This is a genomic window from Phenylobacterium sp., from assembly GCF_041913825.1.
GTDB lineage: Bacteria > Pseudomonadota > Alphaproteobacteria > Caulobacterales > Caulobacteraceae > Phenylobacterium.
Genome location: NZ_JAYSEO010000004.1, coordinates 1 through 56360, shown reverse-complemented (window position 1 = coordinate 56360; position 56360 = coordinate 1). Strand labels below are relative to the sequence as shown.

The 56360-nt window shown below is 71.0% G+C and carries 45 protein-coding genes, 1 tRNA gene and 1 pseudogene (1 of these 47 running past the window's edge); 27 read left to right on the top strand and 20 right to left on the bottom strand.

Annotated features, from left to right (window positions below; translation table 11 throughout):
- Positions 1 to 1686, top strand: the 3' portion of a protein-coding gene (locus ACE3Q8_RS03900) for a S9 family peptidase (protein WP_374468928.1). It extends 462 nt beyond the left edge of the window; the window shows 1686 of its 2148 coding nt (coding positions 463-2148); the start codon falls outside the window, past its left edge; the stop codon is at positions 1684 to 1686.
- Here the strand turns inward: ACE3Q8_RS03900 and ACE3Q8_RS03895 are convergent.
- The 5 genes and pseudogenes from ACE3Q8_RS03895 to sfsA (ACE3Q8_RS03875) form a co-directional block, all read right to left on the bottom strand.
- Complete coding sequence (locus ACE3Q8_RS03895; protein ID WP_374468927.1) at positions 1652 to 2059, bottom strand: hypothetical protein; 408 nt, start codon at positions 2057 to 2059, stop codon at positions 1652 to 1654. The two genes, ACE3Q8_RS03900 and ACE3Q8_RS03895, sit on opposite strands and share 35 nt — an antisense overlap.
- A 59-nt stretch (positions 2060 to 2118) precedes the next feature.
- A pseudogene (sfsA, locus tag ACE3Q8_RS03890) lies at positions 2119 to 2610 on the bottom strand (DNA/RNA nuclease SfsA); the annotation flags it as partial.
- A 138-nt stretch (positions 2611 to 2748) separates the two neighbouring features.
- Positions 2749 to 2991 carry a hypothetical protein gene (locus ACE3Q8_RS03885; RefSeq protein WP_374468926.1) on the bottom strand — a complete coding sequence of 81 codons (243 nt, stop codon included), beginning with the start codon at positions 2989 to 2991 and terminating at the stop codon, positions 2749 to 2751.
- A 332-nt stretch (positions 2992 to 3323) separates the two neighbouring features.
- Positions 3324 to 6182: a SwmB domain-containing protein gene (locus tag ACE3Q8_RS03880; RefSeq protein ID WP_374468925.1), complete on the bottom strand. Its 2859-nt coding sequence runs from the start codon at positions 6180 to 6182 to the stop codon at positions 3324 to 3326.
- 326 nt (positions 6183 to 6508) lie between these two features.
- Entirely contained in the window at positions 6509 to 7282 is a 774-nt protein-coding gene (sfsA, locus tag ACE3Q8_RS03875) for a DNA/RNA nuclease SfsA (protein ID WP_374468924.1), read from the bottom strand.
- A gap of 83 nt (positions 7283 to 7365) precedes the next feature.
- Here sfsA (ACE3Q8_RS03875) and ACE3Q8_RS03870 point away from each other — a divergent pair, with 83 nt between their 5' ends.
- From ACE3Q8_RS03870 to ACE3Q8_RS03855, 4 genes are all read left to right on the top strand, one after another.
- Positions 7366 to 8139, top strand: coding sequence for a competence/damage-inducible protein A (locus ACE3Q8_RS03870; protein WP_374468923.1), 774 nt, complete (start codon positions 7366 to 7368; stop codon positions 8137 to 8139).
- A 69-nt stretch (positions 8140 to 8208) separates the two neighbouring features.
- Positions 8209 to 8475: a hypothetical protein gene (locus ACE3Q8_RS03865; RefSeq protein ID WP_374468922.1), complete on the top strand. Its 267-nt coding sequence runs from the start codon at positions 8209 to 8211 to the stop codon at positions 8473 to 8475.
- Positions 8476 to 8567: 92 nt separating this feature from the next.
- The gene (locus ACE3Q8_RS03860) at positions 8568 to 10385 is read left to right on the top strand and encodes a flavin-containing monooxygenase (RefSeq protein ID WP_374468921.1); all 1818 of its coding nucleotides are present in this window, start codon (positions 8568 to 8570) and stop codon (positions 10383 to 10385) included.
- A gap of 124 nt (positions 10386 to 10509) precedes the next feature.
- Positions 10510 to 10665 carry a hypothetical protein gene (locus tag ACE3Q8_RS03855; protein WP_374468920.1) on the top strand — a complete coding sequence of 52 codons (156 nt, stop codon included), beginning with the start codon at positions 10510 to 10512 and terminating at the stop codon, positions 10663 to 10665.
- On the opposite strand, the gene cueR is transcribed toward ACE3Q8_RS03855, so the two are convergent.
- Together cueR and ACE3Q8_RS03845 are read right to left on the bottom strand one after the other, a co-directional pair.
- On the bottom strand, positions 10631 to 11059 hold the full coding sequence (cueR, locus tag ACE3Q8_RS03850) for a Cu(I)-responsive transcriptional regulator (RefSeq protein WP_374468919.1): 429 nt from the start codon (positions 11057 to 11059) through the stop codon (positions 10631 to 10633). The genes ACE3Q8_RS03855 and cueR overlap by 35 nt on opposite strands.
- A 10-nt stretch (positions 11060 to 11069) precedes the next feature.
- Positions 11070 to 13451 carry a heavy metal translocating P-type ATPase gene (locus ACE3Q8_RS03845; protein ID WP_374468918.1) on the bottom strand — a complete coding sequence of 794 codons (2382 nt, stop codon included), beginning with the start codon at positions 13449 to 13451 and terminating at the stop codon, positions 11070 to 11072.
- 184 nt (positions 13452 to 13635) lie between these two features.
- Between ACE3Q8_RS03845 and ACE3Q8_RS03840 the strand changes: the two genes are divergently transcribed.
- The 4 genes from ACE3Q8_RS03840 (at position 13636) to ACE3Q8_RS03825 (ending at position 16702) form a co-directional block, all read left to right on the top strand.
- Entirely contained in the window at positions 13636 to 14886 is a 1251-nt protein-coding gene (locus ACE3Q8_RS03840; RefSeq protein ID WP_374468917.1) for an acetyl-CoA C-acetyltransferase, read from the top strand.
- 64 nt (positions 14887 to 14950) lie between these two features.
- Complete coding sequence (locus ACE3Q8_RS03835; RefSeq protein WP_374468916.1) at positions 14951 to 15718, top strand: ZIP family metal transporter; 768 nt, start codon at positions 14951 to 14953, stop codon at positions 15716 to 15718.
- A 51-nt stretch (positions 15719 to 15769) separates the two neighbouring features.
- Positions 15770 to 15854: transfer RNA gene (locus tag ACE3Q8_RS03830), tRNA-Leu, on the top strand.
- 272 nt (positions 15855 to 16126) lie between these two features.
- Positions 16127 to 16702 carry an NADPH-dependent FMN reductase gene (locus tag ACE3Q8_RS03825; protein WP_374468915.1) on the top strand — a complete coding sequence of 192 codons (576 nt, stop codon included), beginning with the start codon at positions 16127 to 16129 and terminating at the stop codon, positions 16700 to 16702.
- Here the strand turns inward: ACE3Q8_RS03825 and ACE3Q8_RS03820 are convergent.
- From ACE3Q8_RS03820 to ACE3Q8_RS03810, 3 genes are all read right to left on the bottom strand, one after another.
- Positions 16699 to 17190, bottom strand: a complete 492-nt coding sequence (locus tag ACE3Q8_RS03820; RefSeq protein WP_374468914.1) for a hypothetical protein — start codon at positions 17188 to 17190, stop codon at positions 16699 to 16701. The two genes, ACE3Q8_RS03825 and ACE3Q8_RS03820, sit on opposite strands and share 4 nt — an antisense overlap.
- 70 nt (positions 17191 to 17260) lie before the next feature.
- Positions 17261 to 18106, bottom strand: a complete 846-nt coding sequence (gene purU / locus ACE3Q8_RS03815; protein WP_374468913.1) for a formyltetrahydrofolate deformylase — start codon at positions 18104 to 18106, stop codon at positions 17261 to 17263.
- A complete protein-coding gene (locus ACE3Q8_RS03810) occupies positions 18106 to 18555 on the bottom strand; it encodes a type II 3-dehydroquinate dehydratase (RefSeq protein ID WP_374468912.1) in 450 nt (149 codons plus the stop codon). Before ACE3Q8_RS03810 ends, purU begins: the two co-directional genes overlap by 1 nt.
- Positions 18556 to 18661: 106 nt before the next feature.
- Here ACE3Q8_RS03810 and ACE3Q8_RS03805 point away from each other — a divergent pair, with 106 nt between their 5' ends.
- A complete protein-coding gene (locus tag ACE3Q8_RS03805; protein WP_374468911.1) occupies positions 18662 to 19489 on the top strand; it encodes a transglutaminase domain-containing protein in 828 nt (275 codons plus the stop codon).
- On the opposite strand, the gene ACE3Q8_RS03800 is transcribed toward ACE3Q8_RS03805, so the two are convergent.
- Positions 19486 to 21387: a TonB-dependent siderophore receptor gene (locus ACE3Q8_RS03800; protein ID WP_374468910.1), complete on the bottom strand. Its 1902-nt coding sequence runs from the start codon at positions 21385 to 21387 to the stop codon at positions 19486 to 19488. The two genes, ACE3Q8_RS03805 and ACE3Q8_RS03800, sit on opposite strands and share 4 nt — an antisense overlap.
- A gap of 105 nt (positions 21388 to 21492) precedes the next feature.
- Here ACE3Q8_RS03800 and ACE3Q8_RS03795 point away from each other — a divergent pair, with 105 nt between their 5' ends.
- Positions 21493 to 23586: a winged helix-turn-helix domain-containing protein gene (locus ACE3Q8_RS03795; RefSeq protein WP_374468909.1), complete on the top strand. Its 2094-nt coding sequence runs from the start codon at positions 21493 to 21495 to the stop codon at positions 23584 to 23586.
- 95 nt (positions 23587 to 23681) lie between these two features.
- The gene (locus ACE3Q8_RS03790; protein ID WP_374468908.1) at positions 23682 to 25670 is read left to right on the top strand and encodes a hypothetical protein; all 1989 of its coding nucleotides are present in this window, start codon (positions 23682 to 23684) and stop codon (positions 25668 to 25670) included.
- Positions 25671 to 25717: 47 nt separating this feature from the next.
- Here the strand turns inward: ACE3Q8_RS03790 and scpA are convergent, their stop codons facing one another.
- A complete protein-coding gene (scpA, locus tag ACE3Q8_RS03785) occupies positions 25718 to 27874 on the bottom strand; it encodes a methylmalonyl-CoA mutase (protein WP_374468907.1) in 2157 nt (718 codons plus the stop codon).
- Between the two features lie 178 nt (positions 27875 to 28052).
- Complete coding sequence (locus ACE3Q8_RS03780; protein WP_374468906.1) at positions 28053 to 29456, bottom strand: methylmalonyl-CoA mutase family protein; 1404 nt, start codon at positions 29454 to 29456, stop codon at positions 28053 to 28055.
- A gap of 110 nt (positions 29457 to 29566) precedes the next feature.
- On the opposite strand from ACE3Q8_RS03780, the gene ACE3Q8_RS03775 reads away from it, so the two are divergent.
- The 8 genes from ACE3Q8_RS03775 (at position 29567) to ACE3Q8_RS03740 (ending at position 38793) form a co-directional block, all read left to right on the top strand.
- Entirely contained in the window at positions 29567 to 30865 is a 1299-nt protein-coding gene (locus ACE3Q8_RS03775; RefSeq protein ID WP_374468905.1) for a mechanosensitive ion channel, read from the top strand.
- A 91-nt stretch (positions 30866 to 30956) separates the two neighbouring features.
- Complete coding sequence (locus tag ACE3Q8_RS03770; protein WP_374468904.1) at positions 30957 to 31961, top strand: NAD(P)H-dependent flavin oxidoreductase; 1005 nt, start codon at positions 30957 to 30959, stop codon at positions 31959 to 31961.
- A 283-nt stretch (positions 31962 to 32244) separates the two neighbouring features.
- Positions 32245 to 33804 carry a porin gene (locus tag ACE3Q8_RS03765; protein WP_374468903.1) on the top strand — a complete coding sequence of 520 codons (1560 nt, stop codon included), beginning with the start codon at positions 32245 to 32247 and terminating at the stop codon, positions 33802 to 33804.
- A gap of 16 nt (positions 33805 to 33820) precedes the next feature.
- On the top strand, positions 33821 to 34855 hold the full coding sequence (locus ACE3Q8_RS03760; RefSeq protein ID WP_374468902.1) for a sulfate ABC transporter substrate-binding protein: 1035 nt from the start codon (positions 33821 to 33823) through the stop codon (positions 34853 to 34855).
- Positions 34856 to 34975: 120 nt separating this feature from the next.
- A complete protein-coding gene (locus tag ACE3Q8_RS03755) occupies positions 34976 to 36004 on the top strand; it encodes a sulfate ABC transporter substrate-binding protein (protein ID WP_374468901.1) in 1029 nt (342 codons plus the stop codon).
- 2 nt (positions 36005 to 36006) lie between these two features.
- Complete coding sequence (gene cysT / locus ACE3Q8_RS03750) at positions 36007 to 36897, top strand: sulfate ABC transporter permease subunit CysT (protein WP_374469101.1); 891 nt, start codon at positions 36007 to 36009, stop codon at positions 36895 to 36897.
- Between the two features lie 53 nt (positions 36898 to 36950).
- Positions 36951 to 37748 carry a sulfate ABC transporter permease subunit CysW gene (gene cysW / locus ACE3Q8_RS03745; RefSeq protein ID WP_374469100.1) on the top strand — a complete coding sequence of 266 codons (798 nt, stop codon included), beginning with the start codon at positions 36951 to 36953 and terminating at the stop codon, positions 37746 to 37748.
- Complete coding sequence (locus ACE3Q8_RS03740; protein ID WP_374468900.1) at positions 37720 to 38793, top strand: sulfate/molybdate ABC transporter ATP-binding protein; 1074 nt, start codon at positions 37720 to 37722, stop codon at positions 38791 to 38793. Before cysW ends, ACE3Q8_RS03740 begins: the two co-directional genes overlap by 29 nt.
- A 3-nt stretch (positions 38794 to 38796) precedes the next feature.
- On the opposite strand, the gene ACE3Q8_RS03735 is transcribed toward ACE3Q8_RS03740, so the two are convergent.
- Positions 38797 to 43635 (bottom strand): Calx-beta domain-containing protein, encoded by a 4839-nt coding sequence (locus tag ACE3Q8_RS03735; RefSeq protein ID WP_374468899.1) that lies wholly within the window; start codon positions 43633 to 43635, stop codon positions 38797 to 38799.
- A gap of 317 nt (positions 43636 to 43952) precedes the next feature.
- Between ACE3Q8_RS03735 and ACE3Q8_RS03730 the strand changes: the two genes are divergently transcribed.
- A complete protein-coding gene (locus tag ACE3Q8_RS03730) occupies positions 43953 to 44195 on the top strand; it encodes a DUF5961 family protein (protein WP_374468898.1) in 243 nt (80 codons plus the stop codon).
- Between the two features lie 16 nt (positions 44196 to 44211).
- Here ACE3Q8_RS03730 and ACE3Q8_RS03725 read toward each other — a convergent pair whose 3' ends face one another.
- Together ACE3Q8_RS03725 and ACE3Q8_RS03720 are read right to left on the bottom strand one after the other, a co-directional pair.
- The gene (locus ACE3Q8_RS03725; RefSeq protein WP_374468897.1) at positions 44212 to 44541 is read right to left on the bottom strand and encodes a hypothetical protein; all 330 of its coding nucleotides are present in this window, start codon (positions 44539 to 44541) and stop codon (positions 44212 to 44214) included.
- Between the two features lie 50 nt (positions 44542 to 44591).
- On the bottom strand, positions 44592 to 45380 hold the full coding sequence (locus ACE3Q8_RS03720) for a PhoH family protein (protein WP_374468896.1): 789 nt from the start codon (positions 45378 to 45380) through the stop codon (positions 44592 to 44594).
- 316 nt (positions 45381 to 45696) lie between these two features.
- Between ACE3Q8_RS03720 and ACE3Q8_RS03715 the strand changes: the two genes are divergently transcribed.
- Positions 45697 to 46224 carry a gamma carbonic anhydrase family protein gene (locus ACE3Q8_RS03715; RefSeq protein ID WP_374468895.1) on the top strand — a complete coding sequence of 176 codons (528 nt, stop codon included), beginning with the start codon at positions 45697 to 45699 and terminating at the stop codon, positions 46222 to 46224.
- Positions 46225 to 46347: 123 nt separating this feature from the next.
- Here the strand turns inward: ACE3Q8_RS03715 and ACE3Q8_RS03710 are convergent, their stop codons facing one another.
- Positions 46348 to 46749, bottom strand: coding sequence for a hypothetical protein (locus ACE3Q8_RS03710; protein ID WP_374468894.1), 402 nt, complete (start codon positions 46747 to 46749; stop codon positions 46348 to 46350).
- Between the two features lie 76 nt (positions 46750 to 46825).
- Here ACE3Q8_RS03710 and ACE3Q8_RS03705 point away from each other — a divergent pair, with 76 nt between their 5' ends.
- The 3 genes from ACE3Q8_RS03705 (at position 46826) to ACE3Q8_RS03695 (ending at position 50501) form a co-directional block, all read left to right on the top strand.
- Entirely contained in the window at positions 46826 to 47608 is a 783-nt protein-coding gene (locus ACE3Q8_RS03705; protein ID WP_374468893.1) for an enoyl-CoA hydratase-related protein, read from the top strand.
- Positions 47609 to 47671: 63 nt separating this feature from the next.
- Entirely contained in the window at positions 47672 to 48781 is a 1110-nt protein-coding gene (locus ACE3Q8_RS03700; RefSeq protein WP_374468892.1) for a DUF3667 domain-containing protein, read from the top strand.
- A 64-nt stretch (positions 48782 to 48845) separates the two neighbouring features.
- Positions 48846 to 50501, top strand: a complete 1656-nt coding sequence (locus ACE3Q8_RS03695) for a choline dehydrogenase (protein ID WP_374468891.1) — start codon at positions 48846 to 48848, stop codon at positions 50499 to 50501.
- A 15-nt stretch (positions 50502 to 50516) separates the two neighbouring features.
- On the opposite strand, the gene ACE3Q8_RS03690 is transcribed toward ACE3Q8_RS03695, so the two are convergent.
- Together ACE3Q8_RS03690 and ACE3Q8_RS03685 are read right to left on the bottom strand one after the other, a co-directional pair.
- Complete coding sequence (locus ACE3Q8_RS03690; protein ID WP_374468890.1) at positions 50517 to 51062, bottom strand: PAS domain-containing protein; 546 nt, start codon at positions 51060 to 51062, stop codon at positions 50517 to 50519.
- Positions 51063 to 51163: 101 nt separating this feature from the next.
- Positions 51164 to 54031: a M16 family metallopeptidase gene (locus tag ACE3Q8_RS03685; RefSeq protein ID WP_374468889.1), complete on the bottom strand. Its 2868-nt coding sequence runs from the start codon at positions 54029 to 54031 to the stop codon at positions 51164 to 51166.
- Positions 54032 to 54149: 118 nt separating this feature from the next.
- Between ACE3Q8_RS03685 and ACE3Q8_RS03680 the strand changes: the two genes are divergently transcribed.
- Complete coding sequence (locus ACE3Q8_RS03680; protein WP_374468888.1) at positions 54150 to 54851, top strand: rhomboid family intramembrane serine protease; 702 nt, start codon at positions 54150 to 54152, stop codon at positions 54849 to 54851.
- A 79-nt stretch (positions 54852 to 54930) separates the two neighbouring features.
- Complete coding sequence (locus ACE3Q8_RS03675; RefSeq protein WP_374468887.1) at positions 54931 to 55359, top strand: CBS domain-containing protein; 429 nt, start codon at positions 54931 to 54933, stop codon at positions 55357 to 55359.
- An 89-nt stretch (positions 55360 to 55448) separates the two neighbouring features.
- Here ACE3Q8_RS03675 and ACE3Q8_RS03670 read toward each other — a convergent pair whose 3' ends face one another.
- Positions 55449 to 55895, bottom strand: coding sequence for an Rrf2 family transcriptional regulator (locus tag ACE3Q8_RS03670; RefSeq protein WP_374468886.1), 447 nt, complete (start codon positions 55893 to 55895; stop codon positions 55449 to 55451).
- Positions 55896 to 56360 lie beyond the last annotated feature (465 nt).

Here is a 56360-nt window from a genome sequence, read left to right as displayed (position 1 = left end):
GTGAGCGACGACAACGCCCGGCTCGCATGGTCCGAGGACACGGTCGGCCGCTACCAGTTCGCCCTGCGGATCAAGGACATCGCCAGCGGCCGGATGCTGCCGGACACCGTCTCGAACATCGAGCCGGACGTGGTCTGGTCGCGCGATGGACGCAGCGTGCTCTACATCGAGAAGGATCCGGTGACCCTGCTGTCGAAGCGGGTGAAGCTGCACGTCCTGGGAACGCCGGCCAGCGCCGACCGCCTGCTCTACGAGGAGCCGGACGACTCCTTCTACCTGAGCCTCGCCCGGACCCGCTCCGACGCCTTCATCTGCATCCTGGCGACCAGCACCACCCAGACCGAGCAGCGCTGCACCAGCGCCGAGGATCCGGGGGCCTTTCAGGTGGTGGCCCCGCGCAGCCGCGACCACCTCTACCGCGCCGATCACCTGGGCAGTCGGTGGGTGATCCGCACGAACTGGGACGCGCCGAACTACCGGCTGATGACGCTGCCGGCCGGCGCCCCGCTCGGCGACCGCGGCCGCTGGCAGGCCTTCGTGCCCCACGACCGGGAGGTCTTCATCGAGGAGTTCCAGCTCTTCGACGGCTTCACCGCCATCGAGGAGCGGGCGGGCGGGGTGAAGCGGCTGCGGATGCTGAAGGCCGACGGCTCGAGCGCGCTCGTGGCCTCGGACGAACCGGCCTACACCATGGGTTTCGGAACCAACGCCGAGCCGCAGGCGACGGCGCTCCGCTACACCTACACCTCGCTGACCACCCCGCTCACCACCTACGACGTGGAGGTGGGGACCGGGGCCCGCACGCTGCTGAAGCGGCACCCGGTGCCGGGCTACGATCCGGCGCAGTACGTGACCGAGCGGGTCTGGGCCCCGGCCCGGGACGGCACGCGAATCCCAGTCTCGCTGGTCTATCGCAAGGGGTTCAAGCGCGACGGCACGGCGGCCCTCTACCAGGTCGGCTACGGCAGCTACGGCTCGTCGTGGGACGCGGAGTTCCAGATGCCGGCGGTCAGCCTGCTGGACCGCGGCGTCGTCTTTGCGGTGGCCCACATCCGCGGCGGCCAGGACATGGGGCGCGCCTGGTATGACCAGGGCCGGCTGCTCGCCAAGAAGAACAGCTTCACCGACTTCATCGACGTCACCCGCCACCTGGTGGCCGAGAAGTACGCCGCGCCTAGCCGGATGGCCGCGGAAGGCGCGAGCGCCGGCGGGCTGCTGATGGGCGCCGTCGCCAACATGGCGCCCCAGGACTACCGAGTGATCGTCGCCCGCGTGCCGTTCGTGGACGTGGTCACGACCATGCTCGACGAGAGCATTCCGCTGACCACCAACGAGTTCGACGAGTGGGGCAATCCGAAGGACCCGGCCTACTACGCCTACATGCTGAGCTACTCGCCCTACGACAACGTGGCGGCGAAGGCCTATCCGTCGCTCTACGTCTACACAGGCCTCTGGGACAGCCAGGTGCAGTACTTCGAGCCGGCCAAGTGGGTGGCGCGGCTGCGGGCCCGCAAAACCGACGCCAATCCGTTGGTCTTTCGCGTCGGCATGGAGGCCGGGCACGGCGGCAAGTCGGGGCGCTTCCGCCGCTACGCCGAGATCGCCGAGTTCTACGCCTTCGCGCTGGCGCGGCTGGGTGTCGAGCCCGCCGTCACGCCGCGGTCTGCTTCGGCAGCGGACGAGTGAACAGCGGCTCCTCGTCGGCCACCGACGAGGAGAGGCCGCCGCAGTCCGGGGCCTCCTCCAGCGGCTCCGACCCGCCGACGCCCATGCTGATCGCCCGCCAGCCGCCGGCGTCGCCCGCCGGCTTCGGGAACGGCATGTTGCGAAGGGTGGAGGCGGCCAGCGCGTCGACGCGGGCGTCGCCCGAGGGGCGCACCACCACCACCTCGGCCAGCCGGGTGGGATCGGCGCCCCAGCGCACGCAGACGCCCACGGTGCCCTGCAGGTCCTCGGCCTCGGCGGCGTCGGGGGCGGGGGCCTGGGCGGCCGCGGCCGCGCCGGCCGCGGGGGACAGGATCAGGGTGGAAAGGGCGAGCGCCCGGAGAACACGCTGCATCTGAGAACCTCCGCGCGGGCAAACACCGCCGAGGCGAACAGCGATCCGTCAGCGGCCGATCACGCTCTCGTGCGGGGATCTCCGGCCCAGGGCATCCGCCGGCCGATCGCGACGCCGGTCTCAGCGATGTCGCAGCCATAGACCAGCACCTCGACGCCGGCCTGCGCGACCTCGGCCAGGGCCGCGGCGAACTTCGGGTCGCAGTCGGCGGCGGGGCTGAAGCGCTCGCAGTCCGTGCGCTGGACGACGAACAGGATCACGGCCCGGTCCCCCTCGGTCACCACGTTCGCGAGCTCGCGCAGGTGCTTGGTCGAGCGGGCGGCCACGCAGTCGGGGAACTCCGCGAGGCCCGGCTGGCGCCGCAGGTGGACGTTCTTCACCTCGACCCAGGCGCGCGGCCGCTCGGGGTGCTCCAGCAGGAAGTCCACCCGCGAGTTCTCGCCGTAGCGAACCTCGCGCCGGTGGGCGGCGTAGCCGGTGAGCTCCGGGATCGCATCGTCCGCCAGCGCCTCCGCCACCAGCCGGTTGGGATGCAGGGTGTGAGAACCGACACCCCAACCGCCTGACCTAGTAGAGTGGGGGGCTTCGTCCGCTTTGGGCATCGCAGCCAACGTGCGCAAACGACCCGTCGCAGACCTACGCGCCGCGCACGCGCCTGACGGCAGTGCGCCGCTGGCTGCGATGCGCCTTTAGAGGTTCGCCATCCGCACTGCATCGCGGAAGCTGAGGGTGTGAACGACGATCCCGCCTTCGCTCTCGGCGTCGATCCGGTAGCCGAAGTCGATCTCACCGCATAGCGCGCCGTGGGCGATCAACTCGCGCGCGGCGGCCCGCACTGCCTCCACGAGTTTCGCAAACGTCGGAAAGGTCGAACCCTCGGGATCGAGCACCTCATCGGCGCCGTCGCGTAGGTGAAGGAAGTAGTGGGGCATCAGTGCTCCTGAAGCCGGAGCACGCCTCGCCGAGACGTGTTCGCCCGGCATATTATTCTATTCCACTACTAGCACATTTGGGCGGCTATCGGGCGGTCCGTTCGTCGCAGCGGAGTTGGCTGCCGCACGTCGCCTGAACGCAAGTTTCGCGGGCGAGGCGGCACGTCCCTTTCGACCGCGCAGAGATGAGCGGCCGAGTGGCGACGAGCCCGATCGGGAGGCTGGAGCCAGTCCAGGCGCTGAAGCCGCTCAGCCTGATGGACGACGACGCTGGGCCTGGCGCTGGGCGAGGTGGGGAAGCTCAGCCGCAACCAGCCGGGCCGCTGGCTGGCCTAAACGATCCACCCCTCGGGTAGGCCGGCGAGCTGGACGCCCCGGAGCACCAACTGGCCGCCGCCGTTCATGGTGATGACCGCGTCGGCGCCGACCTGGGCCAAGGCGTATTGCGTTCCCGCAAGCAGGTGAACGCGATCCCCATCGGCGGCGCTGAAGTCGGTGACGAGGTCGAGGCCGGCATCGCCCCAGGCGTGGAAGATGTCCGCGCCTGCGCCGCCCGAAAGCGTGTCCGAACCGCGGTCGCCGGCAAGCCAGTCGTTCCCAGAACCGCCGGAGACGCTGTCGTCGCCCTGACCGCCGCGGGCCACATCGTCGCCGTCGCCGGCGGTGAGGATGTCGTGGCCGAGGTTGCCGAGGAGCACATCTTCGCCGTCGTCGCCGAAAAGGGCGTCCTGACCCTGTCCGCCGACCACCCAGTCGCCGCCCCCGCCGCCCCGGACAGTGTCGTCGCCGATGTTCCCGTGCAGGTCGTCGAAGGCGTCGCCGCCCGTCAGGTCGTCTCGTCCGTCGCCGCCGCGCAGGACGTTCGCGCCCGGTCCGCCGGAGAGGACATCATCGTCTGCGCCGCCGAACAGGCTATCGTTGCCTTCGCCGCCGGAGAGGGTGTCGGGCACGTAGCTGCCGGTGACGTGGTCGTCGCCCGCGCCGCCGTCATAGCTGCGCTGGGTGGTGTCAAGGATCACCACGTCGTCGCCGGAGGTGCCGATCGCGGGCGGCGGCGGGGGCGGGAGCGGCTCGGACGGGGCCGGCGTCGGCGGCGGCGGCGTGTTGTTGGTCACCGCAGTGGCGCCGAAGCTGGCGGCGTCATTGCCGGCGATGTCCTGGACGGCGTTGGCGTCGTTGCCGCCCGTGGGATCGGCGTAGGCGAGGGTCACCGCCTGGCCCTGAGCGACGGGCGTGGCAAGGGTCAGGGTCACCGTCCTAGCCGCACCGTTGACGGTTACGCCGGTGACGGCCATGGCCGAGCCGGCGACCATCACCGTGAAAGCGCCGGCCGCGGGCGGGCCCGCAACCGCCAGGCTCTCGGACCAGGTGAGCACCAGGGCCGCGCCGTTGACCGTGGCCGCGGAGAGTGTGGGCGGGCTGCTGTCGGGGGCCGCGGCGACCGTGAGTTCGACGTCGTTGCCATCGCCGCCGGCGTAGCTGATCACGAAATTGAACCCGTCCGCGGCGAAGTTGGCGCCCTCGGCCAGGCCCGCGAAGGTCCCCACGACGCCGTCGGCGCCGTCGTTGTCGATGATGACGAAGCTCGCACCCACGGTCGGCGTGAAGGCGCCGAGCTGGACGTCGAGAATGGCCCCGCCCAGCGTGACCGTCCCGGTGACGTCGACGACGTCGAACTGGCCGGTCGAGGCGCCGTCGATCTCCTGCTCTAGCGTCCCGCCCGAGGCGAGCGTGAGGTTGCCCGTCGAAAGCAAGCCTGGGCTTTCGCCTGCGGCGACGCGGCCGCCAGCCTGCACGGTCACCGTGCCCAAGACGTCACCCGTCCCGCCGAGCTCGCCGCCGGCCTGGACCGTGGCGCCGCCCGCCAGCGACCCGTCGATCTGCAGCCGGCCGCCTGCGACGGTGGTGAGGCCCGAGTAGGTGTTGGCGCCGGTCAGCGTGAGCTCGCCCGTGCCAGCCTTAATCAGGCCGGCGCTGGTGCTGGAGATCACGCCCGCGAAGGTCGTGTCGGTGTCCTGGTCGATAGTCAGGTCGGCGGACGTGAACTCGACCGCGCCGCCCGTCGATCCCCCGCCCGACAGCGACCCGATCGTCTGGCTCGGGCCGTCCAGGACGAGCCTCGCACCGGCCACATCGGCGATCACCACGTCGTTGGCCGCCGTCATGGCTCCGCCGTTGCCCAGCCTGACCGTGCCTCCCAGAATCGTCGTGACGCCGGAATAGGTGTTCGCGTCGGCGAGGAAGAGCTCGCCCGAGCCCACCTTCGTGATGCCGCCCGTGCCGAGGTTCACGGCGTCCAAGGCCTGGATCGTTCCGGCGCCGCCCACCGTCAGGTCATGGCCCGCGCTGCTGATGCCCTGCAGCAGGAAGAGCACGCCGGCGTCCGCCGTGATCTTGGCGTCGGAGCCGAGCGTGGTCGCGCCGTTCCAGTCGGTGGAGCCCGAGACGTGTCGAAGGGCCCCCGCGCCGCTGACCCCGTCGCCGTTGAGGATCAGGGCTTCGCCGTTGATGGTGCGATTGCCGTGGAGCTCGAGCGCGGCGCCGTCGCTGACGATCGTGCCGCCGCCGGCCGAGCCGCCGAGCGCGACGTTCTCGTAGACCTGGACCACGCCCTCCTCGACATTGACCGTGCCCGTGAACGCGTTGACGCCCCGCAGTTCGAGCGTGCCGGAGCCGTCCTTCGTGAGGTCAACGAGACCCGACAGGAAGGAGGAGGCGCGGACGGTCCCCGCGCCGCCGAGGGTCAGGCTGTGGCCGGCGCCCGACACGGCGCCGTTGATGCTGATCAGGCCGGCGTCGGAATTGATCCGGCTGTCGGCCGCAAGGGTGATGTGCTCCGGCAGGATGGAGGTGCCCGTCAGATGCCGGATGGCGCCGCCATCGGCCACGCCCGTGCCGTTCAGTCGAAGAGGGACGTCGAAGATGGCGTCGCCGTCGAACTGCAAGGCCCCGTTGGCCCCCACGTCCAGCGGGGTCCCCGCGAGGTAGCCGATCGCAAGACCCGGCTGGAGCCGCAAGGTAAGGAGGCCGTTGATCTCCGATGGGACGCTCAGCAGGTTGATGGACCCACTGGCCAGCGACGGGTCGAAGGTGATCGTATCCGCGCCGGCGCTGTTGAATGCATCCAGCAACGCCTGGCGAAAGCTGCCCGCGCCCGCGTCATTGGTGTTCGTAACTGTGAACGTCGCCATCCTGACCCCCTCAACCCAGAGGCGCAGGCATAACCCGTAATTCTACCGGATTATTGCAGAACGTCGGTATTTCTGGAGGGGCTCCGACGCCCGCCAGCGGCAAGCGCATAGATGGCAGCGACTTCGGCTAGCCGCTTGAGCGCCGGGATCGCCCGTGAAGATTCGCACCCAGCGCATGCGTCATCAGCAAGGCGTGGATGCGCCGGCGACTTGTGGTTGCGCGGTGCGCGCCCGTGTGGGCGGCGTTGGCCCCCGCTAGGATGCGTCCTACGAGGGGTATCTGAAGTTCCGCTGTCGTGTCGGAAGACAACGCCCGCTTTCCACCCCTAGCTGACGTTCAGAACGTCCGCTTCGCGGATCGTTGAGCGAAGACGATGGCTGAGCCTCACGCCATCGAGCGTCACGTTGCAGGCGTAGACAAGCACTTCGACGCCAGCCTCGGTGACCTCTTCCAGTGCCTTCGCGAAGGTCGGGTCCAGGTCCGCCGCGATCTCGAACCGCTCGCAGGCGGTCCGCTGGATGACGAACAGCACCACGGCGCGATGGCCATCGCGAACCACCTCAGCAAGCTCTCTCAGGTGGCGAGCGCCACGGGCTGACACGCAATCGGGCCACTCCGCCAGGCCGGTCTGGCGCGAGAGGGTGACGCCTTTCACCTCGACGTAGCAATCAGGATCAGACGGGTCTTCTAGGAGGAAATCGACGCGGCTCGCCCCGCCAAAGCGAACTTCCTTTCTGAAGGAAGGGTAGCGGCCTAGCTCCGGAATGGCTTTGGCCGTCAGAGCCTCCGCGACCAGGGCGTTTGGCCTCATCGTATTCACATCGACAAGTACAGGGTTTGAAGAGGGGACCTTGAAGGTGTTGATGCCCACCAGCCCGCCATCGGCCTCCACCAGCTCGAGGGTGTGGCGCAGCTTCCGCTTCGGGTCGTCCGAGGTGGACAGGAAGCACGGCAAACCGGGGGTGTTCAGGCCGAGCATGGCGCCGGGATTCGGGCAGTGGGCGGTCACCGGCGTGCCGTCCTCCAGCACCACGTCGGCGAAGAAGCGCTTGTAGCGGGACACGAGGGTTCCGCGGAGGAGCGGGGAGGGGAACTGCATGGGAGGCCCTAGATAGCCGCTCGCGGGCTTGCGCTTAAGGACGTACCCGCCATTACTGCCGCCGAAGATCCAAGGGAGCCTCCATGTCCGACCGCGAGGGCCGCGTCACCGCCGGCGTGCTGATCATCGGCGACGAGATCCTCTCGGGGCGGACCCAGGACACCAATCTCCGCGACATCGCCCGCTACCTCGGCGTCCACGGGGTCGACCTCGCCGAGGCGCGCACCGTGCCCGACGTGCTGGAGGAGATCGTGGCGGCGCTGGACGCGCTGCGGTCGCGCTACGACTACGTCATCACCACCGGCGGCATCGGACCCACCCACGACGACATCACCGCCGATGCGGTGGCCGCGGCGTTCGGCGTCGAGCTCGTGGAGCATCCCGAGATCCTGGCGATGATGGAGGCCCGCTGGGGCGACCAGCTCAACGCCGCGAGGCGGCGGATGGCGCGCGTTCCGGTGGGCGGCGAGCTGGTGAAGAACCCGGTGCAGGGGCCGCCCGGCTTCGCCATCGGCAACGTCTTCGTCCTGGCCGGCGTGCCGGCGATCATGCGCGGCATGCTGGAGGACGTGGGCCCCCGTCTCAAGGGCGGGAAGGTGACGCTGTCGCGCACCGTCCGCGTGGAGGGCTCGGGCGAGGGCCAGATCGCCGCCCCGCTGGAGGCGGTCGCCAAGGCGCACCCAGACATGTCGCTTGGCAGCTATCCCTTCTTCACGCCCGAGGGCTACGGCTCGAACCTGGTGCTGCGCGGGCGTGATCCCGAGGCGCTGGAACAGGCCGTGGCCGAGCTGATCGCCGCGCTCGAGGCGGCCGGGGTGCCCGGCGCGGCGGAGGTGGCGGCGGGCCCCGCCGCCTAGGTTGCGCTGCGACCGTGTTCGGCTATCGTCGGTCGCGCAATCGGACTCGTCTAATAGGAACTGTACCCCATGTTCGCATCGCTGCTGGCCGCGACCGTGCTGCTCGCCCAGGCCGCGCCCGCCGACGCCGCGGCCGCGGAGGCCGCCAAGGCCGCGCCGACCAAGGCTGCGGCCGAGGAAAAGGACCCGATGGTCTGCAAGAACGAGGCGGTGATCGGCTCCCGGATGCCCAAGCGGGTCTGCGCGCTGAAGAGCGTCTGGGATGCCCGCAAGCAGGAGGCCCGCGACAATCTCGAGGCGACCCAGCGCGCCGCCCAGGCGCCGCGCGGCAACTGACGCCGGCGCGCCCCTCGGGCCTTGCCTCCCGCGGGGGAAATCGCGCCTGATGCGCCCGAGGGCCGCGCCGGAGACGGCCCCGGGAGAACGCCATGTCGGAAACGCTGCAGCGGCCTGGGGATGAGCTGGGCTTCGACCCGGACGAACTGAAGGCCCGCTACCGCGCCGAGCGCGACCGGCGGCTGCGCGCCGACGGCAACGAACAGTACGTCGAGATCGCCGGCCGCTTTGCCCACTACCTGGACGATCCCTATGTGGAGCCGGGCTTCTCCCGCGCGCCCCTGACCGACGAGGTCGAGGTGCTGGTGGTGGGCGGCGGCTTCGGCGGCCTGCTCGCCGGCGCGCGGCTGCGCGAGGCCGGGATCAGGGACATCCGCATCGTCGAGAAGGGCGGTGACTTCGGCGGGACCTGGTACTGGAACCGCTACCCCGGCGCGGCCTGCGACATCGAGAGCTACATCTACCTGCCGCTGCTGGAGGAGATCGGCTACGTCCCCCGCGAGAAGTACTCGCGTGCGCCGGAGATCCTGGAGCACAGCCGCGCCATCGGGCGCCACTTCGGCCTCTACGACAACGCCTGCTTCCAGACCGAAGTCACCGAGATGCGGTGGGACGAGGACGCCGCCCGCTGGATCGTGAAGACCAACCGGGGCGACGCCATGCGGGCCCGGTTCGTGATCATGGCCAACGGTCCGCTGCACCGGCCGAAGCTGCCCGGCATCCCGGGCGTCGAGAGCTTCCAGGGCCATTCCTTCCACACGAGCCGCTGGGACTACGACTACACCGGCGGAACGTCCGAGGGCGGGCTCACCGGGCTCAAGGACAAGGTCGTCGGCATCATCGGCACGGGCGCGACCGCCGTACAGTGCATCCCGCACCTCGGGGAATGGTCGAAGCACCTCTACGTCTTCCAGCGGACGCCGTCCTCCATCGACGTGCGCAACAACCGGCCGACCGACCCGAGCTGGGCCGGGAGCCTGCAGCCCGGCTGGCAGCAGCACCGGATGGACAACTTCAACGTCCTTGTGTCCGGCGGCTTCGCCGACGAGGACCTGGTCAACGACGGCTGGACCGACATCATCGGCAACATTCTGTTGCTGGCCCGGCGCAAGGCCGCCGCCGGCGAGCCGGTGGAGGACCCGGCCAGCCTGATGCAGCTCGCGGACTTCAAGAAGATGGAGCAGGTGCGCGCCCGGGTGGACCAGGTGGTCAAGGACCGCGCCACCGCCGAGGCGCTGAAGCCCTGGTACAACCAGTTCTGCAAGCGGCCCTGCTTCCACGACGAATACCTGCCGACCTTCAACCGCGAGAACGTCACCCTGGTGGACACCAGGGGCCGCGGCGTGGAGCGGATCACCGAGCGCGGTGTGGTGGTCGACGGGCGGGAGTATCCGTTGGACTGCCTTGTCTACGCCACGGGATTCGAGGTCGGCACCGACTACACCCGCCGCTCGGGCTATGAGCTCTACGGCCGGGGCGGCGTCACCCTGACGGAGAAGTGGCGGAACGGCGCGGAGACCCTGCACGGCCTGACCACGCGCGGCTTCCCAAACTGCTTCATCGTCTCGAACGTGCAGTCCGGCTTCTCGGCCAACTTCCCGCACATGATCAACGAGCAGGTGAAGCACGCTGCCTACATCGTGAAGGCGGCCACCGAGCGGCAGGCCCGAACGGTGGAGCCGAGCCAGGAGGCCGAGGACGCCTGGGTCGACACGATCGTGAAACTCGCGGTCCTGCGCGAGCAGTTCCTGAAGGAATGCACCCCCGGCTACTACAACAACGAGGGTATGCCCGAGGCGATGACCGCCAAGAACAGCTCCTATGGCGCGGGTCCGGTGGCCTTCACCAAGGTCCTGGAGGCCTGGCGGGCCGAGGGCGGGCTGACGGGCCTCGAACTGTCGGCGAGCTGACGATTTCACCCCATCTTGGGTTGTGAGCTTGCATCCCTAGGGTGAGTCTCCGCTATACCCCCGCCCGATGGGTGGGGAAGACAGCGACGAGCCTTCGATAGCGCAGCGGGGGATCCGCGAGCTTGTGCTTGAGAACGGCGGGGCGAGCGAGGCGGAGGCCGCGCTGCTGCTGCGCGTGCTCGACCGCCTGCTGCACATCGAGGACGAGCACGGGCCGGAGGCGGTCGAGGCCGCCATGCGGGCGGTCAGGCGCGCCTGGTTTTCGGAGCGGGATCGCTAGGCGTGCTGCCCTCGGTCAGGTCGGCGAGGATCGGGCAGTCCGGGCGGTCGTCGCCGGCGCAGCAGTGCGACAGGTGGCGCAGGGTGTCGGCCATGGCCTGCATCTCGGCGATGCGGGCGTCGAGGTCGGCGATGTGCTTGTCGGCGATGGCCTTCACCTCCCGGCTCGGCCGATCGCGGTCGCGCCACAGCGAGAGCAGCCGGGTGATCTCCTCCATGGAGAAGCCCAGGCTCCGCGCGCGGCGGATGAACTTCAGCTCGTTGATCTGCCGGGCGTCGTACTCTCGGTAGTTGGCCTCCGTCCGCGCCGAGGGCCGCACCAGGCCGATCTCGTCGTAGTAGCGGATCATCTTGGCGGTGACGCCGGAGGCGCGGGCCGCCTGGCCGATGTTCATGGTCGGGCTCCTAGAGCTTCACGGCGCGCAGGCGTAGCGCGTTGCCGACGACACTGACGCTGGAGAGCGCCATGGCGGCCGCAGCCAGCGGCGGCGACAGCATCCAGCCGAACACAGGGTAGAGGATCCCCGCCGCGATCGGCACACCGGCGGCGTTGTAGACGAAGGCGAAGAACAGGTTCTGGCGGATGTTGCGCATCACCGCCCGAGACAGCCGCCTGGCCTTGACGATGCCCTGCAGGTCGCCCTGCAGCAGGGTGACCCCGGCGCTCTCGATGGCCACGTCCGCGCCCGCGCCCATGGCGACGCCCACCTCGGCGGCGGCCAGCGCCGGCGCATCGTTGACCCCGTCGCCGGCCATGGCGACCCGGCGGCCCTGGGCGCGCAGCTTCTCGACCACCGCGGCCTTGTCCTGGGGCAGGACCTCGGCCTCCACCTCGTCGATGCCCAGCCGGCGGGCGACGGCGAGCGCGGTGGTGCGGTTGTCGCCGGTCATCATCACCAGCCGCACGCCCTCGGCCTTCAGCGCGCGCACCGCCTCTGGCGTGGTGACCTTCACCGGGTCGGCGATGGCGATCGTCGCTGCCGGCGCGCCGTCGACCGCCATCAGGATGGCCGTGGCGCCGTCGGCGCGCAGCGCGTCGGCCTCGGCCGACAGGTCGGCGGCGTCGACGCCCTGCTCGGCCAGGAAACGCCCGGAGCCCAGGACGATCCGCCGGCCGTCCACCTCGCCCAGCACGCCCTTCCCGACCGGGGAGTCGAAGCCCACAGGTTCCGCCAGGGCCAGGCCGCGCTCGGCGGCGGCGCGGGCGATGGCGTCGGCCAGCGGGTGCTCGCTGCCGCGTTCGAGGCTCGCGGCGAGCCGCAGGACGCCGGCTTCGTCGAAGGCGCCCACGGGCCGCACGTCCGTGACCGCCGGGCGTCCCTCGGTCAGGGTGCCGGTCTTGTCGACCACCAGGGTGTCGATGGTCTCGAAGCGCTCGAGGGCTTCGGCGTTCTTGATCAGCACACCCGCCTGGGCGCCGCGGCCCACCCCCACCATGATCGAGATCGGCGTGGCGAGGCCCAGCGCGCAGGGGCAGGCGATGATCAGCACGGATACCGCCGCCACCAGGCCGGTGGCGTAGGGCGACTCCGCGCCCAGCAGGGCCCAGGCCACGAAGGCGGCCACGGCGACCGCGATCACCGCCGGCACGAACCAGCCGGAGACCCGGTCCGCCATCCGCTGGATCGGCGCCCGGCTGCGCTGCGCCTGGGCGACCATCTGGACGATCTGCGAGAGCAGGGTGTCGGCGCCGACCTTCTCGGCGCGCATGACGAACGAGCCGGTCTTGTTGATCGAGCCGCCCACCACACTGTCGCCGGCCTGTTTGGTGACCGGCATGGATTCGCCGGTGACCATGGACTCGTCGATCGCGACGCGCCCCTCGAGCACCTCGCCGTCCACCGGGACCTTCTCGCCGGGGCGAACGCGCAGGCGGTCCCCGACCCGGATCAGGTCCAGCGTCACCTCCTCGTCGGAGCCGTCGTCGCGCACGCGCCGGGCGGTCTTCGGCGCGAGGTCGAGCAGGGCGCGGATCGCGCCGGACGTGCGCTCGCGGGCGCGCAGCTCGAGGAGCTGGCCCAGCAGCACCAGGACGGTGATCACCGCCGCGGCCTCGAAGTAGATGGCCACCGTGCCGTCGTGCCGCCGGAAGGCGTCGGGGAAGATCCCGGGCGCGAGCGTCGCCACCACGCTGTAGAGCCAGGCCACGCCGGTCCCCATGGCGATCAGGGTGAACATGTTGAGGTTGCGGGTGACCAGCGAGCGCCAGCCGCGCTCGAAGAACGGCCAGCCGCTCCACAGCACAACCGGCGTGGCCAGGGCGAACTGGATTCCATTCGAGAGCCGCCCGCCCAGCGCCATGGTCAGCCCGGTGAGGTGGCCGCCCATCTCCAGCGCGAAGACCGGCAGGGTCAGCACGAGGCCGACCCAGAACCGGCGGGTGAAGTCCACGAGCTCCGGGTTCGGCCCCGCGTCAGCGGTGACCAGCTCCGGCTCCAGCGCCATGCCGCAGATCGGGCAGGAGCCCGGGCCCACCTGCCGGACGTCCGGATGCATCGGGCAGGTGTAGATGGTCCCGGGCGGAGCGGCGGGCGCCTCGGCCGCCTGCGGCGACAGGTAACGCTGGGGATCCGCCTCGAACTTGGTCCGGCAGCCGGCGGAGCAGAAGTAGTAGGGATGGCCGGCGTGCTCGGCCCGGTAGGGCGTCTTGTGCGGATCGACGGTCATGCCGCAGACCGGATCCTTCACGGCGTGCGCGGCGTCGGCGTGGTCGTGGTCGTGGTCGTGGTGCGCAGGCCCGTGGTGGGCATGGTCGTGCGCGGGGCCGTGGCAGCAGCTCTTGGACATGGTCGGTCTCCACCTCCTGCGGTGAGGCCCGCCTCAGATGGACCTTCCCATGATGGGAGGGTCAAGGGCCGGCGGCGATGTTCCTGCGCCGGCCTGCGGTCGCCCCGCCCGCGGCGCTGGACTGACGTTGCGTCCGGCGCCCAAGGCTGCCTCCAACGACACCAACGCATCCCGAGGAACCGCCATGCCCGAAGCCCTGATCATCGACGCCGCCCGCACCCCCCGGGGCATCGGCAAGGTCGGCAAGGGGGCGCTCGCCGACTTCCACCCGCAGCACCTGGCGGCCACCGTTCTCAAGGCCATCGCCGAGCGCAACCAGCTCAAGACCGAGGAGGTGGACGACATTATCTGGGGGACCTCGTCCCAGCGGGGCAAGCAGGGCGGCGACATGGGCCGCATGGCGGCGCTGGACGCGGGCTTCGACACCCGCGCCAGCGGCGTCACCCTCGACCGGTTCTGCGGCTCGGGGATCACCGCGGTGAACCTGGCCGCCGCCCAGATCATGTCGGGCATGGAAGATCTGGTGATCGCCGGCGGCACGGAGATGATGAGCTACACCGCCGCCACCGCCACCGGGCAGGGGCCGGACGGCGGCCCCGCTTTGATCGACAGCGGCAACACGCGGCTGCGCGCCAAGCATCCCCAGTCGCACCAGGGGGTCTGCGCCGACGCCATCGCGACGATGGAGGGGATCTCCCGCGAGGCGCTGGACGAGCTGGCCTACCTCAGCCAGCAGCGCGCCGACCAGGCGATCCGCGAGGGCCGTTTCGACCGCTCGGTGGTGCCGGTCTATCGCGATGACGGCACGGTGGCCCTCGACCGCGAGGAGTTCCCGCGCCCGCAGACCACCCGCGAGGGGCTGGCGGCGCTGAAGCCGTCGTTCGAGGCCATGGCGAACGTGCCGCTGGACAACCACGGCACCACGCTCGCCGGCCTGATCAACCGGGTCTATCCGGACCTGAAGATCCAGCACTTCCACCACGCGGGGAACTCCTCGGGCGTGGTCGACGGCGCCGCCGCGGTCCTGCTCGCCTCCCCGGACTACGCGCGGAAGAACGGCTTGAAGGCGCGCGCCCGGGTGGTGGCCATGGCCAATGTCGGCGACAGCCCGACCCTGATGCTGAACGCCCCGGTGCCGGCGGCGAAGAAGGTGCTTAAGAAGGCGGGCCTCACCCCCGACGACATCGACCTGTGGGAGATCAACGAGGCCTTCGCGGTGGTGGCCGAGAAGTTCATCCGCGACCTCGACCTCGACCGGGAGAAGGTCAATGTGAACGGCGGGGCCATGGCGCTCGGCCATCCCATCGGCGCCACCGGCTCGATCCTGATCGGCACCATCGTCGATGAGCTGGAGCGCCGCGACCTGAAGCGCGGCCTCGTCACCATGTGCGCCGCGGGCGGCATGGCGCCGGCGATCATCGTCGAGCGGGTCTAGCCTCGGCGGAACTTCCCGCCGCCGCGCGCGTCCCTGAGGCCTGGCGAGGCTTCAGGGAGGGCGTGTGAGCCTTTTCGCACTGGGCGTTCTGGCGAGCCTGGCCGCGGGCGTCGCCACCGGCGTGGGCGCGCTCCCGCTGCTGATGGTCCGCAAGCTGTCGGACGACGCCCAGAACATCTTCCTGGGCTTCGCGGCGGGCGTGATGCTCGCCGCCGCCTTCTTCTCCCTGCTGATCCCGGCCCTCGACGCGGCGGAGATCGCCACCGGCAGCGAGACGACCGCCGCCCTGATCGTCGTCGCGGCGGTGCTGCTGGGCGCGGCGGCCCTGCACCTGCTGAACGCCTTCGCCCCGCACGAGCACTTCCTGGCCGGTCACCACGGCGCCGACGCCCCGGCGCTCGGACGCGTGTGGCTGTTCGTGATCGCCATCACCCTGCACAACATCCCCGAGGGGCTGGCCGTGGGCGTGAGCTACGGGGTGGGGGCGGAGAAGGGCGGTCCCGTCGCCCTGGGCATCGGCCTGCAGAACATGCCCGAGGGGCTGGCGGTCGCCGCCTCGCTCGCCGCCTTCTACCCGCGGCGGTTCGCCGTCGGCCTCGCGCTGGCCACCGGCCTCGTGGAGCCGGTGGCCGCCGCGCTGGGCCTGGGCGCCGTCTCCCTCGCCACCGGCCTGCTGCCCTGGGGCCTGGGCTTCGCCGCCGGGGCCATGATCTGGGTGGTGAGCAGCGAGATCATCCCCGAGACCCACCGCGAGAACCGCCAGGGCCTCAGCACCGCCGCCCTGATGGTCGGCCTCGTCAGCATGATGTTCCTCGACGTGGTCTTCGGCTGAGCGCCCGCCGCCTCGACCGCCGGGGCCTTTGCCGCTAAGCCTCCGGACGCCGGGGACATGGCGAAACTGGTAGACGCAAGCGACTTAAAATCGCTCGGAGCAATCCGTCCGGGTTCGACCCCCGGTGTCCCCACCAGCCCACCACGCCGGGCTTGAAGGGCCGGTCGGGCTCGTTTTGAGCAGCGGCGCCGCAGTTTTGAACACCGGGAACCTCGTGGAAGCTGCGCCGTTCCACCGTCGCGGCGGATCCGTCATGTCCGCCGCCGACAGTCTGTGAAGGTCGCAGGCGACCGTTACGAGTCCCCCGGGTCGCCCGCAGGAAGTCCCCCGGTCCCGCCATAGGCCGGGGGCTTTTCGTTTGCGCCGCATCCGGCTTCAGTGGCGGCTCGTCACGAGGGAGAAGGGACCATGGCGGACCGGCTGAACATCCTGGGCTTCGCGGGCAGCCTGCGGCAGGGCTCGCTCAACCGCGCCCTGCTGCGCGCCGCCCAGGCGCTGGCCCCCGAGGGCATGGCCATCGCGGTGTTCGACCTGCGCGCCGTGCCCCTCTACGACGGGGACGTTGAGGCCGAGGGCGATCCGGAGGGCGTGGCGGCGTTCAAGCGCGCGATCGCCGAGGCCGACGGGGTGATCATGGTGACGCCCGAGTACAACCATGGCGTCCCCGGCGTGATGAAGAACGCGGTCGACTGGGCCTCGCGGCCGCCGCGCGGGGCGCCGCTGGACGGCAAGCCCGTGGGCCTGATCGGCGCCTCGCCCGGCATGACCGGCTCGGCTCGCGGGCAGAGCCAGCTTCGCCAGGCCTTCGAATTCACTAACTCGCCCTGCATGGCGCAGCCCGAGCTGCTCGTCGCCCGGGCGCACGAGAAGTTCGACGCCGAAGGGCGGCTCACCGACGAGACGACGGCGAAGTACCTGGTCCGCTGGCTGGAGGCGTTCGCCGCCTTCGTGCGCCGCCAGGCCGCCGCCGGTGTGGCGTCCTAGTCGAGGCGGGTCTGGACGCGGCGCAACTCGGGGAAGCCCTTGAGCTGCGTCCAGATCATCACCGGCTTGCCGTTCCGCTCGCCGCTCATGGTGCAGGTGAAACCCTGGAAGGGCGCGCCGTCGCGGCGGATCAGCAGCACGCCGTTGGACGTGATCTCGGCGCGGTAGGTCACCCCGTCGGTGCGGTCCAGCTCGTCCAGGCGGGCGTGGATCCCCGGGACGTCGGTCTCCCGCTGGTTCGTGCCGTAGTACATCATGCCGCCGTCGGCCCGGAATCGCAGGTAGTCGTGCGGCAGGGCGGCGTAGTGCTGCTCGGCGCCGGTCTCCTTGGCGGTCACCACCTGGCTGTCCCACAGCCCCACGATGTCGGCGAAGCCGCAGGGGCGTCCCTCCGCCAGGGGTTCGGGCGCGATGACCGGCTGCGCCCCGGCCGGGGCGGCCGCCGCGAGGGCCAGGGCGGCTGCGGCGCCCAGCTTCCAGGTCGTCATCCGTGGGCTTCCTTTTGCTGCGCGAGCCCCTAGGGGGCGAAGGTGGCGGCTTCGCGGCGCAGCGCGGCCGTCAGTCGGTGAACACCACCGTCTTGCGCCCGTTCAGCAGCACCCGGTCCTCCAGGAACCAGCGGACGGCCCGGGCCAGCACCCGGCGCTCGATGTCGCGGCCCTTGCGGACCAGGGCGGCCGGGGTGTCGCGGTGGCTGATCCGCTCCACGTCCTGTTCGATGATCGGGCCCTCGTCCAGGTCGGCGGTGACGAAGTGGGCCGTCGCCCCGATCAGCTTCACGCCTCGGGCGTGGGCCTGGTGGTAGGGCCGCGCGCCCTTGAAGCCCGGCAGGAACGAGTGGTGGATGTTGATGCAGCGGCCTTCCAGCTTGCCGGCCAGGTCGTCCGAGAGGACCTGCATGTAGCGGGCGAGGATGACGAGGTCGGTGCGGGTCTCCTGCACCAGCTTCCAGAGCTGGGCCTCCTGCTGGGCCTTGCTCTCAGGCGTCACCGGCAGGTGGTGGAAGGCGATGCCCTTGAGATCGGTGTGCGGGAAGGTGGACGCGGCGTGGTTTGAGACCACGGCCGAAATGTCCATGGGCAGCTCGCCCTGGCGCCAGCGCCAGATCAGGTCGGCCAGGCAGTGGTCGGTCTGCGACGCCAGGATCATCACCCGGCGCTTCTGCCTGGGGTCCCGCAGGGTCCAGTCCATGGCGAGCTGGGCGGCCAGTTCGCCGAACGCCCCCCGCAGCGGCTCCAGCGCGTCGCCCTCGGCGAGGTCGAACACCACGCGCATGAAGAAGCGGCCGGTCTCGGCGTCGTCGTACTGCTGGGCGTCGACGATGTTGGCGCCGCGCTCGTAGAGCAGGGCGGCCACGCGGGCGACGATGCCCGTGCGGTCGGGGCAGGAGAGGGTGAGGATCATCAGGCTTTCAGGCGGCGGGCCACGTACTCGAGCGCCAGCTCGTAGCCGGCGACGCCCAGGCCGGCGATGACGCCGGTGGCCGCCGGGCTCATCAGGCTCTCGCCGCGCCAGCGCGCCTCGGTCTCGGCCCGCTTGTGGATGTTGGAGATGTGCACCTCGACCACCGGGCACTCGCACATCTTCAGTGCATCGAGCACGGGGACGGAATTGTAGCTGAGGCCCGCCGGGTTGATCACCACGCCGGCCGACTGCCGGGCCTCCTGGATCCAGCCGACCATCTCGTGCTCGGCGTTGGTCTGGCGGAAGACCAGCTCGAAGCCCTCGCGCTCGGCGATCTTGCGGCAGCGCGCCTCGACGTCGGCCAGGGTGTCGCGGCCATAGACCTCGGGCTCGCGCTGGCCGAGCAGGTTCAGGTTCGGGCCGTTGAGGACGTGGACGACGCGGGCCATGGGCGGTTCCCCCTCCGAAGAGGGCGCAGGCAATAGCCGATCCTGCGGCGTCGTCACAGCCCCGCTGTCGTGGACGGGGCGGCGGAATCGCCCGAACCCTAGCCGGATGCCGGTCGTCTCGATCCGCCACAGGACCGCCTACCGCTACCGCCGCCCGGTGGCGTTCGGCGAGCACAGGATGATGTTCCGCCCCCTGGAGGCGCCCGACCAGCGGGTGCTCTCGGCGGAGCTTTCCATCACGCCCGAGCCGCATTCGCTCGCCGACGACAAGGACCTGCACGGCGCCTACGTCGGCGTGGCGCAGTTCGGCGCCCTGGCCGACGAGCTGGTGTTCGACAGCCGCGTGCTGGTGGACCATCGCCCCACCCCCGCGGCCAAGCTGATCAGCGACGCCATCGTCGATCCCTCCGCCCGGCGGGTGGACGGAGCCGCCGCCCAGTGGGCGACCCGCTTCCTCGGCCGCGGCCGCCCGCTGCTGCTGCCGGTGCTCACTGAGATGAGCCGCGCGATCCGCGAGGAGTTCGACTACGGCGTCCGGCTCGACGGCGGCCCCCGCGCGCCGGAGGAGACGCTCGAGGCCCGCGGCGGCAGTTGCCGCGACTTCGCCGTGCTGATGATGGCCGCCGCGCGCAGCCTGGGCGTGCCGGCCCGCTTCGTCTCCGGCTACCTCTATAGCGCCGCCGCGCGCGAGCCGGCGGCGGCAGGCCACACCCACGCCTGGGTGCGCGCCCACGTGCCGGGCTGCGGCTGGGTGGACTTCGACCCGACCAACGGGACCGTCGGCGCCGCCGACCTGATCCGCGTGGCGGTGGTGGCCAATCCCGCTCACGCCCTGCCGCTGCAGGGCGCCTGGACCGGTCACGCCGACGACTTCCTCGGCATGGAGGTGGAAGTGCAGGTGGGCGCCGCCGCTGCCGAGGCCGTCGCCGCCTAGCCGCCGAAGGTGACGCTGAACAGCGCGCGCACGGTGCGCTCCGAGACCACCCAGAGCTGGTTCGACGGCGAGGCCCAGTAGCCCTGGTCGTCGGTGACGTTGGACGCCAGCACCCGGAACTGCGCCGGCCTCCCGGCCACGGTGAATCGCCGCCGGGCGCCGAGGTTGAGCTGGGTGACGTCCGGCGTCTGGAAGGTGTTGCGCGTGTCGGCCCAGCGTCCGGAATACCAGGTGAGCTGGGCGTCCGCGCTCCAGCCGTGGGCGAGCTGGCGCTCGACGCTGGCGTTCACCACCACGTCCGAGAGCCCGGGCGCGCGCGGGCCGACCACGCCGGCGTCCACCAGCGCGCCGCTGACCTTCGGCTCGAAGACGACCGCTCCCAGCACGACGCTCGTGCGGTCGTCGAGCGCTCCCGCCAGCGAGGCCTCCACGCCCCGGTGCGCCACCTCGCCCACGAGGCCGTACGCGCCGTCGGCCCGGAAGCCCATGGTCGGCTTGGAGACCTCGAAGGCCGCGCCGATGAAGGTCAGGCGGTCGGTGAGGGCGTGTCGAACGCCGACTTCGAACTGCTCGGCCTCCACCGGCGGCAGCACCTCGTTGCGATTGGTGGCCGTGTTGGGCGCGAGCCCGTTCTCCTCGAGCCCGGTCACCCAGCTCCCGAACAGGCTGGTGCGCGGCGTCAGGCTCCAGACCACGGAAGCGTTCCACAGCGTGGTCTCTTCTGTCCCGGAGGTCTGCGGCCCGCTCAGGGTGCGCACCGCCTTCTCGTAGCGGGTGCGGTGGGCGCCCAGCCGCAACTGCAGCCGGTCGCCCCAGGCGAGGCCATAGCCCACCGAGGCGGTGACCTGCTCCACCCGGTCCAGCCCGCGGACCCCCGACCAGGCTGGCTCCGCGGAGGGCGGCAGGTCGCCGTCGAGGCGGAAGGAGCCCAGCGGCACGGCCACCGTGGTCGCCAGATCCACTTCGCTCCGCCGGGCGCGGAGGGAGGCGCTCAGCAGGTGGTCGACGCCGCCCGCGGAGAGCACCCGGCTCACCTTCACCTCCCCGGAGTCGGAGACGTTGGTCTTGCCGGGGCTGAGGTAGAGCGTGGCCGCCGCGTTCCCGTCTCCGTCGGAGGTCACCAGGGTGAAGTCCTGCCGGTCGGCGTCGTAGATCGAGCGGAAGGCCGAGACGCCCAGCGACCAGCCCGCCAGGTCGGCCTGGTAGAGCAGGCCGAGGTTGGTGTTGGTCGCCGCCACCTGCGCCCAGTCGGGCGAATAGTTGTGGAAGCGGCGCGGCGCCGGCGGCACGCGCGACTCGGAGGCCTTCATGGCGTAGTCGCCGTCGTAGCTCCGGTCGTACACGGCCACGAAGCCGCGCAGGGTCTGCCCCTCGGAGATCCGCCAGCGCGCCACCACGCCGGCGTCGATCGCCTCGCCGTGGGTTCCCACGCCCCAGTAGGCCTCGGGCCGCCAGACGGCGCCGCCGGCCAGCCCGAGCCGGCCGTCCTCGCTCGACCAGGAGCCGTTCGCCTCCAGCGTCTGGGTGCCGTAGTCGCGCAAGCCCCCGCCGAGCGTCAGGCTGTTGCGCGGCGTGGGCTCCCGCAGCCGGTAGTTCACCACCCCCGACGGCGCGGGGTAGGCGAGCCGCGCGGCGTTGACGCCCACCCGCACGCCCACGCCGGCCAGCACCGGGTCGTTCAGCGGCGCCGCCCGGGCGAAGTAGGCGTCGTCGATGCGGTAGGCGCCGGACGACTGCAGGTCGAAACCCCGCACCTGGCCTTCGGAGTAGAGGCCCAACTGTTCGATCCCCACGCGCTCGCCGAAGGCGTCGGCGGCCGAGCGAACGGCGCTTTCCTGCGCCGCGGCGGGCGTGCCCGCCAGAACCGAGAGGAGCAGTGCGGACCTGTAACGTGACATCTCTGTAATCCCCGGAGAACGCGGCTATTCAGACGGGGCGATCTGTCGGAGATTGCTTGGGGAGCGGCGCGGCAGCGGGCGTGATTTATTCGTGATGGTTTCGCGATGAACGAGCACGTCGCCCTTGCGTGGCCCACCCTCAACCTCGCCCGTGAGACCCCGTTCAGCCTGGCCGGCACCCACGTCCGCCCCGCCGCCCTGGAGGTGGAGACCGCCGGCGTCGTCACCCAGCTCGAGCCGCGGGTGATGAAGGTGCTGGTGGCCCTGCATCGGGCCCGCGGTCAGCCGGTGAGCCGGGACGAGCTGATCGACCTGTGCTGGAGCGGCCGCATCGTCACCGAGGGCGCGCTCAACCGCTGCGTCGCCCAACTCCGCAAGGCGCTGTGCGCCAATCCCCGCGTCCGGCTCGACACCATTCCGACCGTCGGCTACCGCCTGCAGGCGAGCGCCGAGGCGCATCGCGTCGCCGCCCCCGCAGCGCCCATGCCCGAGGCGCTGCCGGCCGGTCGGCTCCCCAGGCGGATCTCCCGCGGCGTCGTGCTCAGCGCCGCGGCCGCGGTCGTGGCCGCGGCCGCCGGCATCTGGTTCGCCCTGCCCAAGCCGGTGGGCTGGACCGCGACCGGCTATCGCCCGATCACCGCCGAACAGGGGCTGGAGACCCATCCTGCGCTTGCGCCCGACGGCGAACAGATCGTCTACAGCCGCAGGCCCGACATCACCGCCCCGCGCGACCTCTACATCCGCAGCCTGGAGCAGGGGACGCCGATCCGGATCACCCGGCATCCCGACGACGACGTCAGCGCCGTCTGGTCGCCGCGCGGCGACCGGCTGGCCTTCATCCGCATTCCCGCGCGCGGGCCCTGCACGGTCATGATCGCGCCCGTGCCGGTGGGGCCGGAGCGGGCCGTGGCGCGCTGCCAGCAGGCGACCTACACGCGGGTGAGCTGGCTGGACGACCAGACCGTGGTGATCGGCGATCGCCCCGGGAGCAACGACCTCTGGCGCCTGCGCGCCATCGACGTGCGCACCGGGCGCGCCCGCGACCTGACCTCGCCCGACCCGGCCACCCTGGGCGACAGCGATCCGGCGGTCTCCCCCGACGGCCGCCTCGTCGTCTTCCGCCGAAGCCTGATGCACGGCGCCGACGACCTCTTCCTCAAGGACCTGCGCACCGGCCGCGAACGCGCCCTCACCGACGACGGCTGGAAGGCGGCGGGCTATGTGTGGTCGGCCGACAGCCGCCACATCTTCTATTCCTCCAACCGCGGCGGCGAATTCGGGCTCTGGACCGTCGACACCCGCACCGGCGCCGCGCCCAGGCGGATCAGCCTCGGGCTCGGCCAGATCAGCTTCAGCCGGATGTCCATCGACCGGCGCAACCGCCTGGCGGTGGAGGCGCCGCGCGGGCGCACCAACATCGCCTGGCTGCAGTCGGACGGCCGCCTCTCGCCGGTGACCACCGAGGCGGGCATCGACTGGGACCCGGAGGCCGCCGCCGACGGCGCCGTGGCCTATGTCTCGAGCCGCAGCGGCGCGCCCGAGCTCTGGGTGACCCACCCGGACGGCCAGTCGGTGCGGCTGACCTCGATCGTCGGCAGCTACCTGACCGCGCCCGCCTGGTCGCCCGACGGCCAGAGCCTCGCCTTCGTGGCCGTGAAGGGGCGGCGGTCTGACATCTACACCGTGGGCCGCGACGGATCGCGGTTGCGCAGCGTCACCTGGGACGGCCTCGACAAGCTGGAACCCGTGTGGGGCCCGCGCGGCGACCGGCTCTACTATCTGGAGCGCACCGCGGCGGGCTACCGGCTGATGGAGCTGCTTCTGGCGGGCGACGGCAAGCCGCGGCCCGTGCCCGGCGGGCAGGGATGGCGCAACCTGCGGGCCTCGCCGGACGGGCGACTCTTCGGCCTGCTGCAGGCGGGCGTGCCTGTGGTCGCCCTGGACGGCGCGGCGCCCGGCGTGCGCATCGAGCAGGGCGACGTCTGGGCGGTGGGCCGGGCCGGCGTCTATGTGCTCACGGCGCGGCGCGAGCAGCCGCCGGCGGTCTGGCTGCACCCCTGGCGCGGGCCGGCTCGGAAGCTCGCCGATGCGCCGACCTCGGCCGGCTCGATCGGGCTGTCACCCGACGGCCGGGTCCTCCTCGCGCAGAACCTGGACGACCAGGTCGACCTTGGCCTTTTCGAGCTCAGCCGCGACTGATCCGCAATTTTCGTGTAACAAGCATACCGCATTTTCAGACGGCGGAGGCGGCGTTCAAGAACCGCGCCCGCGGACATATTGAGGGAACTTCCAAGATGATCAGCGCCCGCGCCGGCGTGCTCGGCCTCCTCGCCTCCACCGCGGTCCTCGCCAGTTGCACGACCGACAATCCGGCCGCGCCGAACGCGCTCGCGCAGGGCTCCCCGGTGGCCGCCGCCGCGCCGGCCCGGGTCGACAACTTCATGCTGGTCGACCAGAACCTGGAGGCCCACGAGCTCTACCGCCTGGCCGACGCTCGGGCGATCGCCATCGTCACCCACGCCGCCGGCGACCCCGAGATCCGCCGTCTCGCGCCGCAGCTCGCCGCGCTCCGGCAGCGCTACGCGGCCCAGGGCGTCGAACTGCTGCTCCTGAACTCCAGCCTCAAGGACGGCCGCGAGGCGATCCTCGCCCAGGACCTCCAGGTTCCCGTCCTGATGGACGTCCACCAGCTCGTCGGCGAGCAGCTCGGCGTCGCCCGCTCGGCCGAGCTCTACATCGTGGACCCGAAGACCTGGACGGTGACTTACCGCGGCGCCGCCGCCGACGCCGAAGCCGCGCTCGCCGCCGTGCTGGCCGGCCAGGCGCCGCCGGCGGCCGGGGCCAGCAAGGGCCTCGCTGTCGCCTTCCCCGAGCGCGCCCGCCAGGCCGAGTTCGCCAAGATCTCCTACGCCCGGGACGTGGCCCCGATCCTCGAGAAGAACTGCGTCGCCTGCCACTCGGAAGGCGGCATCGGCCCCTTCGCCATGAGCAACTACGAGATGGTGAAGGGCTTCTCCCCGATGATCCGCGAGGTCATCCGCACGGACCGGATGCCGCCCTACAACGCCGATCCGCACGTCGGGAAATTCTCGGGCTCGAAGAACATGAGCCCCGAGGAGATCAAGACGCTGGTCCACTGGATCGAAGCCGGCGCGCCGCGCGGCGAGGGCGACGACCCGCTCGCCAAGCATCGCCACGTGGCCGCCGAGTGGCCGCTCGGCAAGCCGGACCTGATCCTCAACATCCCGGCCTACAAGGTGCCGGCCTCGGGCATCGTCGACTACCAGCGGCCCTTCACGGTCAACACGCTCGCCGAGGGCAAGTGGATCCGCGCCACCACGGTGAAGCCGGGCGACCGGCGCGCGGTGCACCACGTGCTCACCGGCTGGATGAAGGAGGCGCCGGCCAACGGCGTGGCCTCGGAGACCAACTGGCGCGGCTCGGTGGGCGGCTATGCGGTGGGCGCGGAGTCCAACGTGTTCGGCGGCGACGTGGGCACCTACCTGCCGGCCGGCGGCGCCGTCGGCTACCAGATGCACTACACGCCCTATGGCAAGGAGACGGTCGATAACTCGCAGATCGGCGTCTACTTCCGGAAGGACGCCCCGAAGTACATCATGCGCAGCGTGGTGGTGATCGACCCCACCATCGAGATCGCCCCCAACAGCGCCCGCCACAAGGAAGTCGCCTACGTCGAGTTCCCCAAGGACGCGCTGCTCTACTCGGCCTTCCCGCACGCCCACTACCGGGCCTATTCCTCGGACCTGTGGCTGCAGACGCCGGACGGCAAGAAGACCCTGCTGCTCAGCCTGCCGCGCTACGACTTCAACTGGCAGCGGAGCTACGACTTCGCCCAGCCGGTGAAGATCCCCGCCGGCTCGAAGCTGATCGCCAACTACGTCTACGACAACTCCAAGCGGAACCCGGCGAACCCCGATCCCACGATCAAGGTGACCTGGGGCGAGCAGAGCCACGAGGAGATGCTGTTCACCTCGGTGAGCTTCCGCTGGCTGGATGAGACCGCCGAGAAGCAGATCGACAGCGAGGCCCGCTTCGCCGAGACCCGCCTCTTCGGGATGATGGACGACAACCTCGACGGCGTGCTGCAGAAGGCCGAGCTGCGCGGTCAGATGGGCAAGATGATCGCCACCTTCTTCGAGCGCATCGACACCTCGAAGAACGGGACCATCGAACGGGCTGAGCTCAAGGCCGCCCAGGCCCTGCTCCCGCAACGCCGCCGCCAGGCCAGCGACGGCCCGAACGAGAACACGCCGCTCGGGTAGGGCGCCGCACGCTCTCCTCTCCTCGCAACGCGGGGAGAGGGGACGTCCTACTGCGCCGCCTCCTGCGCGTAGCCGAGCAGCTCGTTCAGGCGCTCGAGCACGGTCACCGCCGCCTCCGGCACCACGGTTCCCGGCGTGAAGACGGCGGCCACGCCCAGCTCCTCCAGCGCCTTGAAGTCCTCGGGCGGAATCACCCCGCCCACCACCACCAGGATGTCCGGACGGCCGAGCTTGGCGAGCTCCGCCTTCAGCTCCGGCACCAGGGTCAGGTGGCCGGCGGCCAGCGAGCTCGCGCCCACCGCATGGACGTTGTCGCGCACGGCCTGGGCGGCGGTCTCGGCCGGGGTCTGGAAGAGGTCGCCGATGTCCACGTCGAAGCCGAGGTCCGCGAAGCCCGAGGCGATCACCTTCTGGCCACGGTCGTGGCCGTCCTGGCCCATCTTGGCCACCAGGATGCGCGGCTTGCGCCCATCGGCCTGGGTGAAGCCCTCGACCATCGCCTTGGCCCGCCGGGCGGCCGGGGTCTCGCCGGACTCGCGCAGGTAGACGCCCTTCACCGCGTCCGCGTGCGCCTTGTGCCGGTTGAACACCTTCTCCAGCGCGTCGGAGATCTCGCCCACCGTGGCCTTGGCGCGTGCGGCGTTCACCGACAGCTCCAGCAGGTTGGCGTTCGCCGCCGCCCCGTTGGTCAGGGCCTCCAGCGCCTGGCGTACGGCCTCCGGGTCCCGCTCGGCGCGCAGCCGCTTCAGCTTCTCGAGCTGCCGCTCGCGCACGGCGGTGTTGTCGACCTTCAGCACCGGGATCTCGTCGGCGGTTTCCGGCTTGTAGCGGTTCACGCCCACCACCGACTGCAGGCCGGAATCGATGCGCGCCTGGGTGCGGGCCGACGCCTCCTCGATGCGGCGCTTGGGCAGGCCGTCCTCGATCGCCCGGGTCATGCCGCCCAGGGCTTCCACCTCGGCGATGTGGGCCAGCGCCCGCTCGGCGAGGTCCGCCGTCAGCCGCTCCACGTAGTAGCTGCCGCCCCAGGGGTCGATCACCCGGGTCTGGCCGCTCTCGAGCTGGATGAAAAGCTGGGTGTTGCGCGCGATCCGCGCCGAGAAGTCGGTGGGCAGCGCCAGCGCCTCATCCAGGCTGTTGGTGTGCAGGCTCTGGGTCTGGCCGCCGGTGGCCGCCAGCGCCTCGACGACCGTGCGGGGCACGTTGTTGAACACGTCGTGCGCCGCCAGGGACCAGCCCGAGGTTTGAGTGTGGGCCCGCAGCGACAGCGAGCGGGAGTCCTTCGGGTCGAAGTTCTCCTTCATCAGCTTCGCCCAGAGCAGGCGGCCGGCCCGCTGCTTGGCGATCTCCATGAAGACGTTCATCCCGGCGTTCCAGAAGAACGACAGCCGCGGCGCGAACTTGTCCACCGTCATGCCGGCGGCCACGCCGGCCCGCACGTACTCGATGCCGTCGGCCAGGGTGTAGGCGAGCTCCAGGTCGAGCGTCGCTCCGGCTTCCTGGATGTGGTAGCCGCTGATCGAGATCGAGTTGAACCTCGGCATCTCGGCGCTGGTGTAGGCGAAGATGTCCGAGATGATCCGCATCGAGGGCGCGGGCGGGTAGATGTAGGTGTTCCGGACCAGGAACTCCTTCAGGATGTCGTTCTGGATCGTGCCCGAGAGCGCCTTGTGCGGCACGCCCTGCTCCTCGCCGGCCACGATGTAGAGCGCCATGATCGGCAGCACCGCACCGTTCATCGTCATCGACACGCTCATCTTGTCGAGCGGGATGCCGTCGAACAGCGTGCGCATGTCCAGGATCGAGTCGATGGCCACGCCGGCCATGCCCACGTCGCCCTTCACCCGCGGATGATCGCTGTCGTAGCCGCGGTGGGTGGCGAGGTCGAAGGCCACCGACAGGCCCATCTGACCGGCCGCCAGGTTGCGGCGGTAGAAGGCGTTGGAGTCCTCGGCCGTGGAGAAGCCGGCGTACTGGCGGATGGTCCACGGGTTCGTGAGGTACATGGTCGGGTACGGACCGCGCAGGAACGGCGCGAGCCCCGGATAGCCGCCGATGGCCTCGAGGCCGGCGGTGTCCTCGCGGCCGTAGGCGGCCTTCACGGCGATCCCTTCCGGCGTCGCCCAGGCTTCGCCGGCGGGCGCGGCCGCCGCCGGCAGGTCGGCGTCGAACGGCAGGGTGGTGAAGTCGGGGAAGGCGGTCATGCGGTCTCCTCCCTTCTGCCTTTTCGGGAGAAGGTGTCGGGCGAACGCCCGGCGGATGAGGGGTCTCTCTGATGTCGGTCGCCGACCGGGGCGGAGACGTCGGCGCGCCCCCGCGCCCGGCCGGCTTGCGCGGTGCGCCGTCTCCCGCAGGACGAGAAAGAGGCGAGGAAGTCGCAGATCATGCCTCGAAGGCCTCCGCCAGCCGGATCGGCCGCAGCGGGACGGCGTCGCCGTCGGGTCCCGGCAGGGCCGGGGAGGGGGCCTCCACGGCCCTCGGCTCGGCCCGTTCCACCTCCACCGGGCTCTCCTTGTCCGGCGGGAAGGCGTTGACGCCCACCAGCCGCGGCTCCGGCCGCGCGGCCCTGGCCGCCGCCACCTCGCGCGCGATGCTGCCGTTCGCCAGGGCGCGCGGGACGCCGCCCGCCGCCTCGATGGCCTGCAGGCTCTCCCAGGCCGCCCGGGCGATCCGGTCGGTCATGGCCTCGATGTAGCCGGAGCCCGCCGCCGGGTCGGCGACCCGGCCCACGTGGGCCTCTTCCATCAGCACGAGCTGGGTGTTGCGGCTCTGCCGCCGCGCGAACGCTGTCGGCAGGCCGATGGAGTCCGTGAAATTGCCCAGCACCACGGCGTCCGCCCCGCCCACGGCCGCGCCGAACCCGGCGGCGGTCAGGCGGATCATGTTCGTCCAGGCGTCGCGGACGGCCAGCATGCGCCGCGAGGAGCGCGCCTCGATGCGCGCCGCGGGCTCGGCGCCGCAGGCGGTGGCGACGCGGGCGAAGACGGCGCGGGCGGCGCGCAGCTTGGCGATGGTCAGCAGGTATTCGGCGTCGGCCGAGAGCCCGAGCGTGATCCGCGCGAACGCCTCGCCCACGGGCAGGCCGGCGCGAACCAGGGCCTTGGCGTAGGCGATGGCCGAGGCAGCCGCGAACGCCACCTCCAGCGCTTCGCCGCCGCCGGCCTCGTGAACCGCGCGCCCCGAGGCCAGGAAGAGCTGCGCCTGCGGATAGGTCTCGGCCAGCCGCACGCCGACGGTGGCGGCGCTGACCATGTGGCTCTCGATCGGGCCGGGGCTGTGGCCCGTCTCGGCGAAGCTCGACAGCGGGTCCATGTGGAAGCGCAGCTTCGCGCCCGGCGAGGCCTTGGCGACGCTGCCCAGCCAGTCGGCGGCCTTGGGGCCGAGGTAGCCGGCGTCCAGGGCCACCGGGGCGAGTTCGAGGATCACCCCGCCCAGCACCCGCGCCAGCCCGTCGGCCGAGCCCACCGCGACGCCCGCCTGGCCGGTGGGATCGATCCGCACCAGCGCCGACGCCGCCCCGCCTTCGAGATCGGCCAGGATCTCGGCGTTGGCGCGGCCGGGTTCGGGATGGGTGGTGAGGGCGCGCAGGTCCCAGGCGCGCTCGGCGCTGACAGGCCGCGTCGGGAAGCGCGCCGGCGCCTCGGCCTGAGGGTAGAGCGGCGCGATCGGCAGCCCCTCGGCGGTGGTCTTCTCCAGGCTGGAGAAGGGCGCCTCGCCCAGCGTCTTGGCGACCAGGGCGCGCCAGGCGTCCTCCGTGGCGGGCGGGAAAAGGCTGGTGTCGGCCATGGCGGGAGATGGGCCGGAAGCCGATGGGGCGTCAAGTTCACGCAAGGGCGCCGGAGCAAACGGAATCGGCTGCTATTGGTTAAGTTCCTGGAGGACGCCCGAGGACCGCCATGCCCACCATGGACTACACCTACTTCCGCAACCTGGCCTGGGACTGGGGCCCGGCGCTGCTGGCCGCCATCGCCGTCCTGGTGGTGTCGCACTTCATCGCCAAGGGCGTGCAGTGGGGCGTGGCGCGGATCATCGACCGCGCGCCGGGCATGAAGAAGCACAACGAGGGCGCCGCCCCGCGCGAGACCACGGGCTACCAGCTCGGCCAGCTCGGCTACTGGCTGGTGCTGCTGATCGGGGTCGTGGGCGCCCTGTCGATCCTCGGCCTCACCGAGATCGTCATGCCGCTGAACGGCCTGCTGGTGGAGGTCATGGCCTTCGTGCCCAACCTGATCGGCGCCATCGTCATCTTCGTGGTCGGCCTGGTGGTGGCGACGCTCGCCCGCCGGGTCGTGGAGGCGGCGCTGAACGTCGCTCACGTGGACAGTTGGCTGGAGCGGGCGGGGCTCGCCAAGCTCACCGGCGCGTCCGGCCTGGCGCGGACCTTCGGCACGCTCGTCTACGTGCTGATCATCATCCCGGTGACCATCGCCGCCCTGCAGCAGCTCGGCATCCGGGCGATCTCCGAGCCGGCGGTGGCGGTGCTCGCCACCGTCCTCGACGCGCTGCCCCGGCTGATCGCCGCGGCCATCGTGCTGGCCATCGCCTTCCTGATCGGCCGCTGGGTCGCCGGCCTCATCGAGCAGGTGCTGCCGTCGCTCGGCTTCGACCGCAGCCTGCAGGCGCTCGGCATCGGCGGCCCCTCGGCCGCCGACCCCGCCGATGCGCCCGAGGCCCCGGCGCCCGGCGGCATCACGCCGTCCAAGGTCGTCGCCCGTCTGGCCCTCGTGGCGATCATGCTGTTCTCGGCCGTCGAGGCCGCGCGCCTGCTGGCCTTCGCCGCCGTGGCGGTGATGCTCGCCGAGGTGCTGGAGCTCGCCGGCCACGTGCTGTTCGGCGGGGTGATCATCACGGTGGGCGTCCTGATCGGCAACTTCCTTGCCAACCTGCTGGACCGCTCCACCAACGGCGCCGACCACTTCGCCTCGACCATCGTGCGCTGGGCCACCATCGCGCTCGCCACCGCCATGGGCCTGCAGTTCATGGGCATCGCCGACGAGATCGTGATCCTCGCCTTCGGCCTGGTCCTGGGCTCGGCCGCCGTGGCCGCGGCGTTGGCCTTCGGGATCGGCGGCCGCGACACCGCCGGCCGGCTGCTGGAGAAGTGGACCCGTCGGGTCGAGGACCGGCCCATGCGCCCGCCGCCGCCGACCCGCCGCCCGCAGGTCCGCCCGCCGCCCCGCACCCCCAAGATCTGACTTGCCGGACGTGGCGGCAGGCCTGGAGGCTTGCAGGCCGACGACATTTGTCTGTACGTTGTAAATCCAACGCCGCCACAAGGATCCGCCCATGGCCCTGCCGCCCGTGCTCCGTGACCGCCTGCGCCTGCCGGTGATCGGCTCGCCGCTGTTCATCATCTCGGGGCCGGAGCTGGTGATCGCCCAGTGCAAGGCCGGCGTGGTGGGCTCTTTCCCGGCGCTGAACGCCCGGCCGGCCTCCCTGCTGGACGAGTGGCTGCACCAGATCACCGAGGAGCTGGCCGCCTGGGACAGGGCCCATCCGGACACCCCCTCGGCGCCGTTCGCGGTGAACCACATCGTTCACAAGACCAACGACCGCCTCGAGCACGACATCGAGATGTCCAGCAAGTGGAAGGCGCCCATCGTCATCACCTCGCTCGGCGCGCGGGAGGACGTGAACGCCGCGGTGCACGCCTACGGCGGCGTGGTGCTGCACGACGTGATCAACAACCGCTTCGCCCAGAAGGCGGTGGAGAAGGGGGCCGACGGCCTGATCACCGTCGCGGCCGGGGCCGGCGGCCACGCGGGCCAGCTCTCGCCCTTCGCGCTCGTGCAGGAGGTGCGGGCGTGGTTCGACGGGCCGATCGGCCTGTCGGGCTCGATCGCCAACGGCCGGGCCATCCTGGGCGCCCAGGCCATGGGGGCGGACCTCGCCTACATCGGCTCGGCGTTCATCGCCACGGAGGAGGCCCGGGCCGACGCCGCCTACAAGGACATGATCGTCCAGTCCTCGGGCGACGACATCGTCTACACCAACCTCTTCACCGGCGTTCACGGCAACTACCTGAAGCCGTCCATCGAGGCCGCGGGCCTCGATCCGAACGATCTGCCCCAGTCCGACCCCTCGCGGATGAACTTCGGCTCGGGCGGCAACCAGAAGGCCAAGGCCTGGCGCGACATCTGGGGCTGCGGCCAGGGCATCGGGGCCGTGAAGGAGGTGCCCACCGCGGGTGAGCTCGTCGCCCGCCTGGCTGCGGAGTACGAGGAGGCCAAGGCCGAGCTGGCCGCCAAGACCTCGCTCACCGCCGGCCGGGCGCTGCTCGCCGCAGAGTAGCCGCAAAGCTTCCGGACCGTTCAGGGCGCCGCCGGTCAGGCGGCGCCCTTTTTCGTGCCTGCGCGGCGGCCGGGTGTGTGGCCGTTCCGTCATCGCGCCTTCGCAGAAGCGTCATCGAAGCGATCTAGAACCGTCATCGGGACGGCGATCCCGCACGTTCCCGAACTGAATCAACGGGCTGAAGCGCGGCTTTAGAAAATCTCCGGGCGGCCTCAGCCTAAACCTACTTACCAGATAGGAATAGCGGGAGTAGCGTCACTCCTGCTGCTGCCAAGGGACACTCATGACCAAGCGACACATCCGAGCGGCCGCCGTGGCCGTCCTGCTCAGCAGCGCCGCCCCGGCCGCCCTGGCCCAGGCGGTCTCCACCGCCCCCACCCAGGGCGGCGGCATCAGCCAGGAACAGGCGCTTTCGCTGACCGCGCGCCTTGACGCGCTGGAGCAACAGAACCGCGACCTCCAGGCCCAGATCGAGGACCTGAAGGCCCAGTCCGCCGCCGGGGACCAGGCGATCCGCGAGCAGGTGGAGGCCGAGCCCAAGGTGTCGCTGGCAAATGGCCGGCCGACCTTCACCAGCGCCGACGGCCGCTTCACCGCCGCCTTCCGCGGCGTCGCCCAGCTCGACGCCGCCCACTACGACCAGCGCAGCGCCGGACCGTTGGGCGCCGACTTCCGCCGCGGCTCGTTCGGCGACGCCACGGAGGCGGACCGGGCCCGGGACCTGTCCGACGGGGCCAACTTCCGCCGCGCCCGCCTGGGGATCGAGGGCAAGGCCTTCGGCGACTGGAACTACAACTTCCTGTTCGACTTCGGCGGCTCGGGCACGGAGGAGGCCGGGCGGATCAGCGCGCTCTACGTCGAGTACGCCGGGCTGAAGCCCTACCGACTCCGGATCGGCGCCTTCCCGCCCACCACCGGCTTCGAGGACGCCACCTCCAACACGGCCTCGCTGTTCCTCGAGCGGGCGGCCGTGGCCGAGCTCGTGCGCGGCCTGGCGGGGGGCGACGGCCGCGCCGCCGCGGCCCTTTACACCGGCGGGGAGCGCTGGACGGCGCTCGCCTCGATCACCGGCAACCTCGTGGGGAGCCAGACCTACGACGAGCAGCTCGGCTTCGTCGGCCGGGTCTCGTTCCTGCCGTTCAAGTCGGAGAACTCGCTGCTGCACGTGGGCGCCAACGCCAACCTGATCCTCAACCCGGCGGCGGCGGGCCCGGACGTGGAGCCCGCCGGGGCGGCCACCACCATCCGCCTGCGCGAGCGGCCGGAGCTGCGCGTGGATCCCACGCGGCTCGTGGACACCGGAAACATCGACGCCGACGGCGTCACGGCCCTCGGCCTCGAGCTCGGCCTGCAGCACCGCGCCTTCACCCTTCAGGGCGAGCACTTCTGGATCGACGTGGACCGCCGCGCGAGCCCGCTGGAAAACCCGGACTTCTCGGGTTGGTACGTGCAGGGGGCCTGGACGCTCACCGGCCAGCCGCGTCGCTACAACACGACGAACGGCGGCTTCGACGCGCCGCGCGTCGAGAAGCCCTTCAATCTGAAGACCGGCGACTGGGGCGTCTGGGAGCTGGCGGCCCGCTATTCGGTGCTGGATCTCGACTACGTGGCCGACGCGGCCGCCTCCACCATCCGCGGCGGCGAGCAGAAGATCCTCACGCTCGGGATCAACTGGTACCCGAACAGCGTGGTGCGCTTCCTCGCCGACTACCAGCGCGTGGAAGTCGACCGGATCTCGCCCGGCGGCACGGCCTTCGGCGCGGGCGCCCTCACGCCGCCCGCCGGCGCCCAGATCGGCCAGGACCTGAACATCTGGTCGCTGCGGACGCAGTACGCCTTCTAACCCTCAAGGACCGACCATGAGCCAACCCCACCTCTCCAGGCGCACCCTCATCGCAGCAGCCGGGGGCGTCGCCGCGTCCTCCCTCGCGTGGGGAGGTGGGGCCCAGGCCCAGGCCAGGCCGATCAAGCTGCTGAACGTCAGCTACGATCCGACGCGGGAGCTCTACAAGGCGATCAATCCCGAGTTCGGGAAGTACTGGCAGGGCCGCACCGGCCAGACGCTGGACATCCAGCAGAGCCACGGCGGCTCCGGCAAGCAGGCCCGCTCGGTGATCGACGGCCTGCAGGCCGACGTGGTCACCCTGGCGCTCGCGGCCGACATCGACGAGATCGCCACCCGCGCCAAGCTGCTGCCGGCCAACTGGCAGAGCCGCCTGCCGAACAACTCGACGCCCTACACCTCGACGATCGTGTTCCTGACCCGCAAGGGCAACCCCTGGAAGATCCGCGACTGGGGCGACCTGGTAAAGCCGGGTATCCAGGTGATCACGCCGAACCCGAAGACCTCGGGTGGCGCCCGCTGGAACTACCTGGCGGCCTGGGCCTGGGCGCTGCGCCAGCCGGGCGGCTCGCCGGCCACGGCCCAGGCCTTCCTGCAGCGGCTGTTCCGCAACGTGCCCGTGCTCGACACCGGCGCTCGCGGCGCCACCACCACCTTCGCCCAGCGCCGCCTCGGCGACGTGCTGCTGGCGTGGGAGAACGAGGCCTACCTGACGCTCGAGGAGTTCGGGCCGAACTTCGAGATCGTCTACCCGTCCGTCTCGATCCTGGCCGAGCCGCCGGTGGCGGTGGTCGACCGCAACGTCGACCGGCACAAGACCCGGGTGCAGGCCGAGGGCTACCTGAATTTTCTCTACAGCCCGCTGGCCCAGGACCTGATCGGCAAGCACCACTTCCGGCCGCGCAACGCCCAGGCCCTGGCCAAGTACCGGTCGAAGTTCAAACCCTTGCCGCTGGTCACCATCGACGACACCTTCGGCGGCTGGAAGAAGGCGCAGGCCACGCACTTCGCCGACGGCGGCGTGTTCGACCGGATCTACAAGCCGGCCTGATCGCGCGTTCGCGAAGCGACGGCCGTCAGCCGGGGGCTTAGAAAAACTCTGCCCGCTTCCACGCTTATTCCTAGGGTATGACTTGGGATTGCGGGTAGAAGCGAGGCGGAGGACAGGACCATGACCAGCCCCTTCACCAGACGCGCCCTGCTGGCCGCCGGCGCGGCGGGCTTCGCCGCCGCCGCCTGCTCGCCGGGGGCCGGCTCCGGCGGCGCCGGCGCGATCCGGCTGCTCAACGTCAGCTACGATCCGACGCGCGAGCTCTACAAGGAGATCAACGCCGCCTTCGCCGCCGACTGGGCGGGCAAGCACGGCGGCCAGAAGGTCGAGGTCGAGCAGAGCCACGGCGGCTCCGGCAAGCAGGCCCGCGCCGTGATCGACGGCCTGCAGGCCGACGTGGTCACCCTGGCGCTGGGCGGCGACATCGACGAGATCGCCAACCGGGCGAAGCTGCTGCCGGCCAACTGGCAGACGCGCCTGCCGAACAACTCCGCGCCCTACACCTCGACGATCGTCTTCCTGGTCCGGAAGGGCAATCCGAAGCAGATCCGCGACTGGCCGGACCTCATCAAGCCGGGCGTCGGAGTCATCGCCTCCAACCCCAAGACCTCCGGCGGGGCCCGCTGGGCCTATCTGGCGGCCTACGCCTACGGCCTGAAGCAGGGCGGCGACGCCGCGGCTCGCGACTATGTCGGCCGGCTGTACCGCAACGTGCCCGTGCTCGACACCGGCGCGCGCGGCTCCACCACCACCTTCGCCCAGCGCGGCATCGGCGACGTGCTGCTGTCCTGGGAGAACGAGGCCTTCCTGACGCTCGACGAGTTCGGGCCGAACTTCGACATCGTCTATCCGTCGAGCTCGATCCTCGCGGAGCCGCCGGTGGCCCTGATCGACACGAACGTCGACAAGAAGGGCACGCGCGCCGCCGCCCAGGCCTACCTCGAGTTCCTCTACACCCCGACGGCGCAGGACATCATCGGCAAGCACCATTTCCGGCCGCGCGACTCCGCCGCCCTCGCGCGGCATGGCGCCAGCTTCCGGCAGATCCCGCTAGTCACCGTGGACCAGCCGTTCGGCGGCTGGACCAAGGCGCCCGCCGACCACTTCGCCGAGGGCGCGGTGTTCGACCAGATCTACAAGCCCGCGTGAGCATGGAAGCCCGCTACTACGCAGCCCCGGTGATCCGGCCGACGCCGGCGGCGCCTGCGCGCCGGCGCGGCTTCGTGCAGCCGTCGATTCTGCCGGGTTTCGGGCTCTCCTTCGGGTTCGTGCTGATCTACCTCGGGCTGATCGTCATCATCCCGCTGGCGGCGCTGGCGCTCCGGCCCTGGGAGATCGGGCTGGACGGGGTGATCCGCACGCTCACCGACCCGCGCGTGGCCGCGGCGCTTCGGCTCAGCTTCAGCCTGTCGCTGTTCGCCGCCCTGGTGAACGCGCCGCTCGGCCTGCTGATCGCCTGGACGCTCACCCGCTACGAGTTCCCCGGCCGTCGCCTGCTGGATGCGCTCGTGGACCTGCCGTTCGCCCTCCCGACGGCGGTGGCCGGCATCGCGCTCACCACCCTCTACGCGCCCACCGGCCTGCTGGGCGCGCTGGCCGAGAAGGTCGGAATCAAGACCGCCTATTCGCCGCTCGGCATCTTCATCGCCCTCGTCTTCATCGGCCTGCCGTTCGTGGTGCGGTCGATCCAGCCGGTGCTGCAGGACTTCGACCGCGAGGTGGAGGAGGCGGCCCGCACCCTCGGCGCCAGCGACCTCCAGCGCATCGTCCGCGTGGTCCTGCCCGGCCTGCTGCCGGCCCTGATCAGCGGCGTCACCCTGGCCTTCGCCCGGGCCGTGGGCGAGTATGGCTCGGTGATCTTCATCGCCGGCAACATGCCGCTGAAGACCGAGATCGCGCCCCTGCTGATCGTCATCAAGCTCGAGCAGTACGACTACGCGGGCGCCGCCGCCATCGGCCTGGCCATGGTGCTGATCTCGTTCGGCGCGCTCATCCTGATCAATGCGGCGCAGATCTTCCTCGCCGGGCGGGGCCGCCGATGAGTCAAGGCTCGTCCCCCGCCTTCCGGGTCCACCTGCCGGGCCTCGCGCCCGTCATGGTGCTCGCGTCCGTGGCCGCCATGTTCGCCCTGGTGGTCCTGCCGCTCGGGATCGTTTTCAAGGAGGCGCTGGCCCAGGGCTTCGGCGCATTCGTCAGGGCGCTGGAGGAGCCGGACGCCGTCGCCGCGATCCGCCTCACCCTGATCGTCGCCGCCATCGCCGTGCCGCTGAACGCCGTCTTCGGCGTCGCCGCCGCGTGGTGCATCGCCAGGTTCGAGTTCCGCGGCAAGAGCGTGCTGCTGACGCTCATCGACCTGCCGTTCTCCGTCTCGCCGGTCGTCTCCGGCCTCGTCTGGGTGCTGCTCTTCGGGGCCCAGGGCTTCTTCGGCGACTGGCTGATGGAGCGCGACCTGAAGATCATCTTCGCCCTGCCCGGGCTGGTGCTCGCCACCATCCTGGTGACCTTCCCCTTCGTGGCCCGCGAGCTGATCCCGCTGATGCAGGACCAGTCGGCCGACGAGGAGGCCGCGGCGCTCACGCTGGGCGCCGGTGGCCTGACCACCTTCTGGAAGGTCACCCTGCCCAACATCCGCTGGGCCCTGCTCTACGGCGTCCTGCTCTGCAACGCCCGCGCCATGGGCGAGTTCGGGGCGGTCTCCGTGGTCAGCGGCCATATCCGTGGCGCGACCAACACCCTGCCGCTCCACGTCGAGGTGCTCTACAATGACTACGAAAGCGTCGGCGCCTTCGCTGCGGCGTCCGTCCTCGCCGGCCTCGGCCTCGTCACCCTCATCCTCAAGACCGCTCTCGAATGGCGTCATTCCGGTGAACTTTCAGCCAGCCGCCGACACTAACGCGCTGTCGCTCGAGATCCGCGGGATCTCCAAGTCCTTCGGCCGCTTCCCGGCGCTGAAGGACGTGTCCCTGCAGGCCCGCGACAAGGAGTTCCTGGCGCTGCTCGGGCCCTCGGGCTCGGGCAAGACCACCCTGCTGCGGGTGCTGGCCGGCCTCGAGCTTCCCGACGCCGGAGAGGTCCGCTTCGGCGGCGAGGACTTCCTGGCGCTGCCGGTGCGCAAGCGCCGCGTCGGCATGGTGTTCCAGCACTACGCCCTGTTCCGCCACATGACCGTGGCCCAGAACATCGCCTTCGGCCTGACGGTGCGGCCGCGCGCCGAGCGGCCGTCCAAGGCGCAGGTGACCGAGCGGGTGCGCGAGCTGCTGTCCCTCGTCCAGCTCGAGGGACTGGAGAAGCGCTATCCGACCCAGCTCTCGGGCGGCCAGCGACAGCGCGTGGCGCTCGCCCGGGCCCTGGCCATCGAGCCGCGCATGCTGCTGCTCGACGAGCCGTTCGGCGCCCTCGACGCCCAGGTGCGGCGCGAGCTGCGCCGCTGGCTGCGCGAGCTGCACGAGCGGACCGGCGTCACCACCGTCTTCGTCACCCACGACCAGGAGGAGGCGCTCGACCTCGCCGACCGGGTGGCGATCCTCAAGGACGGCGAACTCGTCCAGCTTGGCACGCCCAACGAGGTCTACGAGGATCCGGCGACGCCCTTCGTGTACGACTTCCTGGGGGCCGCCTGCCGGTTGCTCGGCGAGGTGAGCGGCGGCCGCTTGAGGATCGGGGACTGGCAGACCGACGCCCCGAAGGGCGCCGGCCAGGGTCCCGTCGAGGTCTTCTTCCGCCCCGACGAGGTGGCCTTCGCCCCGCCGGGCGGAGCGGGCCTGCAGGCCGACGTCCGCGCCGTCGCCCAGCGTGGGCCGGACGTCCGCATCGAGTGCGTCATCCAGGGCCAGGTCTTCGAACTCGAGGCGCACGGCCCGACCCTGCCGACCGGCGTGACGCCGGGCCAGCCCGTGCGGGTCCAGCCCATGCGGCCGCGGATCTACGCGGCCGCCTGAGGCCTACTGGAAGATCCAGTCGCTCGCGCTGAGCTGGCTGGGCGTCACGCCGACGATGTTGGTGATCGTCACCGGCCACTGGCCGCTGGCGTTCGGCCCGTCCATGTCGACGATCACCTGCGTCCCGCCGCCGCCGGGCTGCAGGGTCATCCACCCGTCGCGGATCGGATCGCTCCCGGTGTAGCCCGCCTGGTCGAAGAGCCCGCGCAGGTCGATCTTGTCGGTCCCCGGCGTGAAGTCGGTGATCTTGCCGGCGTTCCAGACCGGGTTGGCGAAGACGAAGCGGTCGGCGCCGCCGGCGCCGGTGAGCTGGTCCGGTCCCTGGCCGGCGTTCAGCGTGTCCGCCCCCGCGCCGCCTGTGAGCGTGTCGCCCCAGGCCTTCGAGGTCAGCACCTGGCCCGAACCGGTCGGCGGCGGCTCGCTCGCGCCGTCGTCGTTGGTGATCGTGCCGGTGGCCGTCGCCGCGCCGAGCGTGGTCCCCGACGAGGCGCCCGACAGCGTGACGGTGAAGGTCTCGCTGGGCTCCGCGGTGCTGTCGCCGGCCACGTTGACGACGATCGTCTTCGAGGTCTCGCCGGCCGCGAAGGTCAGCGTCCCCGAGGGCAGGGCGCCGCCAGCGAAGTCGGCCGCGCCCGCCGGGTTGGATTCCGAGCCGCTCACCGACCAGTTCGCGGTCGAGGTCCCGCCGGTGTCGCCCGTGCGCGTGACGGTGAAGCTGAACGCGGTCGAGCCGCTGTTCCCCTCCGCCAGGCTCAGCGTCGTCGTGGAGAACGCGAGCTGCGAGCCGGTGGCCGGCGGCGGATTGGTCGTGCCGCCCCCGCCGCCCGCGAGCTGGCTCCAGGTCACCGGCTGGGTCACGCCCTTCAGCAGGATCACGTAGTTGGGCCACTGCTGGCCGGTCGCCGCGCCGTCCCGGTCGAACAGGATCTTGGTCCCTTGGGAGTCCTGCAGCAGGGAGATGTACTTCGCGCCCACCGGGTCCGAGCCCGCGTAGCCGGAGGCATGCAGCAGGGCCGACAGGTCGATCCGGTCCGTGCCGACCACGAAGTCGTTCACCGTCGCCGGCGACCACGGCTCCTTCGCCCATTTGAAGGTGTCGGCGCCCGCGCCGCCGGTGAGCACGTCCGGCCCCTGGCTGGCGTTGATGGTGTCGTCCCCGGCTCCCGCGGTGACCGTCGAGCCCGGGCCGGGCGAGGTGTAGACCTGGCCCGAGCCGGTCGGCGGCGGCTCGCTCGCGCTGTCGTCGTTGACGATCGTGCCTGTGGCCGTGGCGGTCCCGAGCGTCGTGCCCGACGAGGCGCCGGACAGGGTGACCGTAAAGGTCTCCGCCGGCTCCACGGCCGTGTCCCCGGCCACGTTGACGGTGATCGTCTTGGAGGTCTCGCCCGCCGCGAAGGTCACGGCGCCGGAGGGCAGCACGCCCCCGGCGAAGTCGGCCGCGGCCGCCGGATTGCTCCCCGACCCTGTGACCGTCCAGTTCGCCGTGGAGGTTCCGCTGCTGGCGCCGGTTCGGGTGACCGTGAAGCTGAAGGTCGTCGAGCCGGAGTCGCCCTCGGTGAGGCTGAGGGCCGTGGTGGTGAAGCCGAGCTGGGAGCCGGTCGGCGGGGGCGGGTTGGTCGTCCCGCCGCCGCTTCCGGAGAGCTGCGCCCAGGTCAGCCCTGCGGGCGAGACGCCCTGCAGGGTGGTCACGTGGAACGGCCAGTCGCCGGTGTTCGGCGCGTCGCGGTCGAACAGCACGCGCGTGCCGCCGGCCCCGTCGCTCTCCAGCTTCATGCGGCCGTCGGCGATCGGGTCGGAGCCCGAATAGCCGCTGGCCTGGAAGATGCCGGAGAGGTCCAGCTTGTCCGTGCCGACCACGAAGTCGGTGATCTTGCCGGCGCTCCAGGGCAGGGCGGCGAAGGCGAACTTGTCGGCGCCCGCCCCGCCGGTCAGCACGTCGGCCCCCTGGCTGGCGTTGATCGTGTCGTCGCCGGAGCCCGCGGTGACCGTCGAGCCCGGGCCCGGCGAGGTGTAGACCTGCCCCGACCCGCCCGGCTGGCCGCCGCCGTCGTCGTTGGTGATCACGCCGGAAGCCGTCGCCGTGCCGAGCGTCGCGCCGTTCGCCCCGCTGAGCGTCAGGGTGAATCCCTCGTCGCTCTCCGCCGTGGTGTCGCCCGCCACCTGGACGGTGATCGTCTTGGTCGTCTCGCCGGCCGCGAAGGTGATGGCGCCCGAGGGCAGGGTCCCGCCCACGAAGTCCGCCGCGCTGGCCGGGTTCGCCCCCGACCCCGTCACCGACCAGTTCACCGTCGAGGTCCCGCTGGTCGAGCCCGTGCGGGTGAGGATGTAGCTGAAGGTGGTGGCGCCGCTGTTCCCCTCGGCCAGCGTGACCGTGCTGGTCGAGAACGAGACCTGCGGCGAGGTGGGCGGCGGCTGGCCGCCCGTGTCGTCGTTGGTGATGAAGCCGGTCGCCGTGGCCTGGCCGAGCTTGGCGCCCACCGGGTTCACCAGCGTGACGAGGAACTCCTCGTTCGCTTCCTGGAAGCTGTCGCCCTGCACCCAGACCTGGATGTAGGCGGTGGTCTGGTTGATCTCGAAGGTGACTGTACCGGAGGGCAGGGCGCCGCCCTGGAAGTCGAGCGCGTCGGCCGGGTTCGCCCCCTGGCCGCGGATCTGCCAGCCGACCGTGACCTTCTCGCTCTGATCCCAGTCGCGGATCACCGTGAAGGTGTAGAGCGTCGCGCCCGAATTGCCTTCCGGATGGCTGACGCCGGCCATGGGGCCCACCGACACCACGGCGTTGATCCCGCGCGGCGGGTTGATCACGTCGTAGAGCTGCTGCTGCCCGCCGGCGGTGGTGGAGATCACCTCGCCGTTCGCCGTGACGCCGGTGAAGTCGCCCGCCACCTGCCGCGTCGGGCCATACCAGCCCTCGCCGTCGTAGGCGAAGGCGTCGAAGGCCCGGCCGTAGACCTTGCCGTCCACCCCGTCCCAGGAGGCGGCGAAGCCGCCGTTCTTCAGGGCCACGATGTCGATGTCGCCGGTGGAGCGGCCGAGCTCGTGCTTGGTGAAGGTGTTGGTCGCCGGGTCGAACACCATGACCCAGGCGTCCTGTCCGGAATCGCCGGGCTGCATGTAGCCGAGCGCCACCTTGCCGTCGGTGAGCCAGGTCCCGGAGCCGGTGAACGCGCGCGAGTCGCCGGCCATCAGGGCCGTCGCCTTGCCGAGCGTCGAGCCGTTGGAGACCGCGCCGAACACCGCGCCGGCGTCCTCCCAGATGACGAAGGTCTGGCCGGGCGGCAGGGAGCCCGGCTTGGCGTCATAGACGGCGATCTTGGCGGTGGTCACCGCCTGGCCCGAGCCTTCGAAGGCGACGGGCGCGTTCACCGCCCCGCTGGTCAGCCCGCCGTCGGCCCGCATGGTGGCGGCTGGGACCTCCGGCGCGCCGCGCTCGATCACCGCCGAGTTGTCCGCCAGATTGTAGGCCCGGACGTAGTCGATCTTCATCTCGGCCGGGTACTGGAGCGAGTTCGGCTCGCCGCCCCAGCCGCCCACGGCGAGGTTGACGATCATCGCCATGGGCTCGGTCCAGTTGGCGGGGGTGGCCGTCTGCATCACCGCCACGCCGTCGTAGTAGAAGGTCACCTGGGTCGGGGTCCAAAGCATGCCGTAGGTGTGCATGCCCGACGGATCGACCTTGTAGCCGTTGTCGTAGAGGTTCTCCGACCCGCCCCAGGCGCGCCGGTAGTCCACGTTCGGCGTGGCGGCCAGGCCCTCCATGATGTCGGCCTCGACCTGGGCCACATAGGGGAAGGGGATCATCCAGAACGCCGGCCAGGCGCCCAGCGCCGTAGGCAGCTCGGCGCGCATCTCGAAGTAGCCGTACTTCTGCTCGAAGATGCCGTAGGTGTTGAGCATCCCCGACGAGTACTCGCGGCCCCAGGCCGCCTCCCGGTCGGAGTCGGCCAGCCGCTCGGCCTTGATGGTCAGCACGCCGTTGTTCACAGACAGCGGCGTGTAGTTGTCGAACTGCCGCTCGCCCTGCCCGTAGAAGGCCTGGGTCGTATAGACCTGCCGCTCGCCGTTGGAGGTGAGGGTGTAGGCCCACTCGTCGCGCAGGTTGCCGCCGAAGTCCGAGCGCCACTGGCCGGTCTGCAGCGAGTGGTCGTAGACCTGCAGGCTGTCGAACTCGTCGTGGAAGGTGAGCGCGCCGAGCTTGGAGGTGTCCAGCGGCAGCAGGAACTGCCGGTCCTGGAACGTCGACAGCGTCTCGTCCCGGAACGTCAGCGTCTCGTTCGCGCTGAGCCGCAGCACGACGTCGGAGCCCTGCTGGCTCATGGCGCCGCGGATCTCCTGGGCGGTCTTGAAGCCGTAGCCCCAGAGCTGGAGCTGGCTGTTGCCGTTCCAGTTGTAGATGACGTCCGAGCCCTCGCCGGCGCGGACCATGAAGGTGGTCTTCTGCGTGGCGGCGCCCACCAGCACGTCGTCGCCCGCGCCGCCCCACATGAAGTGGGTGTTGTCGTCGACGATGATCAGGTTCCCGAGGTCGTTGCCGATCGCGTAGTTGAGCTGCCCGTTGACCTGCAGGTTCTCGACGTTCGGGGCGAGCTTCAGCGAGGTCCAGCCGATCATGGTGTCGACGCCGCCGCCCGGCTGCTCCACCACCCGGTCCTTCGGGTCGGTGATCCAGTGCCGGTTGTCGAGGTTGTTGCCGATGAGCACGTCGCCGCCGCCTTCGCCCGAGAGCGAGGAGTGGCCGGCCGGCGCGTTGATCGTCTCGTTACCCGCAGACGTGCCCGCGACCCGCGCCTGTTCGGGCGCGCTCTCCGGCATCGCGACGCCGCGCGAGTTGTAGTAGGTCATAAGCTAGCTCCACTGATCCGCGCGTGAGAACACGCAAATGAGGCGGCGGGTTCAGCGGCGCCGTACGGATTTGAACAACACGTATGTCATGCGACATTTCTGCAGCTCCACCATGGAGCGGCTTAGCTTCGTCTCTCGCGTTGCTCGGAGTTTGCCGAAGAGACTGAATCGGGTCAGACTCTTCTAAATTCACATCTGTCTGGAACTTGCGCGCCGCCTCGTGTGTTGTTGCGCCCCTCGCGCATCGACCCTCGGGGCCGACAGGGCGTGGAATCCTTTCGCGCGCTGCCGCGTTGTTCCCGGCGAGGAGGCTCCGCATGACCCTTGAGACCACGCTCCAGCGCCGCTTCACCGTCCACGGCGTGGACGAGGCGCCCTCCCGCGGCCATCTGGTGGAAGGCGCAAGCTTCGAGGACGCCGCGCTGCACTACGTGGCCGACTGCCACCCGGCCGCCGATGCTGACGACGAGGTCGCGTTGCTGGTGGAGGACTGCGAGACGGGCGAGCGTCAGTGCTTCCGGATCGACCTCGTCACCGGCGAGACGGCGCCCTGCGCCTGACGATGGCCGGCGCGGTTCAGTGGCCGGTGGGATTGCCGCTCCGGCTCTCGTCGTCCTCCGGCGGGCGCGCGTCCCAGACCGACGGGCTCTGCACCGGCACGGCCACGTCCTCGATCGGCGGCCCGGCCTCGGCGGGGCCGTCGTAGGTGCGGGGCTCGGCCAGCTCCGGCGCCAGCGGGTGGTCGGGCTTCTCGTTGTGACGGACGCTGACCAGGTGGTCTGGGGACGGCTCGTAGTGGGTCTCGTCCCGGCGGCTGCCATGGGCGACCTGGCCGCTCTCGGTGGAGTCGCCGGAAAGCTCGACGCCGGCCTGGATGTTCTTCTCGGGGGTTTTGTCGGTGCTCATGCTCGCCTCCGCCCCGACAAGCGGCCGGGGCGGGGCGAGGTTCCGGGGAGCTAGAGGACGCCCAGCATCTCGGCCACCAGCGGGTGGCGGACGATGTCGCGCTCGGCCAGACGGACCACGGCGATGTTGCCCACCTCCTCCAGTTTCGTGGCGACCGGGCCAAGGCCGGAGAGCTCCGGCAGCAGGTCCGACTGGTTGGGATCGCCCGTCACGACCATGGTGGAGTGCCAGCCCAGCCGGGTCAGCAGCATCTTGAGCTGCACGTAGGTGCAGTTCTGCGCCTCGTCGATGACCACGAAGGCGTTGTTCAGTGTCCGGCCGCGCATGAAGCCCACCGGCGCGATCTCGATGGCGCCCTCGGCCATCAGGGCGCGGACCCGCTTCATCGACAGCCGGTCCGACAGGGCGTCGTAGAGCGGGCGCAGGTAGGGGGCGAGCTTGTCCTCGGCGTCGCCGGGCAGGAAGCCGATCGACTCGCCGGCCTCCACCGCGGGGCGGGACAGCACGATCCGGCCGACCCGGCCGCTCTCCAGCGCCTCCACGGCCTTGGCGATGGCCAGGTAGGTCTTGCCGGTGCCGGCCGGCCCCAGCGCCATGACCAGGTTCTTCTCGTCGATGGCCTTCAGCAACTGTTCCTGGCCGGGCGACTTGGCCTTGATGGTCTTCAGGTAGCCCTGCTCGCGGTCGTCGTTCGAATGACCATGCCCGTGGCCATGGCTGTGGCCCAGCGGCGTCCACCCGCGGTCGATGGGCAAGCGGCGCACCTTATCGTCGCCCTCGAACTGACCGGCGTCGAACGCGCCTTCGCGCAGTTGTCGCTTCAGGGCTCGCTTGCTCATGAGGGCCTCCCGATAGGGCAAGAAAAAAGGGCGTCCCGCGTGGGAGCGCCCTTGGACATGGAGGAATGCAGACGGAAGCGGCGGCGTCGCGCGGGGCCAGGGGGCCCGCTGTCCGGCTCGGATCCGGGCGGTGTCGCCCAGAGGAAAGACCAACTCAGCGCCATCAACTCCGTCCAGCGCGAGACACGGGACCGATGCTCGGCCCGCGGCGGTTCCGAGATGGCTATCGCCCCCTCGAATCGCCCGACTAGAATGATGCTAGCGTGGTTTCCTAACGGTTAAACGAACCCATTGGCCAAAGAAGAAGGGTGAGGTGATGGCTGTGTACAACTTGGGCAATGTGACGCCCGAATTACCGAACGATGACGAATACTGGATTGCGCCGAACGCCGCCGTGATCGGCAATGTGATTCTCAAGAAGAACGCGTCTGTCTGGTGGGGCGCAACCCTGCGTGGCGACAACGATCCCATCGTCATCGGCGAGGGCTCCAACGTGCAGGACGGCTCGGTGCTGCACACCGACACCGGGTCGCCGCTCACGCTCGGCGCCAACGTCACCGTCGGCCACCTTGTCATGCTCCACGGCTGCACGATCGGCGACAACTCGCTCGTCGGCATCGGCTCGATCGTGCTGAACGGCGCAAGGATCGGGAAGAACTGCCTGATCGGCGCCAACTGCTTGATCACCGAGGGCAAGGAGATCCCCGACAACTCGCTGGTCATGGGTGCGCCCGGCAAGGTGATCCGCGAGCTCACCGACCAGCAGGCCGCCATGATCGCCCTCGGCTCCGCCCACTACGTGGAGAACTGGAAGCGCTACAAGCGCGAGCTGATCGAGACCTAGTTCCTCGCCCGTCGGCGGAGGTGGATCGGCGCGCCAGCGCCACGGAGGGTCGGAACCGGGTTCCGAGCGGCCCCCCTCCACCGCTCAGCGGTCCCCCTCCCCGATGGGGGAGGGACTCCCCGCCTAGTCCTCGTCCCCGATCTCGTCGCCGACCGCCTCGGTGACCAGCTTGCGCCAGACGGGGTCGGCGTCGTCCACGAGGTCCACGTCGTCCAGCAGGGCGACCACGCCGGCGCCGTCGGGCAGGATCAGGCCCAGCACCTCCATGGTCTCGCCGTCCTCGGTGCCGTGCGCCTCGGCCTGGACGGCGACGGCGGCCTGCTCGCCGTCCTCGCTCCACCAGATCACCGGCTGCGGTAGGTCCATGTCGATCGGGGCAGGGGCCTTAGTGTCGCCCAGCGCGAACACCGCCGCGCCCGCCTGCACGTCCTCCAGCGTCGCCACCCGGCCGGCGAAGGCCGGCAGGCGCGCCCAATCCTCCACGTCGTAGCCGCCGCCTTCGAAGTCGTCGGGATCGTCGCGCATGGCGGGGCTCCTGCACGGTTGACGGACGCAACGGCGCCCGCCGAGCCTCTCCTTATAAAGAGAGAGGGAGGGCGTCATGGCCTATCAGTTCATCCAGGTGGAGCGGGACGGGCCGGTCACCACCTTCATCCTCAACCGCCCCGAGGTGCTGAACGCGCTGCACTCGCCGGCGCACTTCGAGCTGCACGAGGCCTTCGACGCGTTCGCCGCCGACCCCGAGCAGTGGGTGGGCATCGTCACCGGCGCCGGCGACCGCGCCTTCTCGGCCGGTAACGACCTGAAGCACCAGGCCGGGGGCGGGGAGATGAAGAGCCCGCCGTCCGGCTTCGCGGGCCTGACCTCGCGCTTCGACCTGACCAAGCCGCTGATCGCGGCGGTGAACGGCGTGGCCATGGGCGGCGGCTTCGAGATCGCGCTCGCCTGCGACATCGTCATCGCCTCGGAGGCGGCCACTTTCGCCCTGCCGGAGCCGCGGGTTGGACTGGCGGCGCTCGCCGGCGGCCTGCACCGCCTGCCGCGGGCCATCGGGACCAAGCGGGCCATGGGCATGATCCTCACCGGCCGCCGCGTGTCCGCCGCCGAGGGCAAGGAACTAGGCTTCGTGAACGAGGTGACCGCGCCGCAGGACCTGATGCGCACCGCCCGCGAATGGGCCGCGATGATCGCCGAACTGTCCCCCATGTCGGTCCGCGCGTCGAAGGAGGCGGTCTACAGGGGCCTGGACGAGGCGAGCCTCGAGGCCGCCATCCGCGGCCAGAACCGCTATCCGGCGGTCGCCGCCCTGTTCAAGTCGGAAGACTTCGTGGAAGGTCCGCGGGCGTTCTCGCAAAAGCGCAAGCCGGAGTGGAAGGGACGCTGACGCCCTGCTTGTCCGCGCCCGCCAATCTGGTCACATAGCCCCGGATGTGACGGGGGCGTTCGCATGGTCGATATGGGAACGGTGGGCGATGCGGCGACCGCGGGCCTGGTGGCGAGCGCCATCGAGCGCCCGGCCGGCCATGCCGGCGAGCGGCATCATCACTGCGCGGACTGCGGGGCCGAGGTCACCGGCCGCTTCTGCGCCAACTGCGGCCAGCCGGCCCACGTCCACCGCAGCCTGCTGCACCTGGGCGAGGAGATCCTCCACGGGGTGATGCACTTCGACGGCCGGGTCTGGCGGACCCTGCCTCTGCTGATGTTCCGGCCGGGGCGCCTGACGCGGGAGTGGGTGGAGGGCAAGCGCGCGCGCTACGTCTCGCCGCTGGCGATCTTCCTGTTCACCGTCTTCGTCATGTTCATGGGGCTGAGCTACCTGCCGGGCGCGCCGGAGAACTCGTTCGCCGGCCAGCAGATCAACGCGAGCGCCGAACTGGCGCGCCGCTCCGCCGCCGTGTCCCTGGCCGAACAGGCGCTAGAGGCGGCTCCGCCGGCCGAGCGCCCGGCCGCCCAGGCGCGGCTGGATGAAGCCAACGCCCGGCTCGAGGCAGTCAGCGAGACCGTCGGCGAGGTGCGCGTCGCCACACCCGAGACGGTGATCCGCAAAGGCGGCGCCGGCGACGGCGACTGGAAGGAAGACATCGCGGAGGACGCCCGCACCGGGAAGCTCGACCTCAACCTCGGCAACGACAAGCTCGAGAAGAAGCTGATCAAGAAGCTCCAGAACCCGGAGCTGGCGCTCTACAAGCTGCAGCAGTCGTTCTACAAATTCTCGTTCCTGCTGGTGCCCATCTCGATCCCGTTCGTGGCCCTGCTGTTCCTGTGGAAGCGTGGCTTCACGCTCTACGACCACGGGGTTTTCGTTCTCTACTCGCTGACCTTCATGTCGATCCTGACCATGGCCCTGGTGTTGGCCACCCGGCTGGGCGGCGTGGCGGCGGTGCTGGCCTGGACCGTCGCGCCGTTCGCGGTGCCGGCGCACATGTATTTCCAGTTGAAGGGGGCCTACGGGCTGTCGTGGTTCTCCGCCGCCTGGCGGACCTGGTTCCTCTTGTGGTTCTGCACCTTCGCGCTGACCCTCTTCGCGCTGGCGATCCTCTACCTCGGCATGATGTGATGGCGGCGCTTGCCAGAAAGTGACGCCTGCGTCACGTTCGCGCCAACAACATCGGGGAAGCGCCGTGGAACGGTACGACTACATCATCATCGGCGCCGGCTCGGCCGGCTGCGTGCTCGCCAACCGGCTGACGGAGGATCCGTCCACCCGGGTGCTGCTCATCGAGGCCGGCGGCAAGGACGCCTCGATCCTGGTCAAGATGCCGGCCGGCGTCGGACAGTTGATCGGCAAGCAGGGCCCGTTCAACTGGGGCTTCTGGACCGAGCCCGAGCCGCACCTCGACGACCGCCGCCTCTGGTGGCCGCGCGGCAAGGGCTGGGGCGGCTCGTCCTCGATTAACGGCATGATCTACATCCGCGGCCACGCCCGCGACTACGACCAGTGGCGGCAGATGGGCCTGCCGGGCTGGGGCTACGCCGACGTGCTGCCCTACTTCAAGCGCTCCGAGACCTACGAGGGCGGGGCCGACCCCTGGCACGGGGGCGAGGGGCCGCTGAGGGTTTCCAAGGCCGCCTCGCCGAACCCGATCTACAAGGCCAGCATCGAGGCCGGCCGGCAGGCGGGCTATCCGCTGACCAGCGACTTCAACGGCTTCCAGCAGGAGGGCTTCGGGCCCTACCAGCTCACCATCCACGACGGCCAGCGCTGGAGCGCGGCCCGCGGATACCTCCACCCGGCGCTGGCCCGGCCGAACCTCACCTGCCTGACCAACACCCGCACCACCCGCATCGTCATCGAGAACGGCCGCGCCGTCGGCGTCGAGGTTATCGAGGGCAAGAAGCCGGCGCGGATCATCCACGCGAACGCCGAGGTGCTGCTCAGCGCCGGGGCCGTGCAGTCGCCGCACATCCTGCAGCTCTCCGGCATTGGCGACGGCGAGGAGCTGTCGCGCCACGGAATCAAGGTGGTCCACGAGCTGCCGGGCGTCGGCGCCAACCTGCAGGACCACCTGGACGTCTGCCTGAGCTGGGAGTGCCCTCAGCCGATCACCGTCTATTCCATGCGCAAGGGCCTGGTGAAGACGCTGGGCGTCGGCCTCTCCTACATGCTGTTCGGCAAGGGGATCGGCCGGCAGAACTTCCTGGAGAGCGGCGCCTTCCTGAGCTCGCGGCCCGATCTCGACCGGCCGGACCTGCAGATCCACACCGTGCTCGCGATCATGCAGGACCACGGCAAGGTGTCGGTGCCGAAGGACGGCTTCACCTTCCACGTCTGCCAGCTCAGGCCCGAGAGCCGTGGCCGGGTGGGCCTGAAGAGCGCCGACCCGCTGGCGGATCCGGCGATCTTCGCCAACTACCTCTCGGCCGAGGAGGATCGCCGCGCGATCCGCGAAGGCGTGAAGATGATGCGCGAGGTGGCCGCCCAGGCCGCGCTGGATCCCTACCGGGGAGCCGAATATTCCCCCGGCGCCGACGTGAAGACCGATGCCGAGATCGACGCCTGGGTCCGCCGGTCGGCCGAGACGATCTACCACCCGGTGGGCACCTGCCGGATGGGGGCCGTGGGGGACCGCATGGCGGTGGTCGACGCCGAGTGCCGCGTGCAGGGGATCGAGGGCCTGCGGGTGATCGACGCCTCGGTGATGCCGACGCTGGTGGGCGGCAACACCAACGCCCCGACGATCATGATCGCGGAGAAGATCTCCGACGCCATCCGCGGCCGCGCCTACCTGCCGGCCGAGGACGCGCCGGTCTATGGCGACGAGGCTCGGGCGGCCTGAGGCGGCCGCTCGAGGTCAGGCCACCTGCCGGCCGCCGACGGCGGCGAGCCGCACGCGGGGGGCCTCCTCGTTGGCCGCGCCTGGACGGCGCAGGCGGCGCATCGAGAGCTCCAGCGCGGGGCGGCCCATCAGGCGGGCCACCATGGACAGCGGCTGGTAGAGGCCGAGGAACCGGTCCGGGCCGCCGTCGTGCGCCGTCAGCGGCGCGAACAGCACCTCCATGGGCAGGCTGGCGCCGTCCGTCACCACCTCGGCCGTGGCGACCAGCGGCTCCGGCCGCAGGCGGATCTCCTCCAGCGCGGTCTGCAGGCGCAGGCGGTCCGGCCCGGACCACAGCGTCAGCGCGTTGACGCCCCGCAGGTCCTGCCGGTGCAGGTCGCCCACGAAGCCGCCGGACAGGCGCACGGCGTACTGGCCCCGCGACTCGCGGCCCAGGATGAACACCTGCGGCATCAGGTGCCGGAAGTCGGCGGGCTGCACGCTCGCCCGCGACGGCGCGCGGCCGTTCGCGGCGCGGGCGGTCCAGTAGGCGATCATCCGTTCCGTATTGGAATGGAACATGGTCTGGCGCTCGTCGCGGCCGGACGCGGCCGCACACCGCTTGCAGGAAATCCCGGCGCCAGCGGCGGACTGTCCCGCGATGGGACAGTCCGCCTACGGTCTTACTTCGCCGCCGTCCCGGCCCGCGCCACCTGCGATTGGGGGCGCACCACCAGCCGGTAGGCGCCGTCCGGCTTCAGGAAGGTCTGGGCGGCGCGCTGCACGTCGGCGGCGGTGACCTTCTCGGTGCCGGGGATCAGCTCGCGGATGACGTCCAGCCGCCGCGGATCGTCCTGCGCGCCGGAGAGCTGACCCAGCCAGTACTGGTTGGTCACCCGGGCCCGCTGGAAGCCCTCGATCCGGGGCTTCTTGGCGCGGGCGAGCTCGTCGTCGCTGATCGGCTTCGCCTTCAGGTCGGCGGCGATCTTCTGCACGTCGGCGAAGAACTCCGGCAGCTTCTCGGGCGGCACCTCCACCGAGGCGGCGATGTAGCCCCAGCCGGTCCAGACCAGGCTGTGGTTGTAGCCGAGCGAGGGCGAGTAGGTGGAGCCCTGCGCCTCGCGCAGCTCCTCGGTCAGGCGCAGCCGCATGACCTCGCCCAGCACCGCCGTCTCGCGCGCCCGCTGCGGGTTCTCCCAGAAGTCGGTGGTCGGCCAGCCGATGTAGCCGACCGACTGGTCGGGCCGCCCCTTGTGGGTCAGCACCACGGGCTCGCTCACGGGCGCGGGGAAGCGGACCTGGCGCTGGCTGTCGGCCGCCGGCTTTACATCCGGCCGGCGCGGCAGGGCGCCGAAGGTGCGGGCCACCGCCTCCACGGCCTTGTCGACGGTGGTGTCGCCGACGATCACCACCTCCACCGCCCCGGCGGCGAGGTGGGGGGCGATCTGCGCCTGCAGCTCCTGGAGCTGGGCGCCGGCGATCTCCTCGCGGGTCGGGAAGGTCCAGCGGGGATCGCCGCTGTGCAGCAGCCCGCCCAGGTCTCGCGACAGCACGCCCGAGGTCGTGGCCTCGTACTGGTCGTGGATCGTGCGGCCCGCCGCCTTCAGGCGCTGGAAGGCCTCCGGCCGCCAGCCGGGCTCGGCCACATAGGCGGCCAGCACCTGGAGCTGGGTCGGCAGGTCGTCGGTGCGCGTGCCGCCCGACAGCACGAAGGACTCGTCGCCGATGGAGAAGCCGGTCCCGTAGACCTTCGAGGCCAGCACACGCTCCATGTCCTCGTTGCTGATCTTCTTCAGGCCGCCCTCGAGGAAGGCGCTCGCCGCCCAGCTCATGCTCTGCCGATCCTTCGGCAGGTCCAGCATCCCGTGGCCGACGTTCACCCGGACCAGCACCTCGTCGTCGCGGAAGCTCGTGGGCTTCACCGTCAGGCGCACGCCGTTCGCGAAGCGGACCAGTGTCGTTCCGAGGTCCGCCACCTCTCGCCGCTCCGCCACCTGGCCGGGCTGGCCGAAGCTCTCGTACGGCCAGGCGACCTGCGCCGGGGCCGCAGGCGGGGTGACCGCCACCTGCCGCGAGCTTTCCAGCGCGGCCAGCACCGTCGTCTCCGCGCCTTCGATCGGCTGCGGCGTGGCCACGAAGACCAGCGGGCCGCTGCGGTCGAACGCCTTCTTCAGCGCCGCCGAGACCTCCTCGGCCCTCAGCCCCTTCACCTGCGCCTCGAAGAGCTCGAGGTCGTAGGCCGGGCTGGTGACCACCAGGTCCTCGCCGAGCGAGCCCACGATCTCGCCGGCCAGGTCGGCCGGGCGGCGGGTGGCGGCGCCGGCCACGGCGGCCTTCAGCAGAGCCCGCATCTCCTCGATCTCGCGATCGAGCTCGCCCTGAAGCACGCCGTAGCGCACCGCCCGCCGCTGCTCCCGCTCGACGGCCGCCAGGGCGTCGCGCCAACGGGCCGGCTCGGCGTTGACCGCGATGGTGGTGGTCTCCTGGCTGTCCAGGGTGTCGCCGGCATAGGCCCCCGCAGCGATGAACGGCGGCTCGGCCGAGCGCGCCAGGGCGGAGAAGCGGCGGTTCAGCACCGCGAAGCCCAGCCGCTCCACCAGGTCCTCGCGGCGGGTGGCGGCGTTGTCGGCCCGGTGTTCCGGCGGCGCGATCCAGGAGATCTGCATGTTGAGCGGCGCGCCGGGCTCGACCACCACCTTGGCCTCGGTCCTGCGCGGCCGCACGGGGCCCAGGTCCGGCTCCACCCCCGCCGGCCCCTCCGCCGTCCAGTCGGCGAAGCGCGCGCGGATCTTCGCCTCCATGCCGGCCACGTCGAAGTCGCCGACCACCACCAGCACCGCGCGCTCCGGGCGGTACCAGCGCTGGTAATAGTCCCGCACCTGGCTCGCGGGTGCGGTCTTCAGCACCTCCACCTGGCCGATGGGATAGCGGGTGGGCACGCGCTGGCCCGGCATCAGGAAGGCGAACCGCTCCTTCAGCAGGCGGTAGCCCGGGGTGTCGCGGGCCCGCTCCTCCGACAGCACGATGCCGCGCTCCCGGTCGACCGCGGCCTGATCGATGGTCAGCTCGCCCGCCGCCTCCCGCATCAGCATCAGCGAGGTGTCGATGGTCTCGGCGTCGGTGCGCGGCAGGTCCAGCTTGTAGATGGTCTCGTCGAAGCCGGTGGAGGCGTTGGTGTCGGCGCCGAAGGCGAGGCCCAGCCGCTCCAGGATCTTCACCATCTCGCCTTCCTTCACCCCCTTCGAGCCGTTGAAGGCCATATGCTCGAGGAAGTGGGCGAGGCCCTGCTGGGCGTCGGTCTCGTTCAGCGACCCCGTGTCGAACCACAGCCGGATGGCCGCCTGGTTCGGCGGGATCGACTGCTTGCGGACGGCGTAGCGCATGCCGTTCGGCAGGGCGCCGAAGCGGATGTCGGGATCGGCCTTGAGGTCGGATTTCGCCTGCGGCCACTGGCCGGGGGCCAGGGCGGGGCGGGGGCTCTGGGCGGAGGCGGGCAGGCAGAAGGCCAGAACGGCGGCGAGCGCGAGGCCCGCGCGCAGGGGACGGATCATCTAGAGGTCCTGACGGCGTATGTGCGGATGCGGCACCTTCGGGGAAGGGGGCGGCAGGGGCAAGGCCGGAACAAGGCGCCATCGCGCCCGCGCCCGAGAACGCCTAAATGGGGAGGCGATGACCATGTCCCACTTCCAGGAATCGGCAGACGGGCCGCGTTTCACGCCAGGGCCGGACGACGAGCGGCGGATGCGAGAGCCGGTGTTCAATCGCGGCGCCTGGCCCGTGCTGGCGCTCGTCGGCGCGATCGTCGGCGGCTACGCCCTGCAGAGCCGCGTGGACGTCGATACGGTCGCCGCCGCCTTCGCCTTCACGCCGGATTCCCTGGCGACCGGCCGCTGGTGGACCCTGTTCTCGTCCCAGTTCCTGCACGGCGGCTGGTCGCACGCCCTGATGAACGCCGCCTTCATCCTCGCCTTCGGCACGCCGGTCGCGCGGTTCTTCGGCCTGGGGCTCCCGGGCGCGCTCTTGTTCTACGCCTTCTATCTGACCTGCGGGGCCCTGGCGGCCCTGGGGTTCGCCGCCGTCCATCCGGGCCAGGCGGTCGCGCTGATCGGCGCGTCCGGCGCGGCCTCCGGGCTGATGGGCGCGGCGGCCCGGCTGATCGCCGGCTACGGCCGCGTCGGGCCGATCCTGTCCCGGCCGGTGATCGGCATGGGCGCGGCCTGGCTGATCGTGAACCTGATCATGGCGGTGGTCGGCGCGGCCCTGGTGCCGGGCGCGGGCGACGCGGCGGTGGGCTGGGAGGCGCACCTCGCCGGCTTCGCCGCCGGCGTGCTGGTGATCGGACCGTTCGGCTGGCTCGCGCGGCGCGGGTAGGGCCGCCTCACGCGCGCGTGCATTGATCTCCTCGCTCTTTCGGGTGACGGTGTTCTCCAACTTAACGGGAGGACGCCGGATGCTGGTGTCGCAGATCCTGAGGTCCAAGGGCGACCTGGTGTTCACCGCCAAGCCGGACGACACCGTGGCCCAGGTGGCGCGGCTGCTGAACGACCTGCGGGTGGGGGCGCTCGTGGTGCTCGACGCCGACCGGGTGGTGGGCATCGTCTCCGAACGGGATGTGGTGCGCATGATGGCCGAGGCGGGCGCCGACGCGCTCGAGCGGCCGGTCTCCGCCTGCATGACCAAGGATGTGGTCTACGCCGAGCCGGGCGAGACCGTGGACCATCTCCTCTCTCGCATGACCGACCGCCGCTTCCGCCACCTGCCGGTCTGCCGCAACGAGCGCCTGGTGGGCATCGTCTCCATCGGCGACCTCGTCAAGGCCAAGATCAGTGAGGTCGAGGCCGAGGCCGACGGTCTCAAGGCCTATATCGCGGCGAGCTGATCGGGATCCCCTCCGAAGGAGGGCTGAAAGCCGGCGGTGCGTCGGCGAGGGCGGAGGACCAGGCGTCCTCCGCCCGCTTCATGCGGGCGTCAGCTCGCGGGGCGGAGCAGGTCCGCGCCGGCCCCGCCGCGGGCGGCGTCGGCCAGGGTGTAGCCTTCCAGGACCGAGGCCGTGGCGTCCCGCGCCCGCATCAGCGCCTCGCGCAGGGAGCAGGCCTCGCGGTCGGGGCAGTCGTCGCACTTGCGGTAGTTCAGCCGCGGGCTGACGCATGGCGCCAGCGCCAGTGGGCCGTCGATCACCCGGATCACCTCGGCGAAGCTGATCTCGCGGGCGGGGCGGGCGAGGGTGTAGCCGCCGAACTTGCCCCGGCGGCTGACCACCAGGTGGTTGCGGGACAGCTCGAGCAGGATGGCTTCCAGGAACTTGCGCGGCGCGTCGGCCCGGAGCGCCAGCTCGCCGGAGGTGACCTGGGGCGCGCCGGCGCGGGCGAGTTCCACGAGCGCGCGCAGCGCGTAACGGGCCTTCTGGGACAACATGCTTCGACTTACCGCCTCCCCCTTTCCTTCTTAAGGCGCCGGGCGGCCCATAGCGAGGCGGCGGGGCGCCAGACTGTCGCAGGCGCTTGCCGATCCGCGCGCGGCGCCCATCTGGGGAGGCGTCCGGGCGAGAGGCCTGGCGGTATCTTCGGAATCCGCCGGTTTCAATAAAGTTCGGACCGGCCGGTTGACGCCGGCCGGGGGCGCGAATAGATAGCGCCTCCCGCTCGGGGGCGGGGCGATCCGAAGACGGAGAGACGGACTAAGGTCTTGATTTCCTGATCGAATGCCTTAAGTACCCGGGCCTCAACCGACACCGTCCTCGGCCACCGCCGGAGCTCTTCCGGAGGCGGGTTTGGACGGTCTTCTGGTCTCCCTCCGGTCCGCCGGAACGATCCGAAGAAAGGCTCAAAAGGCCGGTTGACAGTTCTGAGGTGGTTCCCTAGATAGCCGCCTCCGCCGGCC

Bases quoted from the DNA above. Each gene is read 5' to 3' on its own strand.
- ACE3Q8_RS03895 (WP_374468927.1), bottom strand. From the start codon at position 2,059: ATGCAGCGTGTTCTCCGGGCGCTCGCCCTTTCCACCCTGATCCTGTCC.
- ACE3Q8_RS03885 (WP_374468926.1), bottom strand. From the start codon at position 2,991: ATGCCCCACTACTTCCTTCACCTACGCGACGGCGCCGATGAGGTGCTC.
- ACE3Q8_RS03880 (WP_374468925.1), bottom strand. From the start codon at position 6,182: ATGGCGACGTTCACAGTTACGAACACCAATGACGCGGGCGCGGGCAGC.
- sfsA (WP_374468924.1), bottom strand. From the start codon at position 7,282: ATGCAGTTCCCCTCCCCGCTCCTCCGCGGAACCCTCGTGTCCCGCTAC.
- ACE3Q8_RS03870 (WP_374468923.1), top strand. From the start codon at position 7,366: ATGTCCGACCGCGAGGGCCGCGTCACCGCCGGCGTGCTGATCATCGGC.
- ACE3Q8_RS03865 (WP_374468922.1), top strand. From the start codon at position 8,209: ATGTTCGCATCGCTGCTGGCCGCGACCGTGCTGCTCGCCCAGGCCGCG.
- ACE3Q8_RS03860 (WP_374468921.1), top strand. From the start codon at position 8,568: ATGTCGGAAACGCTGCAGCGGCCTGGGGATGAGCTGGGCTTCGACCCG.
- cueR (WP_374468919.1), bottom strand. From the start codon at position 11,059: ATGAACATCGGCCAGGCGGCCCGCGCCTCCGGCGTCACCGCCAAGATG.
- ACE3Q8_RS03845 (WP_374468918.1), bottom strand. From the start codon at position 13,451: ATGTCCAAGAGCTGCTGCCACGGCCCCGCGCACGACCATGCCCACCAC.
- ACE3Q8_RS03840 (WP_374468917.1), top strand. From the start codon at position 13,636: ATGCCCGAAGCCCTGATCATCGACGCCGCCCGCACCCCCCGGGGCATC.
- ACE3Q8_RS03825 (WP_374468915.1), top strand. From the start codon at position 16,127: ATGGCGGACCGGCTGAACATCCTGGGCTTCGCGGGCAGCCTGCGGCAG.
- ACE3Q8_RS03820 (WP_374468914.1), bottom strand. From the start codon at position 17,190: ATGACGACCTGGAAGCTGGGCGCCGCAGCCGCCCTGGCCCTCGCGGCG.
- purU (WP_374468913.1), bottom strand. From the start codon at position 18,106: ATGATCCTCACCCTCTCCTGCCCCGACCGCACGGGCATCGTCGCCCGC.
- ACE3Q8_RS03810 (WP_374468912.1), bottom strand. From the start codon at position 18,555: ATGGCCCGCGTCGTCCACGTCCTCAACGGCCCGAACCTGAACCTGCTC.
- ACE3Q8_RS03805 (WP_374468911.1), top strand. From the start codon at position 18,662: ATGCCGGTCGTCTCGATCCGCCACAGGACCGCCTACCGCTACCGCCGC.
- ACE3Q8_RS03800 (WP_374468910.1), bottom strand. From the start codon at position 21,387: ATGTCACGTTACAGGTCCGCACTGCTCCTCTCGGTTCTGGCGGGCACG.
- ACE3Q8_RS03795 (WP_374468909.1), top strand. From the start codon at position 21,493: ATGAACGAGCACGTCGCCCTTGCGTGGCCCACCCTCAACCTCGCCCGT.
- ACE3Q8_RS03790 (WP_374468908.1), top strand. From the start codon at position 23,682: ATGATCAGCGCCCGCGCCGGCGTGCTCGGCCTCCTCGCCTCCACCGCG.
- scpA (WP_374468907.1), bottom strand. From the start codon at position 27,874: ATGACCGCCTTCCCCGACTTCACCACCCTGCCGTTCGACGCCGACCTG.
- ACE3Q8_RS03780 (WP_374468906.1), bottom strand. From the start codon at position 29,456: ATGGCCGACACCAGCCTTTTCCCGCCCGCCACGGAGGACGCCTGGCGC.
- ACE3Q8_RS03775 (WP_374468905.1), top strand. From the start codon at position 29,567: ATGCCCACCATGGACTACACCTACTTCCGCAACCTGGCCTGGGACTGG.
- ACE3Q8_RS03770 (WP_374468904.1), top strand. From the start codon at position 30,957: ATGGCCCTGCCGCCCGTGCTCCGTGACCGCCTGCGCCTGCCGGTGATC.
- ACE3Q8_RS03765 (WP_374468903.1), top strand. From the start codon at position 32,245: ATGACCAAGCGACACATCCGAGCGGCCGCCGTGGCCGTCCTGCTCAGC.
- ACE3Q8_RS03760 (WP_374468902.1), top strand. From the start codon at position 33,821: ATGAGCCAACCCCACCTCTCCAGGCGCACCCTCATCGCAGCAGCCGGG.
- ACE3Q8_RS03755 (WP_374468901.1), top strand. From the start codon at position 34,976: ATGACCAGCCCCTTCACCAGACGCGCCCTGCTGGCCGCCGGCGCGGCG.
- cysT (WP_374469101.1), top strand. From the start codon at position 36,007: ATGGAAGCCCGCTACTACGCAGCCCCGGTGATCCGGCCGACGCCGGCG.
- cysW (WP_374469100.1), top strand. From the start codon at position 36,951: ATGGTGCTCGCGTCCGTGGCCGCCATGTTCGCCCTGGTGGTCCTGCCG.
- ACE3Q8_RS03735 (WP_374468899.1), bottom strand. From the start codon at position 43,635: ATGACCTACTACAACTCGCGCGGCGTCGCGATGCCGGAGAGCGCGCCC.
- ACE3Q8_RS03730 (WP_374468898.1), top strand. From the start codon at position 43,953: ATGACCCTTGAGACCACGCTCCAGCGCCGCTTCACCGTCCACGGCGTG.
- ACE3Q8_RS03725 (WP_374468897.1), bottom strand. From the start codon at position 44,541: ATGAGCACCGACAAAACCCCCGAGAAGAACATCCAGGCCGGCGTCGAG.
- ACE3Q8_RS03720 (WP_374468896.1), bottom strand. From the start codon at position 45,380: ATGAGCAAGCGAGCCCTGAAGCGACAACTGCGCGAAGGCGCGTTCGAC.
- ACE3Q8_RS03715 (WP_374468895.1), top strand. From the start codon at position 45,697: ATGGCTGTGTACAACTTGGGCAATGTGACGCCCGAATTACCGAACGAT.
- ACE3Q8_RS03710 (WP_374468894.1), bottom strand. From the start codon at position 46,749: ATGCGCGACGATCCCGACGACTTCGAAGGCGGCGGCTACGACGTGGAG.
- ACE3Q8_RS03705 (WP_374468893.1), top strand. From the start codon at position 46,826: ATGGCCTATCAGTTCATCCAGGTGGAGCGGGACGGGCCGGTCACCACC.
- ACE3Q8_RS03700 (WP_374468892.1), top strand. From the start codon at position 47,672: ATGGTCGATATGGGAACGGTGGGCGATGCGGCGACCGCGGGCCTGGTG.
- ACE3Q8_RS03690 (WP_374468890.1), bottom strand. From the start codon at position 51,062: ATGTTCCATTCCAATACGGAACGGATGATCGCCTACTGGACCGCCCGC.
- ACE3Q8_RS03685 (WP_374468889.1), bottom strand. From the start codon at position 54,031: ATGATCCGTCCCCTGCGCGCGGGCCTCGCGCTCGCCGCCGTTCTGGCC.
- ACE3Q8_RS03680 (WP_374468888.1), top strand. From the start codon at position 54,150: ATGACCATGTCCCACTTCCAGGAATCGGCAGACGGGCCGCGTTTCACG.
- ACE3Q8_RS03675 (WP_374468887.1), top strand. From the start codon at position 54,931: ATGCTGGTGTCGCAGATCCTGAGGTCCAAGGGCGACCTGGTGTTCACC.
- ACE3Q8_RS03670 (WP_374468886.1), bottom strand. From the start codon at position 55,895: ATGTTGTCCCAGAAGGCCCGTTACGCGCTGCGCGCGCTCGTGGAACTC.